Genomic DNA, 57671 nt, shown 5'->3' with positions numbered 1-57671 from the left:
GAGTATGTACCCCCCACTGGCGCCAGTGTTCCGCATAGCGGGCCACTGGTGTCTTAATAATCCCACCGGACTGTGTCCGGCAACTGTTTTTCTTCCCAGCACCGTCTACAGCAGGGAACATTGCGTGGCTCTCAATTATCAGTAGATAAAGCCAGGCAGCAGCAATAGCATTTCTCCCAAGGCTTAAAAGCCGTGGTTATGCAAAGGCCGTAGCCTTTCAAACTTTCATTTTCAAACAGTTGTTCAGGATTTGTAATGCCTTGTTGGTCCGGCGACCAACAAGGGCGGAGTAATCACAAAAAAAACTCCCCGCCAAACGGGCAGGGAGTTATGCAATTCATTATTGGGTAGTGGCTGTTATTTCAATATCAACTTTTCTTGTTCGGCCTTGCCTGCGGCAGATACAAACTCCACTACATACACACCACGTGGATAGTTGGCTACCGGCAGGTCGAGCAGATTGCCCGCCACCTTGCTGCTGTACAGCACCGTGCCTTTTACATCCAGCAGGCGTACCGTACCCGATGCTGCAGGCAGTGTAAACCTCACGGCTTCACGGGCAGGGTTGGGATATACACCCAACTTACTGATAGCAGCGGCTTTGCGCAGCAACACACTGCCCGAGTAAGACATGGCGCCATCAAGATCTACCTGGCGAATGCGGTAATAATTTTCCGCACCCGGTTGCTCGTCGGGAAACTGGTATTGGCCGCCCAATGCTACGGAAGCAGCTACCGTACCAATAGCGGTGTACTGACGGCCGTCACTGCTGCGTTCTACCACATATTCTTTCAGGTTTACTTCGTTGGTTACTTTCCATTTTACTACAGCCTTTGCATTTACCCACACCGCATCTACACTTACCCAGCTTACCGGTAGCGGATTACAGCCGGTGGGCAAAGTGTAATTAAAAGTTACCGATTGGCAATCGGGGTTGGTAATGGTAAGTGTTTGCTGCGAACCCAATGTGGCGCTGGCATAATTGAGCGTAAAGCTGAGCTGTGTTGGGCTCACGTAGTTCAGATTGCTGATAACAACACCGCCAGTGCTGCTCACTGCCAGGCGACGGGCATAGCCGGGGCCATTGGCATCGGCACCGGGGTCATAGTAGCCGGCAAAGTTGGCGCCTGCTGTGCCATTGAGGGTAATGTTGATGGTGCGATCGCCGGTGCAGGTAACGGCTGTCATATTGCTGACGGCGGCTGGTGGTGGTGCTTTTATTTGCGTAGCCCGCACCGCCCACTGGTCTGGCGCCGATACAAACTGCTGAAACGTCCACATGGTCATATCATCGCTGGGGTCTGTTACCGTTTGAGAATAATCGCCCCAGCGCTGGGTTCCATCTGTTTGCAAATTGTACGATTGATTGTAGCTGGTAGTTTGTACCGGAGCAAACAATGAGCCTGCTGCAGTACTTGCATACCGGCCAGCAATCACAGCATTGGCAGTTGTAGTTTCGCCGGCTTGAGTGGCACCAACTACTGCGTGCCCCTGTCCGGAGGCCGAAATACTGCCCATCCAATAATTTCTGGGTGAGTCAAAAGTATTGTCGAACAAAGTACCTGATTGCTGCAACGACAAATTGCTGCCGCTAACATTCACTGCATACCAGCGGGTAGCCACTCTATCGGCCAGGCTACTATTGGCAGTACCCGTACTTACCACCCCAATATTGTGCGTAGCCCAAATGGCTGCAGTGCCAGTGTTTTTGTTGCGTACCAGTACCGCATTCAGCAAGCGGTCATCGCCGCCATCCAAATCTTTGGTACTGTTTAGCGCCGGCACATCAAAAGGAAAAGATGTGTTTGGAACATTAATAGAACCACTGGTAATGCTTGGTGTACCCCCGGGGTTATTGACCACAATGAAATCGAGCACCCCAAAAAACTCAGCACTTACACCCAAAAAGTAACCTTGTGTTGCATTGGGATCATCGTTTTGTACGCCCTGCGGGCAAAAGATGCCAGTGGTAGCAGTGCCCAGCCCACGAAAAGCCGTAAACACAAGCGGGCCGCCAGCAATCAACGAAGACTTGCGCACTACATATACACTGCTGCTCCTGTAATCGCCGGAAATAGCATCAAAAATGAGACCGCCGATGTATAACGCATTTCTATCGACCCCCAATGTAGGGTAATCGCAAAACTGACCCTGATCGGGGCTGCCGGGTGCAGCGCCAAGGTCGTGTGCAAACTGATAAAAAGAAAACGAAGATAGATTAGTAATAGTGGGACCATTGCTCACTGCAATCATAATACGGTTGCTGGCATTGCTGGTATTAATGGCCACAATATACCAGCGTTGGCTCAGGCGGTCGTACTGTACATGTGGATCTGTTACTTCGGAACCATTGCTCACACTCGCAAAAAAATCTTCAATGTAAACGGAGAATGACGCACCAGAAAGGGAGCTTGCACCCGAAGTAGTACTGGTGGTAAGTGGCGCATCGCACACCGTGGGTTTGCTGTACCATTTGAGGCGGTTGTTGCTGGCTATACAAATTTGTGTGGGGCCTACATCGCCCATGCAATCGGGCGGCGTAACTACTACCTGTGGTGTCTCGTAGGTATGCAGGGCGGCAAAATTGCTGTGGATGGCCTGTGTATTTTGCTGGGTGATAACCGGGCTGGCGGTACCCTTAGGGTAGCTGGCTGTTTGCAATGCATTGGGTGATTGCTGTGGCCGGCGGGTTTTCTTGGTGTTGAGTTCTTCCCGAATTTTAACCACATTTTGCCGTACAATATTGTTGGCTCTTTTTTCGAGCTCGGCTACGGTGAGGGTAACGGGCATACCTGCCGTAACGGGTGTGCCGGTAATGGTTTGTGCTACTGCGGCCAACGTACTGTTGAGCAGCAAAAGCAGCATCAACATTCGTGCAAGAAAGGAGGGAGTAAATTTCATCATGACCGGAAAGGATTTGATTCAAACTTAAATAAATAACAGCTTGCCTGTGAGGCAATACAGCGTAACTGTGTTAATAGTACGGATGAAGCGGGAAAATGGTTGGCTAAAAGGGTACAGGAAATTATACCGGCTGGTTGTATGCAGCAGCAAAATATGGTTTCGTGAGGGCACGAACCAAGGGGGCTAAAATGATTCGAACCTTTGCAACCGCAAAACAGGAATTCAAGTACAGCAAGCTATTTGAACAAAGACATCAGGGTCCTTCTATAACCACTTTTACCAGTTTTGTATCGTATTTCTCACTAAGCCACTGTTGTAGTTTTTGCTGATCGAATATGCTTTTTTTATCTTCAATTGTACCTACAAACACCAATAGTATCCGGGCACTATCCGTTTCAGGATAGAGCAAATGGCTACCCATAGTTACCTGCTTCAATTCCGGAAAAAGAATAGCCACCTCTTTACCCGTTTCCGAATCAAAAGGCTGGAAATTTTTCAGTTCTTTTTGAAGATTATTGATGAGTATGTCCTTATCCGCCAACTCCTTGTCTTCTTTTTTCAACTCAGCAAGTATTTCGCCTTTTATGTCTTTGAGTTCTTGCCGTATGATAAGGTCGGTGTTGGGCAACCCATAATCTTTCAATTTTTGCTTGAGCTTGGCAAGTTCTTCTGGCGTTACTTTTTTGGTAAGAAATGCCAGTTCTATGGATTTGGGATTAGCGTTGTATTTTATTTTTTTATAGATGAGAGTGTAGTTATTGTTGCTGAACTCAGCAGTAATAAAGCGGTCAGCTTTTTGGTTAAAGCTTTTTTCTCGGTAAAGGTTATAAGCCAAATACACACTGGGAATGATGATGAGAAAAATAAGGGTGGAAATACCGAGCTTAATGCGTTTTTCGAATGCGGGTTTGTAATGCGACACTGGCTCATACCGCAGGTACTTTACAATAATAAAAGTAGAAATGCAGATGAATACACAATTGATCGTGTACAAATACATGGCCCCGAAAAAATAAACGTAATTGCCAATGGCCCAGCCATAGCCTGCTGTACACAGCGGTGGCATTAAAGCAGTTGCAATAGCTACACCTGGTATAGGATTTCCTTTTTCTACCCTGGTGAGTGCAATGACGCCAACCAGCCCGCCAAAAAAAGCAATCAGCACATCGTAAATGGTGGGCGAGGTTCGTGCCAGCAGTTCCGATTGGGCGTCTTTAAACGGGCTTACCATAAAGTATATTCCTGCCACCAGTAAGCTTACCACGGTGGCTATGAGCAGGTTTTTAGCCGATTTTTTCAACAGGGCAAAATCGTAAATGGCCAGTGCAAAACCCATACCTACAATAGGCCCCATGAGGGGAGAAATGAGCATGGCGCCAATAATAACAGCACCAGAATTGACATTGAGACCAATTGAAGCAATGACAATGGCACAGGCAAGTATCCAGATGTTGGAACCACGAAATGAAGTATTCGATTTTATATTGGCCAGTACTTTTTCCCGCTGCTCTTCGCCTTGGTGAAGATTGATAAAATCGAGTACTTTTTTATTGAAGAAAAAAGGCATCTGGTAAGCGTTTTTGATACGAAGAATGTAAACCCTTTGGCTAACCAATAGTACACCATAATGTATTACAATAGTACACTGCCAAACTACGGCAGCTGATGGCGGCTACCAACGCTTGCATGTATAGCAGTAACATAGCCTTTTACAGGCCTTCATTCTCAACAATCAAATTAATATGAAAGTCACCTGTTACAGGGGCGCTACATTGCGCAGCAAATCATCAAATGTGTCGCGGCGGCGAATGAGAGTCACTTGCCCATCCTTCACCATTACTTCGGCGGGTTTGTAGCGACTGTTGAAGTTGCTGCTCATTTCAAACCCGTAGGCGCCTGCGTTATAAAACAGCAGCAAATCACCTTCCCGCACTTCGTTGAGTTTGCGGTCCCAGGCAAAAGTGTCGGTTTCGCAAATGTTACCAACAACTGCGTACTGCCTCGGCTCCCCATCAGGGTTGCTGATGTTTTTGATGTAGTGATAACTATCGTAAAACATAGGGCGTATCAGGTGATTGAAACCGGTATTGATGCCCACAAAAGTGGCAGCTGCCGTTGCTTTTATCACGTTTACACTGGCGAGGAAATAACCACACTCACTCACCATGTATTTACCCGGCTCAAACCATACTTCCAGCGGCTGCCCGTTGGGGTTGGGATGGTTGGCAAAGGCAGCTCCAACTTTTGCTGCCAGCTCATTGATGTCTGTCACCTGCTCGCCTTTACGATAGGCTACTTTAAAGCCGCCGCCCAGGTCGATGTATTGCAAATGCTGAAACAGGGGCACAATATCAAACAGTACTTCTATACCCTGCACAAATACGTCTACGTCTTTTATTTCGCTGCCGGTGTGTATGTGCAGGCAATTCACACGGATGTTGTATTGCTGCACCAGCGCCAGCACCTGCTGCACCTGATCTACCGGTATACCAAATTTGCTCTTATCATGCCCGGTAGAAATTTTGAGGTTCCCTCCTGCCATAATGTTGGGGCGAAGCCGTAAACCCACCGGATAGCTGTTGCCAAAGCGGGCACCAAATTTTTCCAGATTGCTGAGGCTGTCAATGTTTACATGTACCCCCAGGCTCACGGCTTCTGCTATCTCTTCAAAAGCAATGCCATTACTGGTGTACAAAATATTGCCGGGCTGTGCACCGGCATACAAGGCCAGTTTTACTTCGTTGATAGAGCTGCAATCAATACCGGCACCCATGCTGTGCACATGGCGCAAAATATGCGGATTGGTAAGGGCTTTGCAAGCATAAAAAAAACGCACTTGCTGTCCGGCAAAAGCCGTGGTTAGCTGCTGGTACTGCGTAGTAATTTTATCGGCGTTGTACACGTAAACGGGCGTGCCGTATTCGGCGGCTATTGCGGTGAGCTGTTCGTTGCTCAGGTGTTGCTCCAGGCTCATGATGCTGTATCAGATTGCTTGTTGTTACAAACCCGCCGTCGTGGGGCGGGTTTGCAGGTATAGGTCAATAAATTAAGCTTGTGTTGGTTCGTCGTTGGCAGGTGCTGCGGCATCTTCATCAGGTGCATCAGCAGCTGTGTCATCATCTTCCGCATCTTCTTCAGCCGTTTCTATTTCAGTGGTTTCTTCCTGCACTTCTTCTATGGCTTCGGCCGCATCTATGGTGGCTTCTGCATTCAGCATAATTTCCTCCATTTCGCCATCGGCATTTACCGCCAGCATGTTTACCTCAGCGCTGTTTTCATCGCCGGTGTTTTCAAGTGGAGCAATGCTATCAGGCTGCTGCTCGGCTTCCACATCGCTGTCTACCATGTGGGCTTCGCCAACGGCGGTGGGCATCACCATATCGTTGGGTACAATATCGCTGAGCTTGGGCAGCTCATCGGGGCTATTGATGCCGAAGTAATCCATGAAGGTTTTGCTGGTGGCATAAATGAGCGGATGGCCGGGGGCATCTTCTTTACGACCGGTGATGATAACCAGTTCTTTTTCCAGTAGTTTTTGCACGGCATAATCGCTGTTTACCCCGCGGATGCTTTCAATTTCACCTTTGGTAATGGGCTGTTTGTAAGCAATGATGGCGAGGGTTTCTAAAGCGGCAGAGCTCAGGCGTTTCAAAAACTTATCGCCATTGAGCACGGCCACGGTTTTGTGATAGGTACCCTTGGTGAGAAACTGCCAGCCGCCGCCGCTTTCCCGCACTTCAAAGGGATAAAACTCGCTGCTGTATTTTTCACGAACGGCTTCAATGGCACTCTCCACCTGGTCGAGGGTAGCCCGCTCTTCCATAAAGGCAATGGCATTGTTTACCAGTTCGAGCAGGTCGAGGGTGGTTACCGGTTTTTCGCTGGCGAAAATGAGGGCTTCCACATGCGGTATAATCACAGATATTTCCATGCCTGAATGCTTTAAAGTATAAAATCAGCGGGGCTGAATGGGGTACCAAAAAAATGAAGAATTACCGAAAAGCAATTCTTCATGTTCAATTTTATGCGTTGTTTTTTCGAACTGTCGGCAAAGCTTATCCCTGCAGGGCGGCGGCACCACTCACAATCTCGGTCAGTTCGGTGGTGATGGCAGCCTGGCGGGCACGGTTGTAGCTAATTTTGAGGCTCTTCAGCAGTTCGCCGGCGTTTTCGGTTGCTTTGTCCATGGCAGTCATGCGGGCACCATGCTCACTGGCGTGGGCATCCAGCACGGCCTTGTACAGTTGGGTGTTCAAAATTTTGGGCATCAACTCCGCAATGAGTTGCTCCTTGTTGGGCTCAAAAATGAAGTCGGCCTTAGCAGCACCCGCTTTCTTTTCCATTTTAGGAATGGGCAGGAAACGTTCTACCTGAAAACGCTGTGAGGCGGCATTCTTGAATTCGCTGTATACCACTTCTACCACATCAAACTCTTTGGCCAGGAAGCCGTTGATGGCAGCCTGAGCACAAGCCTGCACGGCTTCGAAGCTGAGGTGGAGGAAAATATCTTTGTGGGTAGCATCGGTATTGAAACCCTGTTTGCTCAGGCTTTCCCAACCTTTTTTACCAATGTTCCAAACGGTTACGTTTTTCTTGGCATGCTGGGCGGCGTACTGCTCCAGTATGGTGGTTTTAGCCAGCTTTACCAGGTTGGCATTGTAGCCACCGCAAAGGCCGCGGTCGCTGGTAATGAGGATTACGAGCACTTTTTCTACAGGACGCTCCACGGTGAGGGCACCGCCGGCTTCTACCTCGGTATTGCTCACAATATTGCTCAGCATTTCCTGCAATTTTTTGGCATAGGGCCTCATTTGCTGGATACCATCTTGTGCACGGCGCAGCTTGGCGGCACTCACCATTTTCATGGCCTTGGTAATTTGCTGGGTACTTTGTACGCTTTTGATTCGGTTACGAACCTCTTTTAATGCACCACTCATTCGGATTAACGCTTTTGGGCCGCAAAAGTAAGACTTGCCCGTGAGGAAACAAGAAGGTTTTTGCGCATGATGTGGATGGCTGGCCAACTATCATTTCCCCTATCCCAATGGCCCACATCTCTATTCGTCGAAATAGGCCTCATAGCTGATAAAGAACAGTTTTCCGAAGCCTTTTACATTGTATTTTTAAGTAGTTTCCTGTGGGGGGAAAAATTCGCATTCAACAAACTCGAAAGCGGATACAAATAGGTGGCGACCACCCATTTGCAAACATGAAGCTGCAAAACAAGCTCAGCCGGATTTTTTTGCACAAAACACGAACCGCTAAACAAACCATAGCCGAATGGCCAACCAGCAAGCATCTGCAGCGGCAATAGCCAATCTTTTGAAACAACTTCAGGTATCGCTTGAAAGAATTGGAGATGCCTGCCTGGCGTTGAACAGCCAGCTGCATTGCATTTTTGCCAATGAGAGTGCCGCCATGCTGCTGGGCCAAAGCAAAGCAGACCTGATGGGCCAAAGCATGGACATTGCAACCCTCCCATTTTTCACCCCCGAGGTATTGGATCTTTACCGGGAAGCTTACCGTACGCAGCAGCAACAATTGTTGGAAGTGCCAGCCCCACAATCGGCCCAATGGCATGTACACCGCATTTACCCAGACGCTCAAGGATTGTCGGTTTTTATTGAAACACTGAGCGGCTATGAACAAACCAACAAAGCCCGCAACGAAGCCTGCGACAATATGCAACGGCTGATGGATGGCCTGCCACTGGGCATGCTGCTGGCCGATATTGAAACACGGCAGTTTGTGTACGCCAATCAGGCCATTTGCCAAATGTTTGGCTACTCCCCAACCGAGTTTGAAAAATTATCACCCATACACTTGCACCCCGACTATGAAACCGAGCGGGTAATAGCTGCATTTGAAGGCATGCTGGAAGGGAACACTACCCGCTTACACAACCTTGATTCGGTGCACAAAAACGGAAGCATTTTTACCGTAGAAATAGATGCTGTACTGGTAATGTACAAAGGCAGGCAATGCATATCGGGCTTGTTTAAAGATGTAACTGAGCAAAAGCGGCTACGCTTGCTGGAGCAGCAGGCCAAGGCACAAATAACGGCCAGCGAATTGCTGATGCGCCAGGCTCAGGAAGTAGCAAACATGGGTTCTTGGGAAATATTGCATGCAGATTACAGCATAAAATGGTCGGATGCAACGTACCGTATTTTTGAAGTGGATCCTTCTATATTTACTCCCACTCACCACAGCTTTATGCAGCTTGTGTACGAGGAAGACGTTCCGCTGCTGGATACTGCATTTGCCAACCACATAGAACAGCGGTCAGATTTCAATATCGTTTTCAGGATTATTACTGCCCACAACAAGCTGAAATACGTACACGAAAAATGCAAAACCGAGTATGATGCCCATGGAAAACCGCTGAGAACGGTGGGTGTGGTACTCGACATTACCAAGCAAAAACTAACCGAGCTATCGCTTAAAAAAGAACGCCAAAAGTACCAGGCGCTGATTGAGCATGCTCCTGTAGGCATTGTAGCCATTGGCAAGGAAGATGATTTATTTTTTACCAATCAAAAGTTTACACAAATTACAGGATACGAAACCACCGATTTTGATAGCCTGAACGACTGGTGGCAACAAGCATACCCCGATGAATCTGCCAGGGCAACGGCGCAAAAAAAATGGAAACAAATTTTTACCCAAAGCAGGGCAAAGAAATCTTCGGCCAACCCGATAGAATCGGCCATTGTATGTAAAGATGGCAGCAGCAAGTACGTAGAAGTTGGCTACGTGTACACCGGCGAGTATCAGCTGATGACTCTGGTAGACATTACCCAACGAAAAGTAGCAGAAGAAACACTGGCAGCCAATGAAGCTAAATTCAGAAAGATAGCGGAGCAGATGACAGATGTGGTATGGATTGGCGACCTCAACTACAAAGCCAGCTACGTAAGCCCATCGGTTGAAAAGATTTATGGACTAACGGTTGAAGATTTTTTTACCACGCCATTAGAAAAAAGATTTCCGCAGCACTCCATTGATATTTTTAAAAAAGTACACCAAACCCTCATAGCAGAACTACAGGCCAACGCTGCCCTGCAAAGCCGGGAAGTGACCATAGAAATTGAAGCCTTTAAAAAAGACGGCACCCCTATTTGGATAAGAAGCAGCACCAAAATATTGTGCGACGAAAACCTGCAACCCGTGGGTATAATGGGTGTAAGCGGTGATATAACAGACCGCAAAAAAGCAGAAATCGCATTAACACAAAGTGAGGCCCGGTACAGAACATTATTTGAGGGATCGCCGGTAGGCATTGTACTAACCAACAGCCAAAATGAAATTTTACTGGGCAACAGCAGTTTTACTTCATTAACTGGTTATGATTATGATGACGTAAAGAACCCGGAAACCTGGTGGCAACAGGCCTACCCCGATGCCCGGTATCGTTCAGTTATTTCGAAAGAGTGGTTGAAATCAATAGAAATTGCAAATACAACGAACTGTCCCATCACTTCTTTTGAAGCCCTCATTACTTGTAAAGATGGAAAAGCCCGCTATTTTCAATTGGGCTATATGCCAGGCGATGATTTCAACATTATCAGCTTTACCGATGTACACGACCTTAGAGTAGCACAACAAGCAATAGCAAGAGCATCAGAAAACCTGCAAAACCTGATGAGCAGTATGCCACAAGGTGTGGGCATATTGGATATGCATTCGCAAAAATACCTGTATGTAAATGCATCACTTTGCAAAATGCTTGGGTATACTGCTACAGAATTAACCCAATTGACTCCGCTCAATTTGCATCCTGATTATAAACATGACCGGGTAGTGGAAGTAATTGAACGGTTAGAAAATGGCAGCGAAGAAGCACCGCTGTTGTTCGATACCATTACAAAAGCAGGCAATATGCTGCAGGTAGAAATATCGCCGCTTTTTGTAGAATATAACGGCGAAAAAGCTATTGCAGGGGTATTTACTGATGTAACAGAAAAGATACAAGCCAGCAGAGCACTCCAATTGGCCAAAGACAAAGCGGAAGAAAATGAACTATTGCTGAAACAGGCACAGCACATAGCCCTCATGGGTTCATGGACGTTGGATTATGTACAAGATCAGCTCCAATGGTCAGACTCAATATTTGAAATACTTGGACTGATACCAGACTCAGTAACACCAACCTACAAACTCTACCAGAGTTTTGTGCATCCCGACGACAAGCAATTATTGGACGATGCTTTCCAAAACCACGTACATAACCATCAGCCATACGAAATAAGGCACCGCATTATTTTGCACAACGGCACAGTAAAACACATCAATGCCAGTGCCATTACCAATTACAATCTGGAAACGGGGAAGCCATTGTACACCATTGGTATAATGACTGATGTAACCAAACAAGTACTTACAGAAAAGGCTCTCGTAGAGGCAAAAGAAAAAGCAGAAGCCCGGGAGTTAATACTGAAACAAGTACAAAAGATTGGCTTATCTGGCCACTGGGAGCATAACCACATTAGCAATTACATTACCTGGTCGGAAGATGTATTCAATATTTTTGGACTTGATGCAAGCGGTGAAGCACTATCATACGAAGATTTTTTCAAAGCACTGCCTACAGAAGATGCAATACGGGTAGACAAAGTGTACCAGCAACACCTGAAAGAAAAAACGCCTTTCGATATTATTCATCGCATAATAACCCCCAGCGGAGAAATTAAATATGTACAACAACGCTGTCAAACATTTTATGATGAGGCCGGTAAAGCCATTAAGTCAATAGGTGCAGTTGCCGATATTACAGAAGCACAAAAAGCCACTGCTGAAATACAAGCGCAGAAAGACTACATTCAATCTTTGCTGGAGGCTATACCTTATTTGCTGTTTGCGTTGGATGAAAACGATTGTTTTACCACTTTTAAATCAGCACGTGAAGACAACCTGATGCTGCCGCCTGAAGCATTCATAGGCAAAAATTATAAAGATGTTTTACCCGAATATTTAGCCCGTGAATTTGAGCCGATGCTTGCACATGTTCGCAATGGAGAGCAAACCGACTCCTGGCAGTATAGCATCACACTTGGAGGTGAGGTAAAGCACTTTGAAGCCAAGCTTCAGCTCATGCATAACAACAGTGTACTCATTCTTTCCAGAGATGTAACCACTCAGAAAAAAACAGCATTGCTGTTAGAAGAAAGCGAACAAAAATACAAGTTGGTTTTTGAGGCTATATCAGTAGGATTGGTTGCAATGGATGACAAAGGAAGCGTTTTGCTCATCAACAAGGCAATGACCAAGCTTACAGGCTACATACATGCCGAAATACCTGGCATTGAAGACTGGTGGCGAATAGCTTACCCCGACGAAGCATACCGAAAACACATAAGGACGGCATGGGAAACAGCTTTGCAACAAGCCGTTTCTACACAAACCAAAATGCCACCATTCGAGGCAACTATTTATTGCAAAAACGGAAGTTCCAGATTTTTTGAAATTGGGTTTGAACAGGCTGGAAACATCAGCCTCATTTCATATAATGATATACACGAAAGAAAGATAGCGCAGCTCGAACTGGCAGCCAGTGAAAACCGTTTCCGCCAAATAGCTGAAACAGTAGAAGAAGTATTTTGGCTAAGATCGGCCGACATCAAAGAATTATTATACATCAATCCAGCTTACGAAAAAGTTTTTGGCCGAAGCATAGAAGAATTGTACAAGGAGGAAAAGTTCATTTTAAAAGCCATACATCCGGATGATGCTGCAATAGTAATTTCAGGCTATCATGAGTATTTACAATCGTTTCAGTTCGATATGGAATACCGGATTGTATTGCCTACCGGCGAAGTACGTTGGATAAGAAACAAATCGCTTCCGGTAAAAGATAACGAGGGAAACATTGTAGCTCATGCTGGTATTGCAGAAGATATCACAGAAAGAAAATCTGCCATAATACGCTTGCAAGAGCAGGAAGCATTTCAGCATTTACTCGTGATGCTGGCTACAGAATTTATTAACTCTCCTACCAATCAGTTTGATGAGCTAATGAACAGCATGTTGGAAAAAGTAGGCAGAGCTACCAACACAGACCGTGTGTATATTTTTGAAAACGACGATGTTCTTAAAACTTCCAGCAATACTTATGAATGGTGTGCAGAAGGCATTTCGAAAGAAAAAAACAATTTACAACATCAGTCATACGAACTATTTTCTGATATTTTGAATGCCCATAAGGCAGGCAAAGTATATCATATTCCAGATATTGAATCTATCAAACAAAACCTTGTTTATTACAATCACCTTCGGGCACAAAATATAAAGTCATTAGTAATATTCCCGCTAATACATAATACTAACCTGATTGGCTTTATTGGTTTTGACGCAGTAAAAGAGGCCCGCACATTTACAGAAACAGAAATACAACTACTGCAGGTACTGGCAGAAATTGTAACCAATGGTATGCTGCGCAAAAAAGCAGAAACACTCCTTCGGGAAAATGAAACCCGACTGGTGGAACTCACTTCGCAAAGCCGCACCATTGCCTGGGAAACCGATACAGATGGCAAGTACACATACGTTAGTAATGTAGTATCCCTTGTGCTCGGATATACGCCCGACGAACTAATTGGTAAAATGCATTACTGCGATTTGCATCCTGAAAAAAACAGAGCTCATTTTATTGAAACCACTCAAAAGATTTTACATAGCAACGCTTCCTTTCATGAGTATGAACACAAAGCGGTACATAAAAACGGGCAGCTTGTGTGGCTGGCTACATCCGGAATGCCCATCACCAACGAAGCAGGTGAATTAATCGGTTTCAGAGGTGGCGATACAGATATTACGAACAGAAAAACCATGGAACTGGCCGTGGTAAAAAGCGAAGCCAGCTATCGTTTACTAGCCGAAAACTCGACCGACGTTATCTGGATTTATGACATTGGAAAACATGCATTGAAATATGTAAGCCCGAGTTGCATTGAATTACATGGATATACAGTAGCAGAAACCTTGCGTCTACCCATCGAAGATACGATGACAGCATCGTCTTATTCTCTGGTGATGCAAATAATCAAGGAAAACATTGAGTTGTACCAAAGCACTGGCAGCATACCACGGTCACAAATGCTGGAACTACAGCAGTACCACAAAAATGGCACTATAGTTTGGGTGGAAACAGTAGCCAAACTGCAACTGAATGCAGACAATGAACTGGAAGTATTAGGCGTAAGCAGAAATATTACCGAAAGGAAAAAAGCTGAACTCGAAAAACAAGTTTCGCAAGAAGCATTGAAAGAAAGTGAATCGAGGTTAGAAGCCATTATCGAAACAACTTCTGATAATATTTGGTCTGTCAATAACCAATATGAAATACTCTACATCAATGCTGTATTTCGTGATGCATTCGAAAAAAGCTTTGGCGTAAGGTTGCAAAAAGGAGACAATATTCTCACCAAGCTACCCACGCAGCTTAAAGCTATGTGGCAGGCACACTACGACTATGTGTTGCAAAACAAAAGCCGCAACAGTTTTGAGGAGCAATACGAATTTCCAACTGGCCAAATGTGGGTAGAAGTAACCATGTTTCCGATTATAGCCAATGACGAAGCAGTAGGCGTGTCCTGCTTTGGCAAAGACATCACCACACAGAAAATATCTGAACTTGCTTTGGCGGAAAGTGAGCAAAGGTTCAGGTCAATGTTCAATGATAACGCTTCAATTATGTTGTTGATTGATGTAGATACTTACAACATTATCGACATTAACCCGGCTGCAGAAAAGTTTTACGGATGGACAGCAGAAAATTTTAAACAGTTAAAGATTACTGATATTTGTCTTCACCCCGAAAAAGCTAAACACAGCATTCAAACTGCATGCGCAGAAAAGAATGTACGATTCGAAATAGTGCATCGCCTGAGCAATGGAACACTTTGCGAAATGGAAGTTTTCGGCAGCCTGCTCAGCATCAATGGCAAATTGATTATACACGAAATCATTCATGACGTTTCTGCAAAAAAAAGAGCAGAAGCCGATTTGATAGAAAAGAACAAACAACTCAATTTATTAATTCAAAGCATACCCGGTGTTGTGTTTAATTGCTACAACAATGAAGACAACAGAATGAATTTCATCAACGATTACATTCAGGAGATAACCGGATACACTGCAGCAGAAATTAATAATAACAACACCATCCATTACCGCATGCTCATTCATCCGGAAGATATTCCGAAGTTTGATATTGCTGTTGAAGACGCCTATGCTCACAAGAGCATGTACAACTTTAGCTACCGCTTACTCAATAAAGATGGCAGCTACAGGTGGGTATACGAAATTGGCGAATTTCAATCTTACGAAGGACCATCGAAAGACAAAAGAATTGATGGCATCATCTTCGATATTACCAACAGAATTACCAACGAAGAAATGAAGCTGAGTGCTGCATACGATGCAGCCGAAGCAGAACGCACCCGTATATCACACGAAATACACGATGGCATACAGCAAACGCTGGTAGCCAGTAAGCTCATGATATCTTCCATCAGAAAAGATATTGATCAATTGGGTGGCAGATTGCTGGAGAAATACAACAATGGAATAGACTTGCTCGATCAGGGAATAACAGAGGCAAGAAGCATTGCCCATTCGCTTATGCCCAAGCAGGTAAATGAGTATGGTTATGTAGTGGCTGTAGAACATTTAATAGCCAACCTCGATAAGAAAATTGAGGTTGAATTCAATCATCCTGACCTCATGCTGAACGATGGAAAGTTTGGCACCAACCTGTTTAGAATTACTCAGGAAGCCATCAACAATATTATCAAGCATGCGGCTGCTACAAAAATTATCATCACCCTTTCGGAAGCTGGCAACCGATTAATACTAACGATTCAAGACAATGGCGTTGGCTTTGATAAACGCCAAATTAATTCGCCGGAAAATGGCATTGGCCTGCAAATAATGGCCAGCAGGGCAGCCGTACTCAATGCCTACTTTGATGTAGCCACTGCGCCAGGTATTGGCACCACTATTATTGTGGATGTACCTTATGAATAAAACCGATACTTCATCAAAAACACTAAGGGAAGCAAATGCTTCCCTTAGTGTTTTCATTTCAATACTGTGTACTAATTTGGAATAACTACCGCTGGCAAACCTGCTTGCTGATACAACTTGTTGAAGGCTGTTATTTCATTGGCCAGCATTTGCTGCATGGCTGCTTTTTGCTTTTCCCAAATTGCATGCATGGCATCAAACTGCTCCTTTTGTCCTTTGGTTACATAAGGAATATTGGCATCCATTTCTCCACGCAGGAAAATGTAGTCGGCAGAAAGTTTGTTTACGAAATTGATGATATCATCATTGGATTGAGCCTTGTTCTGTACCAGTTCATCTTCCCAGAGCTGTAGCTTTTTCACAATGGATTGTCCTTGCTCATACAATGTTTTCTGTGCGGCATTTTTCGCCAACCGATCATTGATGCCTGCAACCTGCTGCCGCACTTTCCGCATGTTCAGCACCGACTGATGAATATCGTTGATATCATCTTCCACTTTCTTTTGCCATTGTTGCTGCTCGACATACTCAGCTTTGCTGGCTGTAATTTTTGGATGAGGCAATACACGTACTTGGGTCGTAGCTTCTTTGCTACCCATACGCAACCGCAGCAAATACGCACCTGGCGCCACTTTGCGTCCCTGATAACTGCCTTCGATGAATACTCTTGGCACACCCTTCAGGGTTGGATAACGAAGGTCCCATACAAAACGGTGCAACCCTTTGCTGGCAGGCAATACAGGATCTGCATCGGGCCCGCCGGGGAATGATACAAACTCCGCATCAGCTTTGGAAGAATAAGTACGAACTACTTTACCGATGTCATCAATCACGTCGAGGTATAAAGTGGCTGAATCTGCCACATCTTCGGATAATTGATAATACACCACTACGCCACTCGCAGCATTCACACCAGCAGAAAGTGTAGCGGCTCCAATTTCCTTAGCCGCCGGATCATACTCTCCATCGAGCATACTGCCAGAGCTGGTGCGTATTACATCGTTGGGTTTGTAAATGGCAAAGCTATTGGCAGACTCACGTCCTTTGTATTGACGCAACATATGCAAATCATCCAACACCCAAAAAGAACGGCCCATGGTGGCAGCAATGAGATTGTTTTGATGAATCCGCAAATCTGTAACTGGCGTAACGGGTAATCCCAATTGCAGCTGCTGCCAGTTGGCACCATCATTCCATGAAACATACAAACCCGTTTCGGTGCCGGCAAACAACAAACCTTTGCGAGTGTCGTCTTCCCGAATCACTCTGGTGTAAGCACCATCAGGAATGCCGTTTACGATTTTCGTCCATGTTGTACCATAATCATTCGACTTGTACAAAATAGGCTGCTTGCTATTGAACTTGAAGGTAGTAGCAGCAATGTATACAGTCGCCTTATCGTGTGGCGATACTTCAATACTATTGATGAGGCACTCTTCCAAATTGGCAGGTGTAACGTTCTTCCAGTTTATGCCGCCATCTTTGGTGAGCTGTACAAAACCATCATCACTTCCTGTGTACATCACGCCTTTCTCATGCTTCGATTCTGAAACATAAGCAATGGTGCCATAGTTTTCGCCACCTGCACCTTCGTTGGTAAATGGCGTACCACTCATGCCCTGCTTGCTTTTATCGTTGCGGGTAAGATCGGGTGATACTGCTGCCCATGTTTTACCGCCATCGCTGGTTTTAAACAACACATTACCGGCATGATAAAAAGTGTTGGCTTCGTGCATGCTGTATATAATGGGGGCATTCCAGTTGAAGCGATACTTCATGTCTTTGGGCATGAGTGCCTGATATTGGATTGGTGCTACCATCACACCTTTCCCTTCTTTGGCATCTGTGTCAAGCAGCTCGATAGTGCCCTGATAACTACCCCCCATTACCCAGCGTGGATTGTTGGGATCGAAAGCCAGAAAAGCACTTTCACCACCGGCACTGTAGGTCCATTCTCTTTCGCTGATGCTCCAACCTGCGGGGTTGCTGCTCATAATTTTTACGCTGGTATTGTCTTGCTGGCCGGCATAAATATGATACGGCCACTGGTTATCTACATTGATGCGATAAAACTGTGCAGTAGGCTGATTGCTTTGCGTACTCCAGTTACCACCTGCATTGAATGTAACCGCTGCACCACCATCATTGGCGATGATTTGGTTTTGGTTGTTGGCGGGGTTAATCCATAGCTGATGATAATCGCCATGCGTACCGCGAATGTTGGTCCATGTTTTACCCGCATCTACCGATTTCAAACCGGGTGAATTCAATACATACACCGTGTTCTCGTTTTGCGGATCAGCAAACACTTCTACATAGTACCAAGCCCGTTGTGTAAGGAGGTGATCTTTGCTGGCCTGAAAAAATGAAGCGCCGGCATCGTTGCTGATGTACAATCCACCTTGCTCTTTGTCCCAGTCACTTTCAATCAGGGCATACACTTTATTGGGGTTGGCCCTGGAAATACTCACACTCATTTTACCCAATTGCTTGGGAATGCCTTGTTCAATTTTATCCCAGGTTTCGCCGCCATCTACACTCTTGTACAAGCCACTGCCTTTGCCCCCACTGCGTACTTCCCATGGATAGCGCTGATGATCCCACATGGCGGCATATAACACTCTTGGATTGCTGACGTCAATATCCAAATCGGCACAGCCGGTGCTATTGTCAACAAACAACACTTGCTTCCAGGTAGCGCCGCCATCTACAGATTTGTATACCCCCCGCTCCGGATTTGGGCCATACAAATTGCCCTGCGCTGCAACATATACTATATCAGGATTGCTGGGGTGAATGCGTATCCAGCTGATTTGCTCGGTTGCTTTCAAACCAACATGCTTCCAGGTTTTGCCAGCATCAGTGCTTTTGTACACACCATCGCCGTAGCTGGTCATTACACCACGGGGTGCATGCTCTCCCATACCCACGTATAGTACATTTATGTCGCTTTCGCTTACAGCTACTGCACCAACAGATCCTGTGTTGAAATAGCCGTCAGAAATATTGAACCAGGTTTGCCCGGCATTTTCTGTTTTCCAAACACCGCCACCAGTTGTACCCATATAGTATACCAGTGGGTTGCCTTTTACGCCTGTGGCAGTAACAGACCGGCCACCACGAAATGGCCCGATGCTGCGAAACTTCACAGACCGCAAATCTTCAGCAGCATTTTCAAAAAGATTAGCAGCAGGTTGCGTAGCCGTTGTTGATTTTGCTGTTTTCTTCTGTGCTTGAGCCATGGTACCCGTAAGCAAGCACAAAAGCAATACATAAGTCAGTTGTTTCATACAATGAATTAAATAAAAGTAGATGAGCAAAATAGAGATTAATAATACGACGTCTTATTGCAAGGATTTCAGCACTTGTAGTAATAATGGAAAAGCAGGCTCTGCCATCGTGCCGTGGTCGAAACCTTCGAGCTCAAACAGCTGCACCTGCTTGTGGCCTACCAATTGCAACATTCGCCACAGGTACGCATTTTCTTCGTAGCGGCCCAATAGCTCTTTGTTACGGTCGCCGGTGATGAGGGTAATGGGTGGTGCATTGGGCCGCACATGATATAACGGCGCCATGGCATCAACAGTGGGTTGCTTCTCAGCAATGCCGTTTTCTTTTCGGATGGTAAAATGGGTAATGGCCTGCCCGCTGAAAGGCACCAACGCAGCAATGCTGTCCGCATCCACGTCATGCACCTGTAAATACTTTTTATCCAGCGTTATCATCATGCCCAAGTAACCTCCTGCCGAGTGACCACTCACCACAATCTTTTTTGAGCTGCCACCAAAGCGACTGATGTTTTTATATACCCATGCTACTGCAGCAGCAGCATCTTCAATATATGCAGGTGATTGTACCTTGGGTGATAATCGATAGCCAACACCTACCACTATGTAACCCTTTTCCTGCAAGGCTTTGGGCAATTCCTTTTTGCCGCCGGTAATGCCACCACCATGAAACCACACAACGGTAGCTACCTCTTTTTTACCCACGGGATAATATACATCAAGTACACATTGCGATGCCTGGTAAGCATCCTGCTTTGTGTCTTCTGGATAATAGGACAGATTAGCTACTGTATGATAATTGGATTGTGCAAAGGCGGAAAAACTGCAACACAACAACAACCAGAAACAAATATTTTTCATGCACTGAAAATACAACCAGTGGCCACCTGTACAAAAAAAAGAAACGGCCCGCACCGTTTGGTACAGACCGTTTACAAATAATGATTGTTGCAATAAATTAAGCACCCAGTTTGGCTTGCAGGTTGCTGTCAATGGCATCGAGGAACTCTTCTGTATACAGATAGTGTTCGCCATGACTTACTTTATTGCCATGGATACATACAGCAAGGTCCTTGGTCATTTTGCCGCTTTCAACGGTTTCAATACACACAGCTTCGAGTGCATTGGCAAAGTTAATAAGGGCATCGTTGCCATCGAGCTTACCACGGAAAGCCAAACCACGTGTCCACGCAAATATGCTGGCGATGGGGTTAGTGCTGGTAGGCTTACCTTTTTGGTGTTCGCGGTAGTGGCGGGTTACGGTACCGTGTGCCGCTTCTGCTTCCATGGTTTTGCCATCAGGCGTAACCAATACAGAAGTCATGAGACCGAGTGAGCCGAAACCTTGTGCTACCGTATCGCTTTGTACGTCGCCGTCGTAGTTTTTACAAGCCCATACAAAGTTGCCATTCCACTTCAGGGCGCTGGCTACCATGTCATCAATGAGGCGGTGCTCGTAAGTGATGCCGGCTGCTTCAAACTGCGCTTTGAATTCGTTGTCGTAAATCTCCTGGAAGATGTCTTTGAAACGGCCATCATATTTTTTCAGGATGGTGTTTTTAGTACTCATGTACAAGGGCCAGCCTTTTTGCAAGCTCATGTTCATACAGCTGCGGGCAAAGCCTTTAATGCTTTCATCCACATTGTACATGCTCATAGCTACGCCGGGGCCTTTGAACTGGAACACTTCATGCTCAATCACCTGACCATCTTCACCTTCAAACTTCACAGTGAGCTTGCCTTTACCGGGCACTACAAAATCGGCAGCACGGTACTGATCGCCAAATGCATGACGGCCAACAATAATTGGTGCATCCCAGGTGGTAACGAGGCGGGGAATATTGTTGATCACGATGGGCTCACGAAATACAGTGCCGTCCAGAATGTTGCGGATGGTACCATTGGGGCTCTTCCACATTTGCTTCAGGTTAAACTCCTTCACACGGGCCTCATCGGGGGTAATGGTAGCACACTTAATACCCACACCATATTCTTTGATGGCGTTGGCGGCATCCACTGTTACCTGATCGTTGGTTTGGTCGCGGTACTCCACGCCCAGGTCATAGTATTTAATGTCGAGGTCGAGGTAAGGAAGAATCAGTTTGTCTTTGATGAACTTCCAGATAATGCGTGTCATTTCGTCGCCATCGAGTTCTACCACAGGATTGGCTACTTTAATTTTTGCTGCCATAGCTGAATAAACTTTTTGTAGGTTCTACTCGTAATTCAGATTGATTTGTTATTTCAACCTGCATTACATTTTTTTCAATGAAAGGGCAACAAAGATACCTGTTTGGGCTATTCGTTTTAGCCACTATACCAACACTAGTAGCGTTATCGTTTGCGGGCTGTAACAAGCGTACAGCTACCAGCATTCCCAATGTAGTGGTGCCACCTCCCGACACACTTCCTACTCTTGCCAAACTCAACTATTTAGCGCTGGGCGATAGCTATACCATTGGCCAAAGTGTGGCGGTAGATTCCAGGTTTCCGCATCAGGCGGTGGCTATTCTCAACAGCCGTGGCTACCGGCTCAATGAACCGCAATACATTGCTCAAACCGGCTGGACAACCGGCGCCTTACTCAATGCCATTCAAACACAAAACCCAACCGCCAACTATGATGTGGTGAGTTTGTTGATTGGCGTCAACAACCAATACCAGCAGCGCAGTCAGGATGAATACCGGCAGCAGTTCAGCAGCTGCCTGCAGCAGGCCATACGGCTGGCCGGCAACCGCAAAAACCGGGTGTTTGTACTCAGCATTCCCGACTATAGTGTTACCCCATTTGCCCGCAACGCCGATACCGCCAAAATTGCCCGGGAGATTGATGAATTCAACCGCATCAACAAAGAAATTACGATGGCCGCAGGCATTGTGTACATTGACATTACACCCGGTAGCCGCGAAGGCCGCACAGATGCCAGCCTCATTGCCGGCGACGGCCTGCACCCCAGTGGTAAGGAATATGCCAAGTGGGCGGCACTACTGGCCGATGCCATGGCACCCGTGCTGCGCTGATGCTTAGGCCAAAAGAAGTAGGCCCAACGCTTTCCGTTCATGAACCAATCGGCCCTGTTTGGCATTATTTATGTGCAGCAATGCAGGAAAGGTTTTAGTTTTCATCTCTCATTCATCAAAAGAAAAATCCCATGAAGAAGTTTTTATTGTTTGCCAGCCTGGCCGTAGTAATGACCAGTTGTTTTGGACAGGAAAAGAAACCTGCCAGCCCTCGTGAAACCGTGAGTACTGCAGATGTAAGTGTTTCATACGGCCGTCCTTCTAAAAAAGGCCGGGTGATTTTTGGCGAGTTGGAAAAGTTTGGCAAAGTATGGCGCACAGGAGCCAATGAAGCCACAGAAATTACGTTCAAAAAAGACGGCATGTTTGGCGGTAAAGCCGTGAAAGCCGGCACTTATACCCTCTTCACTGTTCCTGAAAAAGGCGAATGGACAGTAATCCTCAACAGCGAACTGAAACAGTGGGGCGCTTACAACTACGATAAGATTAAAGACAAAAATGTACTGGAAGTAAAAGTGCCTGCTCAAACAACTTCTGATGTAACAGAGCAACTCACCATTACGCTCAGCAGTAGTAGCATGACTATTGCCTGGGACCAAACCAAAGTGGTAGTGCCGTTACAGTTTTAAGCAATGTGTTTTTTGGTAAAAATTGGCCCGTTGTAAAACGGGCCGATTTTGTTTATAGCGGGGAACACTTCATACAAACATAAAAAAGCCGAAGCGTAAGCTCCGGCTTAATATTATTCAACAAATCAGCCTTAGCTGAGTTTTTCTACTTGCATGTAATTGAGTTCTACTGGAGTAGAGCGGCCAAAGATTTTTACAATCACCTTCAGCTTTTTCTTTTCATCGTTTACTTCTTCAATTACGCCATTGAAATCGTTGAAAGCACCGTCGATAATCTTGATGGTTTCGCCAACAATGAAAGGTTCGCTCATGGTCATGCCCTGCTCACTCATTTCATCCATTTTGCCGAGCATCTTGTTTACTTCGGCTTTGCGGAGGCAAATGATTTTTCCTTTTGAGCCCTTACCATCTGTAAGGAAGTGCATGATGTTGGAAATATTGCTGATGTGCTGAATCATGTCTTCGTTCAGCTTGCCATCTACTACTTCCATAAAAACGTAACCGGGATAGAAGTTCTTTTCCCGCATTACCTTCTTACCATTCTGCACTTTGTACACCTTATCCATGGGCAAAAAAACCTGTACAATACGGTCGGCCCAGCCTTGGCGTACCACGTCTTTGTCAAGGTATTCTTTTACAGAACGTTCCTTGCCACTTACCACACGCAGCACATACCACTTCGTGTCTACCTGAGGCGTAGTTGGTGTATCCATTACTTAAAGAATGAGTAAACGAGTTTGAGAAGATTTTCAGAAGCGATATCCATGACCCATACCATGGCAGTAATAAGCAGCGTAGCTACCAGCACAATCACAGTAGATTGCTGCAGCTGGTTCCACGTTGGCCAGGTCACTTTTTCTACCAGCTCGTGGTAGCTTTCCTGAAAATGAGATCCAATTTTTTTCATACTATGAGGTGCTTTTCTCGAAAAGAAGCACGGGCAACAGGATTCGAACCCGTATCAACGGTTTTGGAGACCGCTATTCTACCATTGAACTATGCCCGTAAAAAAGAAGTACGAGGGTTGAAGAACGAAAGTAGAAGTTTTGGAGAACTTCTGCTTTCGTACCTCGTACTTCGTACTTGAAAATTACTTGATGATCTCAGTTACCTGACCAGCACCTACGGTACGGCCACCTTCGCGGATAGCGAACTTCAGACCTTTTTCCATAGCGATTGGCTGAATCAAAGTAACGTGCAGTGATGTGTTATCACCAGGCATTACCATTTCAGTACCAGCTGGGAGCGTACACTCACCAGTTACGTCCGTTGTACGGAAGTAAAACTGAGGACGGTATTTGTTGAAGAAAGGAGTATGACGACCACCTTCTTCTTTGCTCAGTACATACACTTCACCTTTGAACTCAGTGTGCGGAGTAATAGAACCTGGCTTACAGATTACCATACCACGACGGATCTGAGTTTTTTCAATACCACGGAGGAGCAGACCAGCGTTGTCTCCAGCTTCACCTTCGTCGAGGATCTTTTTGAACATTTCTACACCGGTTACAGTAGAGGTGAGTTTCTCAGACATCATGCCTACAATTTCTACACCTTCACCAACTTTGATACGGCCACGTTCGATACGACCTGTGGCAACTGTACCACGACCAGTGATAGAGAATACGTCTTCCACGCTCATCAGGAAAGCCTGATCAACTGGGCGGGGAGGAAGAGGAATGTATGTATCAACAGCTTCCATCAGTTCGTCGATAGCACCCAACCACTTGTCTTCACCAGCCAGGGCGCCAGTAGCTGAACCCTTGATGATTGGAGTGTTGTCACCGTCGAAACCGTAAGAGCTGAGGAGGTCACGAATTTCCATTTCAACCAGTTCGAGCAACTCAGGGTCGTCAACCAGGTCTACTTTGTTCATGAACACAACAATTCTAGGAACACCTACCTGACGAGCAAGGAGGATGTGTTCTTTAGTTTGAGGCATAGGACCGTCTGTAGCAGCCACAACCAGAATTGCACCATCCATTTGGGCGGCACCGGTGATCATGTTCTTCACATAGTCAGCGTGGCCAGGGCAGTCAACGTGAGCATAGTGACGGTTAGCTGTCTGATACTCTACGTGAGCGGTGTTGATGGTGATACCACGCTCTTTTTCTTCGGGAGCAGCATCAATTTCATCATAACCCTTTTTTTCTGCCAAGCCCTTGTTAGCAAGGGTGTTAGTGATGGCAGCGGTAAGGGTGGTTTTACCGTGGTCAACGTGGCCGATTGTACCTACGTTAACGTGAGGTTTTTCCCTCTTAAAGGTCTCTTTTGCCATTTTTATTTGTTTTTGTTGTGGTTTATTTATTCTAATGGCCGGCGAACCGGAAATTAAAAACTTAGTTGACCGGCCGGACAATGAGGTGAGTCATTATCCTTAATCGGAGCAGCCGGCTTTTTGCCCCGATGAATTGTGTTGAGCCGTTGATGAGAATTGAACTCACGACCTCTTCCTTACCAAGGAAGTGCTCTACCACTGAGCTACAACGGCGTAGTTCAGCTGTCAGTTGCTCAGCTATCCATTGACTCTTTTTAAGAACCAACTTTTCTGCTCATTGGCAAACTGCAAGCTGCAATGAGCGGGAGACGAGGCTCGAACTCGCCACCTATAGCTTGGAAGGCTATCGCTCTACCAAATGAGCTACTCCCGCAGAAGCTTGATTAAAATGTACGTGGTAATACATTTTGCATCAAAGAACTTTTTTCAGCAAAAAAAGCAACAAACAGACCATAGCCGTTTGTTACTTGCTTTTGTAGAAGTGGGCAGTGGAGGATTCGAACCTCCGAAGTCGAAAGACAGCGGATTTACAGTCCGCCCCATTTGGCCGCTCTGGAAACTGCCCCAGTGAGTTTGAATATGGAGCCGCGAAGTAAGTTGTATTTACTTAGACTGCAAACTCTGTTATTCACTCTTTTGCTGAGCCACTTGTCGGAATCGAACCAACGACCTACTGATTACAAATCAGTTGCTCTACCAGCTGAGCTAAAGTGGCGTTTTTGTTGATTTTTATGTGCCCATAAAAATCTGTTGAAAGAACTACCCCGTTTTTTCGGGATGGCAAAAGTAAGCGAATTAGGTATACACCAAAAAAAATTGGAGAAAACTTTTTTAGTGCTTGAAAATGTGTGTGCTACAGCTGTTGCAAAAGCCCGTCAACTGAGCTGTTTTGTCCTTGCCTTCGGCATCGGCCATAAGGCAGGTAGCCACCGCACAATGCGGCAATCCTGTTGTATGCCCCAGTTCATGCAGCGCCACTTTCAGCAATTTATGCCGCCGCTGCACGGCGCCAACACTGGCACTGTGTAGCCGATAGTCCGACACAATACAAACAGCGCCGGGCTGAAATGCAAGGCCCATTATGCCCCAGTTGTATTGCTTAATGGTGCTGGTTGAAATGTCTTTGCCGGTAACGGCCAAGATTTTTTCGGAACGTTTTGCGGATAAAGGTTGTAACCATTGAAGCACAGTGTCGGCCCAGTAGCGTTTGCGGGCCGCATACCATGCATGGGCAGGCATGTTGCGAAAAGGTAATATCTGCACCTCAGCGCCCAGCGAATCTTGAATGCCTTGCTGCAAAAAATGTATGCTGGCAGTATCAGCATCGTTCAGGGGCTGGATAAGTACACGGGCAATAACCGAGGATGGAATCCTCTTGGTTTCATTGTCAGGTTCGATAGAACTGCAGGCTGCGAAAATGAAACAACCAAGAAGCCAGCATGGCCAGAGACTAAATCGCATTTTAAAACAATAGGGATAAAAAAACAGCCCTGTGTACTACAGGGCTGTTTTTCGATTAGGCAAGTTTTTCTTTTTTTCTTTTTATTTGAGTACAAACACTTTCAAATGCATTGTCAAAAGACTCTTCGAAAGATTTGCTGCTAGATTTTACGAAAATTTCGTTTCTGGGAACGCTCACTTTGATTTCTGCTACTTTGTCTTTAATGGTGTGCACCACATTATCCAGTTTCAAAAACACATCTACTTTAATAATGCGGTCATGATAGGTACTAAGTTTGGCAATTTTCTTGCTCACATGATCGATCAGTTTTTCATCGGCATCAAACCGCACAGATTGAATGTTCAAGGTCATAAACAACTCAATTTTAAGTGAATAAATAAAGAACTTCAGAGAAACATCCGTTAAGTACTACATAGGCTTTTATTTTATTGGAAGTTACACAAAAACATCTGTAAAAAACAAAGTAGCCAACCGATTTCAGGAAATATTATCAAACCCACATACTCATGCCTTTGGATGTGCCTGCCGATACGCATCTTTTAATTTTTCGATACTGTTATGCGTATAAATCTGAGTGGCGGCCAGGCTGCTGTGGCCCAGCAATTCTTTAATAGCATTGAGGTCGGCACCGGCATTGGCTAAATGTGTGGCAAAGCTGTGCCGCAGCACATGCGGACTTTTTTTGGCCAACGTAGACACTTCGCCAAGGTATTTAACCACAGTACGATACACCACATCCGGCGACAACTTCTTTCCCTTCTCATTTACCAGTAGAAAATTGGTATCGGCGTTTTCCAGTTCGCTTCTTTTTGCCGCAGTATACGCTGCCAGTTCTTGCAGCAGTGCCGCACTTACAGGTATCAGTCTTTCTTTATTGCCTTTGCCCAAAATGCGCAATACCCGCTGCCCGGTGTCAACCTGACTTTCCTTTAACCCTATGAGTTCTGCCCTCCGCATCCCAGTTTGATAAAGCAACTGAAGTATCATTTTTTCAGTTTGCCCCATCCAGCCATTGGTATATTCAATACTGCTCCACAATTTTTCGATTTCTGCTTCGCTGGCAAAACCGGGCAATTTGCGGGGCGCCTTTGGGCCATTAATGATGGCCAATGGGTTGGCAGTAACCCAGTGCTGGCGCCGCATAAACCGGTACCACGATTTGAGAGCACTCAACTTTCGGTTGATGGTGCGGGCCTCCATACCATCGTCCTTCAACTGCGCCATCCATGTTCTGATCATGGAAGTAGTAATCTCCCCCACTTCGGCATGAACATCAAATTGCTGTTGCAAAAAAAAAGCACACTGGCCCAAATCGTGCTGATAAGCAATGATTGAATGCTCCGAATAACGCTTTTCGTATTTTAAATACTCGAGAAAACGGGCTACCGCAGTTGATACATCCATACACAAGAATAGCCATAAAGGTAAACCCCTTATGGCTATAAAATATTCGTCGGTTGATCCGGGAAAATTAAGCTTCGATTTTACCGCTGGCGATCTGCTGCTTGTAAACGGCTTTCAGCACCTGAGCACGACGCTTAATAGAAGGCTTAGTAAAGCTTTGACGTTCACGCAATTGAGTCAGCGTTTTGGCACGTTCAAATTTCTTCTTGTACTTCTTGAGTGCCTTGTCGATGTTTTCGCAGTCTTTCGAATCAATGATTAACATGGAATGATACCCCCTTTAGGAATTTTTAAGGGCGCAAAAATAGGATTATTTCATTATCAGCCAACCTTTTCCTGCAATTTTGTTGAAACAGTTTGCAGAAATCATGTTTACAGGCATTGTAGAAACCACAGGAACCGTTGTAGCCGTGAGTCAATCGGGCAGCAACAGAACATTTACTATAGCAAGTTCATTGAGCGAAACCCTCAAAACAGATCAAAGCGTAAGCCACAATGGCGTTTGCCTTACCGTAGAAACAGTGGCCGATGGGCAACACACTGTAACGGCTATTGCCGAAACCCTTAGCAAAACCAACCTGGGCCATTGGCAAGCCGGCACAGCGGTAAACATTGAACGCTGCGTACCCATGAACGGCCGCCTCGATGGCCATTTGGTGCAGGGTCATGTAGACAGCACTGCTTCCTGCCTTTTTGTAGAAAACCAAGATGGCAGCTGGTTGTACACGTTTGAATACCCGAAGCTGTTTGCCCATCTCATCATCGAAAAAGGGAGCATTTGCCTCAATGGCATTAGCCTCACGGTATTTAACCTTGTTGATAATCGCTTTTCTGTGGCAATCATTCCCTACACATTTGAGCATACCAATATGCAATTTTTGCAAGCCGGGCAAAAAGTAAATATTGAATTTGACATGGTAGGTAAATACCTTGCCCGCTGGAAAGAACTTGGCGTATAAAACAGGCTTTTTGTATATGCAAAAACACCCTCATGTAGCAGTAGCACTGCTCAACTACAATGGCCGTAATCATTTGGAAAAATACCTGCCAACTGTACTCAGCCTCACCTACCCCAACCTGAGCGTATGGGTTATTGACAATGCATCAACCGACGACTCTGTATCATTTTTACAACAGCAATACCCGCAAGTACAACTGGTAGTAAATCCACTCAATGGCGGCTTCGCCCAAGGATACAACATGGGCTTACGCCATATTGAATCGCCTTATATTTTTCTGCTGAATACAGATGTGGCTGTAACGCCCAACGTACTGCAGCCATTGGTAGATAGCATGGAAAAAAATGCCGGCATGGCAGCTATACAACCTCGCATTTGTGCAGATACCCACCGGCACTATTTTGAATACGCCGGTGCTGCCGGCGGTTACATGGATATGCTCGGATATCCCTTTTGCCGAGGCCGTTTGTTTGAATCGGTGGAAAAGGATGAAGGCCAGTACAATGATGAACAACTCGTGTTTTGGGCATCGGGGGCAGCCATGCTCATGCGCAAAAAACTCTTTGATGATGCAGGCGGTTTCTACCCTTATTTTTTCATGCACAATGAAGAAATAGACTGGTGCTGGCGCATGCTGAACAAAGGGTATAAGATAGGCTATAACGGACACGAAGTTGTGTACCACCTTGGTGGTGGCAGTTTAGCAAAAGAAAATCCTCGCAAAACCTGGTTTAACTTTCGGAACAACCTGATCATGATTAGCCGCAACATGCCGCTTGGCTGGCTGTTTTTGCTACTACCGCTGAGGTTTGGCTTAGATATAGTTGCGGCACTGCAAATGCTGCTGGCAGGCAACAACAGCAATGCTTTGGCCGTAATGAAAGCATGGGTTGCCTACGTAAACTGGTTGGTAAAACCCGGTAATCATAAATGGCCGGGAAACAGAAAATCTTTTGCAGGACCTGGGCGCTACAGTGGTAGTGTGGTTTGGCAGCATTTTGTAAAAAAGCATCAACGAGCAGCTGATTTTTACAATGGTTACTGATGCAATTTTATTTGTCAGCCAATGCTTTTTTAGCGTCCCACATGGGTGCCGACATCACCGTTCGAAACCCCGTAGTGCTGGCGGTAAAATCCGGAGGTAGCGATGCCCTTGCCGATGGCCTTGCTGCCAAATACTTCGGCCCTGCACAGGTGTAATCTCCTCCTTTTACTACCCGCTCAGGTTGCAGCCCTGCAGACGGCTCTGCTGGCCCCAATGGATTATTTAGTGCCAGTACATCGTAATTGATTTTATAATAATTGGCGCTGTACCAATCGGCACACCACTCTTGTACATTGCCCGCCATATCGTATAATTTCCAAGGGTTGGGCAAATACTGTTTTACACGCTTCACTCCGTTGGGTGTTGTGCTATTTAGCACTGCCTGTAAACTATCAGCTATACTGTTGGAAGCACGAACCCAAGGCAAATCATTGATATTTCTGCCGGCTATTGCTGCAAATTCCCACTCAGCTTCTGTGGGTAGCCGTGTACCTTGCCAGGCACAATATGCAATGGCATCGTTCCATGATATATGCCGCACTGGTTCCAGAGGATCTGATGCACTTCCCGGCCCAAGCGGTTGGCGCCAGTTGGCTCCGGTTATCCATTTCCATTCAACATTTCCAGTTTTTATTTGCGCTACAAAAGATCCTGGTTGGCGAATGCTGTCGATAAAGGGCAGCCCCTTGGGCCAACTTTTTTTTAAATCACTCGCCAAGCGAACCTGCTCTGCCTCTGTGCGGTAGTTGGTTGCCCGCACAAAACTGTCGAAGGCAGCTACCGTTACTTCATGAGCATCCATCCAAAACCCCTCAACTTTTACCAGATGCGCAGGCTTTTCGTCGGGTGCTGCATAGCGTTCATCACTGCCCATTGTAAATAATCCACCCTCAATCCATACCATACCGGCGGGCCTGTTTTGCGGGCTCACTTCCAGCACGGGTGCAGGTTTCACCTCCTGTCCGTCGGGCAGTATACTGGGCATCAGTACTAATGCTGCCAGTACAGCTATCAACACTGAAAATGCAATAACAATTCGCTTCATCCGGAAAACAATAAAGGGATACCCGTGCAATTTAGGCATCCCTTCAATGTGTACACATTAATTTATCGCCGGCTATTGTATGGCAAACAAACTATGTACGAATTCTTTTTTATCAAACACCAGGAGGTCTTCCATTCTTTCGCCAACGCCAATGTACCGCACCGGAATGTTCATTTGATGGCTGATGGCCAGCACCACACCACCTTTGGCTGTGCCGTCAAGTTTGGTAATGGCAAGACTGGTTACCTCGGTAGCAGCCGTAAATTGACGGGCTTGTTCCAGCGCATTTTGACCCGTACTACCGTCGAGCACCAACAGCACTTCATGCGGCGCTTCGGGCAGTTGTTTTTTGATAACCCGACGGATTTTACTGAGTTCTTCCATCAGGTGCAGCTTGTTGTGCAGGCGGCCAGCAGTGTCAATGATGATTACATCTGCACCACGGGCCATGCCGCTTTGTACGGTATCAAATGCTACAGAAGCAGGATCACTACCCATGGCTTGTTTTACAATGGGTACACCTACTCTTTCGCTCCAAATGGTCAGCTGGTCTACCGCTGCAGCCCTAAAAGTATCGGCAGCACCCAGTACCACCGATTTGCCCGCCAGCTTAAATTGGTGGGCCAGCTTACCAATACTGGTTGTTTTACCCACGCCATTTACTCCTACCACCAGTATTACGTAAGGTTTGGGCATGCCTTGCAAGTCGAAGCCTGAAGCCAGCCCAGTCGGGGCATCTACCAAAATGCCAGCCATCTCTTCCTGCATGATGCGGTTGAGATCGGCGGTGCCGAGGTATTTATCTTTTTTTACCCGTTCGCTGATGCGATCGATGAGTGCCACGGTTGTTTCAATACCAACATCGGCACCTACCAGGGCTTCTTCCAGGTTGTCGAGCACTTCATCGTCGATAGTGCTTTTACCGGCTACTGCCTTGGTAATTTTTGCAAAAAAACTTTCCTTGGTTTTTTCCAGTCCCTGATCGAGGGTTTGCTTTTCTTTTTTGCCAAAAAGTTTATCGAAAAAGCCCATAATGCATTGAATTCCTGATGTAGAAAAAAGAATGATTTGGAAACGGGAATGATAGTACTCCGTTGTAGAAAATAAAAAAAGCCATCAAACCAATAGGAATGACAGCTCTGGTATTTTCATCCTGCGAAAATTACTTTTCAGCGAGGAAATCTTTCACTTTGTCTTTGTGAACGATCACTTCTTTGAAAGTATAAGCACCAGTCTTAGGGCTGCGTACAGCCTTAATTACTTTGGTCCAGTTTTTGGCTTCGGCTGCCGCCTTAGCATCTTTTACTTTCGAGTTTTTTGAAGCTACTTTTGCCATATGAAATGAGTTGACAGGTTAACGGTTGACAGTTAGACAGGTAACGGAGCGGATTACTTGATTTCTTTGTGTACAGTCACCTTTTTCAGGATGGGGTTGTACTTCTTCAGTTCCAAACGCTCAGGAGTATTCTTTTTATTCTTTACAGAAATGTAACGGCTTGTACCAGCAACACCGCTATGCTTGTGCTCGGTGCACTCCAGAATAACCTGAACCCGGTTGCCTTTGCTTTTCTTTGCCATGATATATAGATATTTCGAGTGTTAAAAAAGGATTGTATTAGATAGCTACGCCACTTTCACGAAGCTCTTTTACCACTGCAAAAAGTCCTTTCTTGTTGATGGTACGAATTGCATCAGCTGAAACCTTCAGGGTAATCCACTTATCTTCTTCGGCCAGGAAAAAACGCTTTTTTTGCAAATTCGGATTGAATCGGCGTTTAGTCTTAATGTTAGAGTGACTAACATGATGACCAGTCATTGGTTTCTTACCTGTTACCTGACATACTCTTGCCATGATCTTGTTTTTTTCGGACGGCAAAGGTGCAGCATCTGTATCAAACAACAAAATGAAATTTGAACAATTACCGCAATTTCTACCCTCTTTTTTTCTAAAAGGTGCAAGTTCACTCTTTTGCGATGCAATTCAGCAATCTTTTTTGCGCCATAACCAGGGTTTGCCAAAAAAAACGTTACTTGCCATCCTGTTCATAATGGCCAACCATCCCAACATATCATTTTTAGGTACCAACCTCGACTTTTTGGACCACCCCATGGCCCGGGCCTGATTTTTTCCGCATGCTACTTTTTTTCATCCCTGTTATCGGCTTCACCGGTAGCAGCATTGTTTTATTCATTTATTATTATGGCACATACTTCAACAGCTGCCCTTTCGGCTCGGTCGGCATATTTTATTGATTTGGAACTAGAGCACGGAGCTCACAATTATCACCCCTTGCCAGTTGTACTGGAAAAAGGCAGCGGCGTGTTTGTGTGGGACGTAGACGGCAAACGCTATTACGATTTTTTAAGCGGCTATTCCGCTGTCAATCAAGGCCACTGCCACCCCCGCATTATTCAGCGCCTTACCGAGCAGGCCCAACAGCTTACCCTCACCAGCCGGGCTTTTCACAGCAACCTGCTGGGTGAATATGAAAAATTCATCACCACTTATTTCGGATACGACAAGGTATTGCCCATGAACACCGGCGTAGAGGGTGGTGAAACCGCCATTAAGCTGGCCCGGCGCTGGGGGTATGTAAAAAAAGGCATCCCCGAAAATGAGGCGAAAATTGTATTTGCCAAGGGCAATTTTTGGGGCCGTACCCTTGCCGCCATCAGTAGCAGCACCGACCCCAGCAGTTACCACAACTTTGGTCCGTTTATGCCTGGCTTCGATTTGGTGAATTACAACGACCTCTCCGATTTGGAACGTGCCCTGCAAGACCCCAACGTGGCGGCATTTATGGTAGAACCCATACAAGGAGAAGCCGGCGTGGTGGTGCCACACGATGGCTACCTGAAAGGCGTAAGGGCTTTGTGCGACCAGTACAATGTATTGTTCATCGCCGATGAAATACAAACTGGTCTTTGCCGTACCGGCAAAATGCTGGCCTGCGACCATGAGGACGTTCGCCCCGACATTCTCATTTTGGGTAAAGCTCTCAGCGGCGGCACCATGCCTGTGAGTGCTGTGCTTTGCGACGACTTCATTATGATGAACATACAACCCGGTGAGCATGGCAGCACTTATGGCGGCAATCCGCTGGCCTGCGCTGTAGCTATGGAGGCCCTGCAGGTACTGAAAGATGAACAAATGGCGGACAACGCTGAACGACTCGGTGCTTTATTGCGCAGCGAACTGGAAGCCTTGCAATCGCCCTACATAGCAGAAGTGCGGGGCAAGGGCTTGCTCAATGCCATCGTTATCAAACACAGCAACCCCGAAGCCGCCTGGGATTTTTGCCTGACGCTGAAAGAAAACGGCTTGCTGGCCAAGCCCACCCATGGCGATAAAATTCGCTTTGCTCCTCCCCTGTGCATCAACGAAGCGCAAATCAGGGAATGTGTTCAGATTATTCATCAATCTTTGTCATCATTAGCTGAATAATTCGATACATGGATTTTACCCAATGCTGGATGCGACCGGCCACTGCTGCAGATCTTGCAGCCGTGGCCGGCTTTGCCGAAATGACTTTCAGAGATACTTATGCGGCCCATAATACTCCCGAGGATATGGAGCTGTATTGCAGCCAGGCCTATGCTCCGGAAGTGCTGGCAGCTGAAATGCATCAGGATGATGTGCTGTACCTGCTGGCGCTGGTAAACGACCACATTGTTGGCCTGCTGAAATTGCAATGGAGCCAGCCGCCCATGCCCATGCCGTTCGATAATCCGCTGCAGATTTCCCGCATTTACGTACACCCCGAAGCCAAGGGGCAAGGCATTGGTCGCATACTGATGGCTGCTGCCAAAGCACATGCCGCCGAGCATGGCCACGACTATCTGTGGCTGGGTGTGTGGCAGCAAAACGAAGCGGCCATTGCCTTTTACAAGAAAATGGGATTTGCCATCATTGGCACCGATACGTTCGTTTTAGGTAAAGATCCACAACTCGACTGGCTGATGGGCTTGCCCATGCCGAAGCATTAAGCTCCCATAGCGTCTTCTTCGGTGCGGCGGCTGGTAAGTGTACCGAGTATGTTCTGATTGGCCTGCCGAACAGTGCTGGATTTTTTCAATTGCCACAATTGCTCCCGGGCAAAACGGGCTGCCGCATCTACCTCTAAAATAGGAGCCGGATAAGAACTGCCTAAAGCCACGCCAAATTCCCGTTGCTCAAACACATTCAGCAGCCAAGGCTGATGAATGAATGGCGCCGGCACCTTGGCCAACTCAGGTACCCACTGCCTTATGAACAAGCCTTCAGCATCATGATCGAGGCCCTGTTTAATAGGATTGTAAATGCGGATAGTATTGATGCCGGTAACACCTGCCTGCATCTGAAACTGCGGGAAATGAATACCAGGTTCGTAATCCAGAAACTGCCGGGCCAGCCAATGCACACCCGCCTGCCAGGGCTGCCAGCCATGGTGCGTAAAAAAGCTCACCAGCATGGCCCGCATCCTGAAGTTAAGATAACCAGTTGCGGTTACACAGCGCATACAGGCATCAACCATGGGCACACCCGTTTGACCTTGCTGCCAGGCTGCTACAAATTCGTCATTTACTGTTTGCCGAACGGTTTTGAATCCATAGTTGGTATTGGCAAACTCCAGCCCGGAGCGGGTTTCCAGCTTTTGCACAAAATGGCTATGCCACAGCAACCGCTGGCTGAAAAAACGCAATGGTCTTTTCATAGATGGCTCAGCAGCAATGCGCAGTTGCGTGGCCTGCCACACTTGCCGGATGGATACATTGCCATAGGCCAAGTATGGCGACAACCGACTGCAAGAAGTGCGGGAAAGCAAGGGTTTGGAAATATGCTTTTGATACAACAACCCTCTTTCTTGTAAAAAGCCATTCAAGTATAGCCAACCAAGCGCCGAGCCACCGGGTTGCCGCTGTATTTGCAAACTTGAGAAAGCAGGAAAAAGTTCATCAAAAGAACGAAGGATGGGTCCACCCGATGGCAGGTTTGCCCAAACCGCTCTTTCAAATTGCGGCTGACAAATGGGCGCCTCCATGTATTCCATCCATTGCAGATTCCATTGATGGCGGCGGCGCAAACCCCGCTGTACGCCACGGTCGGCCGTTTCATACCAAAGGATGTTGTTGGATTGGCACCATTTGGCCACCCATTTATCCCGCTGAAATGTAAGGTCGTTACCTGTTTCCTGATGGCTGTACAAGCCTTTGACGTTATAGTGCTGTAGCAACCATTGAAATGCATTAGACGCAGATGTGTGAAGCTTCAACATTGGCACAGCAGGTTGAGCTTGCTGCATAGCTTGCAACGATTGCCACACAAACCACCAATGCCGCACATCGCTATCGGGCGCCTGTAGCAAAGCAGGCTCAAATACATACAGCGGCAGTACCGGCAAGCCTGTACCAATGGCCGCCTGCAAGGGAGCATGATCTTGCCACCGCAAGTCTCTTTTCAGCCATACAACTACCACCGCCTGTCGCATGATGCCATCAACAATGTGTGGCACCAATGGTTCGGAAACACCGGGCATAAAATGACCGCAGAAACTTCATGCAAGCCAATGGCAGAATGCCGCATCTTTGCCATCCAGTGATACAATACTTCAAAAATCAGGACCAACGCACCATTGAAATTCATGCCCCCGAGCCGGGTGCATGGGTAAATGTGCTACCGCCACTCAAACAGGAAGAATTCCAGCAACTGTCGGACAATCTGGAAATACCTCTCGACTTTTTGAGCGACTCCCTCGATATCGACGAAAGAAGCCGCTACGAAATAGACGACAACGTACGGTTGATTGTGATTAAAACCCCTGCGGAAAACAACTCGTTCAACGACAGCGATGCGTTTTACATCACCATTCCTATTTGTATTATTTTGACCCACAACCAAATTGTAACGGTCAACAGCTTTGAGAATGCAGCTATCAAAAAATTCTTCAACACCTTTCAAAACCGCAAGCCTGATAACAGGAAATTGATGGTGCTGAAAGTGTTTGAAAAAGTGGTGGTGAACTTCATGGATTTTCTGAAAGAAATCAACCACCGCCGTAATTTGCTGGAGCAAAAACTGTACGATAGCAACAGCAACGAAGACCTGCTGGAACTGGTGCGCATTCAAAAAAGTCTGGTGTATTTTGTAACAGCTTTGCGTAGCAACGAACTACTGATGATGAAACTGGAACGAACCAATTTCTTAAGCTTAAACGAAGAAGAACGAGACATTTTAAATGACCTGATTGTAGACAACAGTCAAGCCCTTGAAATGGCCAATATTTACACCAACATTTTGAGCAGTACGCTGGATGCTTTCGCCAGCATCATCAGCAATAACCAAAACGTGGTATTGAAGCGACTGACCTACGTAACCATTGCCCTGCAAATACCGGTATTAGTAGCCAGCATTTATGGTATGAACGTGCCGTTACCAGGCCAGGAGTCGCATTACGCATTTTACATACCTGTTTTATTATCAGTAAGCCTTGGCTTGTGGCTGGCTTGGTATTTTGTACGTAAAAAAACTTCCCGATGAGTGATTTCAGCATTCGTGTGTATGGCATTTTGATGGACCATAACAAACGGGTACTGGTAAGTGATGAATACATCCGTGGTATGCTCATTACCAAATTTCCCGGTGGCGGGTTGGAGTTTGGCGAAGGCACCCGAGACTGCCTGGCCCGTGAGTTTATGGAAGAGCTCAACCTGAAAGTGGAAGTGGGTAAACACCTTTACACAACCGATTTTTTTCAGATCAGTGCGTTCAATAATAAGTTTCAAATCATCAGCATTTACTACGAAGCATTTGCCTTAGCACCCATTACGGCTCCTCTGCGGGAAAAGCCATTTGATTTTGACGAACAGCAAATGGCCATTTACCAAAAGACCGGCGAAATTGAAACAGCCCGCTTTGTGCAATGGAATGAATTCAGCAGCGAACAACTCACCCTTCCCATCGATAAGATTGTGGCCGATATGGTGAAGCAGCAGTATTGAGCGGGTTGCGAAAAAGGTAATTCTCCCCGAGCTTCGGCTGGTTTAACAAAGCCCCAATCTTCATTGATTGGGTAGCCATTACTTTTGTTACCGCATGTATATGCATGCACATTTACCAACATGTCTACTTCATTTGCGCAGCAGTTGTTTCAAAAGCAAGCCGGTGTAGAGCCCGTTCCGTCCAATCATCGCATTGCCCAATGGGCCATGTCGCTGCTCTGTATTTTGTTTCCGGAAAAAGCCGAGTACCGCTACGAAACGCCTGATGCGATTGACCATCAACTGGCTGCATTGCAAGATGAATTGGTGAGCATTCTGAACGCCACCAAGGCCTGCCACAGCTGCAACAATCAGGAAATCGCCGAAGCCTTTTTTACACAACTCCCCGAAGTATATGCGTTGCTCAATACCGACATTAACGCCATTGTAGCCGGCGACCCCGCAGCCACCAACAGCTTTGAAGTAGTACGTGCTTACCCTGGTTTTCAGGCTATTAGTTTGTATCGTTTGGCGCATGCTTTGTATTCACTAAATGTGCCCCTCATTCCCCGCATTTTGACCGAGCAGGCACATGCACAAACAGGTATCGACATTCACCCCGGGGCCAGTATCGGCCATCATTTTTTTATAGACCACGGCACAGGCATTGTGATTGGTGAAACTACGAACATTGGCAATCATGTAAAGCTGTACCAAGGTGTAACGCTCGGAGCTTTAAGCGTAGACAAAAGCATGGCCAACAGTAAACGCCACCCAACAGTGGAAGACTATGCCGTGATATACTCCGGCGCTACCATCTTAGGTGGCGAAACCGTAATAGGACACCACAGCATTATTGGCGGTAACGTATGGCTCACCAAAAGTGTATCTCCATACAGTACCGTGTACCATAAGCCTGAGATAACGGTGGTAACAAATACGCATGAAGTGACGAGTTGATCTGCCCATCTATTCTGCCCCACATGTTTAATTTGCAAGTTATTGCTGCAACCGCCTTTGTTAAATCAGACATTTATCAATTGAACTTGCAAACTTGTGAACATGTGAACTTTCCAACTTACCAACCCTAAACCAGCAAACCTTTATCTTCGCGGCCTCAATCAAAATCACAATCCATGAAATTTGGTGTAGTTGTTTTCCCCGGCTCTAATTGCGACAGAGATATGCACGATGCACTGGCGTACGATTTGGGCCAGGAAGTAATCATGCTGTGGCACAAAGACAAAGACCTGAGCATGTTTACCACCGACGACTGCATTGTACTGCCCGGCGGTTTCAGCTACGGTGATTACCTGCGCTGTGGTGCCATTGCCCGCTTTAGCCCCATGATGCAAAGTGTGATTGAGTTTGCCAACAAAGGCGGCAAAGTGTTGGGAGTGTGCAACGGCTTTCAGATTTTGTGCGAAGCCGGCCTGCTGCCCGGCGTATTGCTCCGCAATGCCAATCAACAATTTATTTGTAAAAACGTGTACCTCAACGGTGCCAATACCAAGGGTCTGCAAATTCCAATTGCCCATGGTGAGGGCCGCTATTTTGCCGACGAGTCTACATTAGATAGCCTCGAAGCCAACCAGCAGGTCATTTATCGCTACGCGACTCCCGAAGGTGAAGTAAACGACGAGGCCAACCCTAATGGCGCCACCCGCAATATTGCCGGCATTTGCAACAGCAGCCGCAATGTATTTGGCATGATGCCTCACCCAGAACGTGCCTGCAGCAATGCTCTTGGCAATACCGACGGCGTTCAGGTGTTTCGTGAGCTGGGCCTTGTTTCTTAAATCGTTACCATCAGCCTGAGGCTGATTTGCCTAAACATTTTGCTAATTGGCGGGCCCTTGTGCTCTAAGTCGCCTTGTGCATGCAAGGGTTTGGTTATCATTGCATCCACAACCGCCATTCGTTGTTGCTATACCTATACTTAATTGAAGACCATGAAGCAATTCTTCTCTTTATTGACAGCCCTTTTGCTGAGCAGCATGGCCATGAGCCAGGTAAAAAATCCCGTTAAATGGAATTTTACAGCAAAAAAAATTGATGCCACTACCTACGAGCTGCACCTGACGGCCAGCATCGACCCGGGTTGGCATATTTATACCATCGACCACAGCGCCGATATTGGCGTAGCCACCAGCATTGTGCTCAAAAGCAACCCGCTGGCAACCCCGCAGGGTAAGGTAAAAGTGGTGGGCAAAGCCGTTTCGCTCCGCGACCCCAGCACTGCTGAAATGGTGAAGTTTTATGAAAAGACGGTTGATTTTGTGCAGGTGGTAAAACTGAAAAAGCCGCTGAAAACATCGTTTTCCGGCACAGTAGAATACATGGCTTGCGACGACAAACAGTGCCTGCCCCCTACGGAAAAGCCTTTCACCATTGCATTGCAATAATCTTCGGTAAGCACCTTGATGTTTATGAAAAAAACTTTGTTTGCCCTGCTGTTGTGGCTGGCCGTGCTGCCTGCATTGGCACAGCAGGAACCCGTTCGGTTTAGTAGTAGCGTACAACGCACCAGCGATACCAGTGCCGTGCTCATCATCAAAGCCTTGCTGAAAGATTCACTGGCGCTGTTTACCAGTCAGGCCGCCTCGGCAGACGACCCGCTTATCAGCAGCATAGTGCTCGATAGCAGCAGTGCTACCCTGCTGGCTTCCGGAGCTACCATTACTGAAAATGGCCAGCTGCAAACCCTTCCCGACGGCAGTGGCGGCAGCTACCGGGTGTACCAAGATTCAGTGGAATTTCACTTGCCCCTTCTGGTAAATACAGAAACCGGATCTGTATCTGGCAAACTGGTGTGGCTGGGCATAAAAGGCGATGAGTTTCCGAATGGTGAGTACTCTTTTACCGCTACTATTCCTGCCGGCAGCGATGCTGCTTCTACCGCAGCCACCGGCACAGAAGAAGAAAAATCCATGTGGCAAATTTTCCTCGAAGGCTTCCTGGCAGGTTTGGGTGCCTTCATCATGCCTTGTATTTACGCCATGGTGCCAGTAACAGTTAGTTTCTTTACCAAGCGGAGCAAAACCCGCAAGCAAGGCATTAAAAATGCGGCTGTGTACACCGGCTCCATCATTGGTATTTTCACCCTCATCGGGTTTCTCATTACGGTTGTTTTTGGCAAAGGTGCCCTCAACGAAATGGCCAGCTCCGCCTGGTTCAACGTGGGTGTGTTTGTGCTCTTCATGATATTCGGTATCTCCTTCCTGGGTGCTTTTGAAATAACATTGCCCGCCAGCTGGAGCAATAAAATCGACAGCAAAAGTGGACTCAACAGTTACAGCGGTATTTTCTTTTTGGCCCTCACGTTGGTGATTGTGTCGTTTAGCTGTACGGTGCCGTTTATTGGTGCCCTTACGGTGCTCATTGCCAAGGGTAGTTTTTGGGCGCCGCTGGTTGGTTTCTTTGCGTTTTCGCTGGCATTGTCGCTGCCGTTTGCTGTGTTTACCATCTTCCCCAGCTTGCTGAACAATATGGCCAAAAGCGGCGACTGGCTCAATACCATCAAAGTATCGCTAGGCTTTATTGAACTCGCATTGGCCCTCAAGTTTTTCAGCAGCGCCGACCTCGCTTACCACTGGGGCATCCTCGACCGCGAAGTGTACCTCAGCCTCTGGATTGTCATCTTTGGTTTGCTGGGTTTGTACCTGTTGGGCAAGCTCAAATTTCACCACGATAATGAGCTGCCGAAAAACGATTACGGTCAACCTTACCTCTCGGTTACCCGTTTGTTTTTTGCCATTGCTTCACTATCGTTTACTGTGTACATGATACCGGGTTTGTGGGGGGCACCACTCAATGGCATCAGTGCCTGGCTGCCCGAAATGAAAACGCAGGATTTTAAACTGGCAGCCGGCAATTTCAACAGCAGCAATACAGCTACGTTATCTACTGGTCCGCAGCCAAAAAAATACACCGATTTACTCGAATCGGAGATACCCGGCGTCAACAGCTTTTTTGATTACGATGAAGCACTGGCAGCAGCCAAATCACTCAACAAACCGTTGATGATAGACTTCACCGGACACAGCTGCGCCAACTGTCGCAAAATGGAACGGGAAGTGCTGAGCAACCCTGAAGTAATGCAACGGTTGCAAAATGATTTTGTGGTAGTGTCTTTGTATGTAGATGACAAGTTTCAATTGCCTGAAAATGAATGGACCACTTCCAAGCTGGATGGCAAAGTATTGAAACGCATGGGCGAAAAAAACCTCGACTTTGAAGTTGCCCTCACCAACAATAATGCACAGCCTTACTATGTGTTTGTTGATACAGAAGGTAAGCTACTCACTCCCGAAGGATATGGCTACAACCCAAGTATACCGGGCTTTTTGGCGCATCTGGACAAAGTGAAAAAACTTTTCACCGACAAAAAGTAACGATATAGAAAAACCCCGGACATTCCGGGGTTTTTAGTGCTATACAAAAACTGTAAGCCAATTTGGTTGTCACTCTGCAATAGCCGTCCGCTTTACTATGACAGGCGAATCGTTAAGCCTAAATGCTGCAGTTGGAACTGCAGAGCGACAAGTATGTCTGTCAATAACTAACTGCAAATTTTGTAATGCAATGTTACACCGAAATGATGTTTACAAAACCTCAAAATCGGGCACATTTTATCACCAATGTTTATAAAGAAATTTGCTTCTCCGTCATCAGTTTGCGCAGGTTGATGAGGCCATAACGCATTCTGCCCAAAGCAGTGTTGATACTACAGTTGGTAATCTCTGCAATTTCTTTAAAACTAAGGTTGCCGTAATGGCGCAATACAATTACTTCCTTTTGTTCTTCGGGCAATTGCTCCAGCATCCGTTGTACCCGGTCGTGGCTTTGGCGGCGCATCATGTTACTCTCAGCAGTTTCATCCGAAAAATGCAGCCAGTCAAAAACATCTTTGCCCTCGCCATTAATCATCGTGGGGCTACGCTTTACCCTGCGGAAATGATCGACACACAGGTTGTGGGCAATGCGCATGGCCCAACTGATGAATTTGCCTTCATCGTTGTAGCGGTTTTGGCGGATGGTGTCAATGATTTTGATGAACACATCCTGAAACAAATCCTCGGCGAGGTATTTGTCTTTTACCAGAAATAAAATAGAGGTGTACACCCTGTCTTTGTGCCGGCTGACAAGTTCTTCCAAAGCAAAACCATCGCCATTGTGATAGGCGTGTATCAGCTGCGAATCGGAACGATTAGCGTAAGAAAGCATCATTTCTCCCTTTAAGTGGTGAATAGAAAGTAGAGTAGAAATGATTGCGATAGGCAAATGCTTTTTGGTAAAGAATGAAAATAGTGCGTAACCCAGCCAGGTATTTTATTGGTGCTGCAAAAAATATGCTAAAACAAAAAAAACAGCCCGTCTGTTAGAATTATCTTCGAAGTTGCTAACCGGCCGGGGCGTTATTGTTTCGACACCGATTTGAGAGCAAGCTAAAGAATTTATACGCAAATACCGCATGAAAGTGTCACAAAAGGGAAAAAAGCCCGCTGAAACCGCCATCGAACCAGCAGATCATATTTTCATAAAAGGTGCCCGTACCCACAACCTGAAAAATGTGGATGTGGCCATCCCCCGCAACAAACTAGTGGTGGTAACCGGCGTTTCCGGGTCAGGCAAATCTTCCCTTACCATCGACACTCTTTTTGCCGAAGGCCAGCGCCGTTATGCTGAAAGCCTGAGTGCCTATGCCCGGCAGTTTATGCAGCGCATGAACAAGCCCGATGTGGATTACATCAAAGGCCTCTGCCCTGCCATTGCTATTGAGCAAAAAGTCATCACCCGTACGCCTCGCAGCACCGTGGGCAGCATGACGGAAATGTACGATTACCTCCGCCTGCTGTATGCCCGCATTGGCCACACCATTTCGCCAGTAAGCGGCCGCGAGGTGAAAAAAGATGATGTCACAGATGTCATCAACAGCATCAAAGCACTGCCCGAAGGCGATAAAGTATTGCTGCTGGTGGCGTTTAAAAAACATGCCAACCGCAACACCAAGGAAGAACTGAATATTTTACTGCAAAAGGGTTTTACACGGGTATATGTAAAAGACGAAACCCTGCGCATAGAAGACCTGCTGGAAGACGACACAGCAATTGCCGCTTTTGATAAAAAGATGACGGCCAAAACGCCCGGCTATGTGTTGGTGGACCGACTGGTGATTCGGGATTTTGATGAAGACGATTTGCACCGCATTTCCGACTCTGTGGATACGGCTTTTTACGAAGGGGAAGGCAGCTGCCAGCTGGAAATCAACAGCGGCAAAATGCTCTCGTTCAGCAACCGTTTTGAGCTGGATGACATGCAGTTTGAAGAACCCGTACCCAACCTGTTTTCATTCAACAATCCTTTTGGCGCCTGCCCTACCTGCGAGGGTTTTGGACAAGTGCTGGGCATTGACCCCGACCTGGTGATACCCGACAAACGCCTGAGTGTATACGAGGGTGCCATAGCCCCCTGGCGGGGCGAAAAACTGGGCGAATGGAACAAGGCGCTTATCCGGGCGGCCAAGGCATCAAATTTTCCCATCCACAAACCGGTGCATGATTTAACGCCTGCCGAATACAAACTGCTGTGGACGGGCAACGCCTATTTTGATGGCCTCAATGCTTTTTTTAAAGAAGTAGAACAGAACCTGTACAAAGTACAATACAGGGTACTGCTGAGCCGCTACCGTGGCCGCACCCAATGTCACGAATGTGATGGCTACCGGCTGCGCAAAGAAGCTTTGTATGTAAAAATTGGCGGCAAACACATTGGCGAACTTTGTGAAATGCCCATCCGTGATTTGCAGCAGTGGTTTGCACATCTCCGCCTGAGTGAATACGATGCTGAAGTGGGCAAACGCCTACTGATGGAGCTGGAAGTACGCCTGCAAACCATGATGGATGTAGGTCTTGGGTATCTTACCCTCAACCGCTTGGCTAACACGCTGAGCGGTGGTGAAAGCCAACGCATACAACTTACCCGTTCGCTGGGCAGCAACCTTACCAACTCGTTGTACATACTCGATGAACCATCCATTGGCCTGCACAGCCGCGATACCAAACGCCTGATACAGGTGCTGAAAAACCTGCGGGACTTGGGCAACACGGTGGTGGTGGTAGAGCACGATGAAATGATGATGCGGGAAGCCGATTACATCATTGACATGGGCCCACTGGCCAGCCACATGGGCGGCGAAGTGGTAGCCGCCGGCAACTATGCCGAACTCACAGCTAACCCCAAAAGCCTGACCGGCCAGTACCTGAATGGCGCTATGCAAATAACCGGCCCTGCCAAGCTGCACAAGTGGAAGAAAAGCATTACAGTAGAAGGTGCCCGGCAAAACAATCTGCGGAATATTGATGTCACTTTTCCGCTGGGCGTACTCACAGTGGTGAGTGGTGTAAGTGGCAGTGGCAAAACCACGTTGGTCAAACAAATTTTGTATCCCGCCCTGCAAAAAATAAAAGGTGAATACGGCGATAAAGTAGGAGCACATAAAAAAATAAGCGGCGATATCGATAGCATCACCGCTATTGAAATGGTGGATCAAAACCCCATCGGCAAAAGCAGCCGTAGCAACCCCGTTACTTATGTAAAAGCATGGGATGCCATCCGTGATTTGTACGCCGCACAACCGCTCAGTAAAATTCGCGGCTTTCAACCCAAGCATTTCAGCTTCAACGTAGATGGCGGCCGCTGCGATACCTGCAAAGGCGAAGGCGAACAAATTGTAGAAATGCAGTTTTTGGCCGATGTGCATTTGCAATGCGAAAGCTGCAAAGGCCAACGCTTTAAAGACGAAGTGCTGGAAGTAACCTATCTCGAAAAAAACATTTTCGATGTACTCGAAATGAGTGTGGATGAAGCCATTGCTTTTTTTGCCGATCAGAAAGCTATTTTAGCTGCCATTCAACCATTGAGTGATGTGGGTCTTGGCTATGTAAAACTGGGACAAAGTAGCGATACATTGAGTGGCGGCGAAGCACAGCGGGTAAAACTGGCCAGCTTTTTGGGCAAAGGAAAAAGTGCCGGTCATGTGCTCTTTATTTTTGATGAACCCACCACCGGCCTGCATTTTCACGACATTCAAAAACTGCTCAACTCTTTTCATGCACTCATAGCCCAAGGCCACAGCATTTTGGTAATTGAACACAATACCGATGTCATCAAACATGCTGATTGGGTGATAGACCTCGGCCCGGAAGCCGGTGATGGCGGTGGTACTTTGGTATTTGCCGGCCTGCCGCAAGACCTGAAGAAATGCAAGGATAGCCATATGGGTCGTTTTTTGTAAACAACAGGGTGCACAAGCATTTCCTGTAAGTTTGCCGCCATTTATGAGCAGCATGCGCTACATCAAACAGTTCGACGGTATTCGTTTCATCGCCATTGCATTGGTATTGCTGCAGCATTTTGCCTACTCCATTGGCAACCGTATGTCTGCCGGTTACTTTGGTGTAGAATTGTTTTTTGCGTTAAGCGGCTTTCTCATCACCCGCATCATTTACGACAGCCGCGGCAGCATTGGTAGCATATACAAAAAGTTCATCGGCCGCAGAGCCCTGCGCATTTTTCCGATTTACTATTTGGTGATTGGCATCCTGTATTTCACCGGCGACCCATGGGCCAACAAATACATTGTACCGCTCTCTACCTACACGTTCAACTATACCATTGCGGAGCAAGGACTCAAAGGCATGCCCTTCATACATGTATGGTCGTTGTGTGTAGAAGAACAGTTTTACATCATTTGGCCCTTTCTCATTTTGCTACTGCGCCAGCGTTTCAAATGGTTACTTGCGGCCTTAGGAAGCATCATTTTGTTGGGTTGGTTGCAAATGGTATTTCTCGTTTTTCCCATGCGTGAAGGCTACACCTATTTAGGTTTGTTTCCAAGGGCGTATGCATTGGCACTTGGCGGGTTAGCAGCCTTACTCTGCGAAAAAAATCCTGTACCGCATCGCTGGTTGCAACTCAAATGGCTGGAGCCTGTCAGCGTCATTGTGTTGATACTTTCGCTGACCATTCCGCACAGGTCGATGTATGTGATTGCACCTTGCATCGCTACGTTTTGGTTGGTAAAAATTTACTACCACAGGATTCAGTTTGCCATCATCGACCGCTTTTTACAACTGCGCTGGGTGATGTACCTGGGCCGCATTTCCTATGGTATTTATCTCTACCATATTCCAGTGTCAGTGTATTTCACCAAGTACATTTTCAATCCGTATATCTGGAGTAAAATCAACTTCAAAGCACTCGGCCCGCTGGCTGGTTTGCAGCATCAGGTATGGGTTGTGAAAATTGTGTTGTACACCGCCCTGGCCATTGGCGTGGCTCATCTGTCTTTCAAATTCATTGAGCAGCCACTGCTTAAAATGAAAGACAAGTGGTTTGCGTAAATGCTGTGTGACAACCGACCACTGACTACAGATTACTGATGGGTGCATCACATTTTTTTTACCTCTCCCTGCCTCTCCAAAGGAGAGGTGCCGTAGAGTAGTCTGCCATCTACGGACTCCGGACCTTCAACTCCCGACTATCTGATTTTCTGTCTCCGGTCTTCCACCAAATCCTTCTCTCCCGAGACAAGGACTATGTAAACAAAAAAGAGGGCAAACGCCCTCTTTTTTATATTAGGATACAACAACATTATTCCAATCCATAATCGCGGCCTTTCATGGTGGCAGGCACGCCTTCTGTGAGCCACTTGGCTGGCTTTTCGCCTTTCAAAAACCAGTCGAAGAACTGCTGCTCCCGAATCTGAATGTCTTTGCGGTTGCGGCGTTCCACCAGGTTGTGGGCTTCATTGTTATACTGCAGCAACCATACCGGCTGACCCAAACGACGCATGGCGGTAAACAGCTCAATACCCTGATACCAAGGCACGGCACCATCAGCATCGTTGTGCATTACCACCAACGGTGTTTTGTTTTTAGGCAAATGAAACAGCGGTGAATTTTTCAAATACAAATCTTGACGCTCCCACAAAGTAGCCCCAATGCGGCTCTGCGTTTTTTCGTATTGAAACTGACGGTTGAGGCCACTCTCCCAACGAATGCCACCATACGCACTGGTCATGTTGGCCACAGGCGCACCAGCCCATGCAGCAGCAAACAATTTAGTCATAGTAATCAGCTGCACGGTTTGATAACCACCCCAGCTTTGGCCTTGCAAACCCATCTTGGTGCTGTCTACATAACCCAGTTTTACCAGGTGGCGGGCACCACTCACAATGTAATCGTAAGCACTCTGTCCGGGCTCACCCTTGCGGTAATGAATATCTGGCGCCAGTACTACATAACCACGGCTCACAAAGAACGGAATGTTCAAGCGGCTGGGTGTAGGTGCAGGTGCAGTGTAGCTGTACAAACCATCACTCAATGTTTCGTAGAAATAGGCGATCATCGGATACTTCTTTTTGGGATCGAAGTTTTCCGGCTTGTACACAATGCCTTGCGTCATTTTGCCATCGTAAGCTTTCCATTCAATCAGCTCTGCTGTACCCCACAGGTACTGGCTTTGCTGCGGATTGGGCTGACAAAGCACAACGGCCTGCATGGGCTGACTCACGGCATCAGCCAGCGTAGCTACCCGAATGTCAGGTGTTTGCTGATAGTTCTCCGTACTGAAACTCAGCACATCAGCATCCTTCGCTTTTACAAAAGAAGCCAGACGGGTAGGCAATGTTTGCTGCGCCATTTTGTTCAGCACAAATGGCTTTCCGATAGCCTGCCATTTAATGGCAGCGGTTTTATCAGTATTGTTGAAAATGGTAAACAGATAAGGCTTGCCCGACTCTACGAAATTTTCTTCGCGGTTGAGGTTTTGCCAGCGTATGGTCCACTTGTAGCTGCGGCCAATACCACCGGTAATCATCTCTGGCGCTTTAGCAGCCATTGGGTCCAGTTTCCAGATATCGTATTTGTCGTATACATACAAAGCAGAACCATCTTTCTCCCAACTCAAAGCGCCATAAGGAGAAGGATCATCGGGCACATCGTTGTCTTCGTCATACAAGGCTACTTTAATGCCTTTGGAGGGCACAAATTCTTTGCCATCCTTCCATGTGTGGTATTGCTTGTCCCCATTTTCATACCACAGCAAAGTAGTACCATCCATGCTGGTGCCCATGGGCATGCCATCTACACCGGCTTTTACCAATTGCTTGCTTCCTGTAACGGGGTCTATCACATACATATCTCCTTTGCCACGGCCGGCCCACTGGCTGGCAATGCGGCTGGCTTTATCATCCACCGCCCAAAACCATTTGCCATCGCCGTTGCCACTTGGTCTAACGTCCTGCAATTGCTGATCGGCGAGTTGCACCACTTTTTTCAACCCTACATGATACACCGTGAGGTAACTTCTGTTGAGCTCACGGGTCAGGTTACGCAGTTGATAGGGCTGCAAATAATCATCTTTATAATGCCAGATATCGAGTTGTGCTTTTTCAAATTCGGGCACGGTGGTGTCTTTCGGTGGCATTACAGGAGCCACACCAAACATTAAACGTTCGCCACTTTTGCTAAAGCTGAGGTTGGCAAATTCACTCACCGTCCAGCCGTTGGTTTTTCCGGCAGTAGTACGGTCAGCTATCAGCATGGCACTATCGGTGCCATGGCGCCAGTACCACAGTTTGTAAAACTTCTGGATGGCTTTGGCGCTGCTGTCTCTTTCGGCTACAAAAGCCAACTGCAAACCCTCCTCATCCAGCGTCAGGTTTTTTACATCGTTGAAGGCGGTCATCACCGTATCCACTTTGGCAGCAGCAACATCTACAGATAACACATACGCATTACCCTTGCCCACTTTGGCCGTTTTAATCACCAGTTTATTGCCCATTTTATCGGTAGTAAAATCGAGGGCATTTTTCCATGTCAGTTTTTTGCCGGTGGCCAGCTCGTACCATACCAGCTCGGTGCCGGCATCGCCGCCACCCGCTGCAGCACCCGCAGGTTCATCTGCATCCAAGCCTTCAGCATTCAGCCCTAAGCCTTCAGCATCTTTCAAGTATTTCTGCTGCACTTTTTCCGGAAACTTTTGCAACAATGCCGTAAGGCTGTCCACCACTTTGCGCAGGCTATCGGCTTGCGGATTTTTGGGAACCACCGGCGCTTTTTTGGCCGTATCGGGCAAAGGTTTGTCCATGTGGTAAGCCATCCAGCCGCCAGCATCGCTGGGCATTTTGTACGCCTTCACCCGGGCTATTTTCAGCACATTGCTGCTACCCAGTTGTACTATACCCAAACTGTCTTTGGGCATATCATCGGGGCGCTTCTTTTTAATGCGGGCATCCCTCGTTTCCTGATAGGTAGGTTTAATTTTAAACACCGCATAGCGGCTGTCGGCACTCAGGCTCACCATGTAGCCGCGGGGCACTTCCAACCGCCAGCTGTTGGCCTTGTTGGCCAGTACCAAGCGGCCATCGCCTTCCTGCGGATTAACCGTAAAAGCCGTGTACTCACCATTGTTGCTGAGTACCCGCTCCTGAATGCTTTCCCAACCATCGTACACACTGTGGTCGAGTGGCTTTTTTTGTGCCGATAACTGGCCCGCTGCCAGGCTCATTGCCAGCAACATACATGCGTATTTTCTCATACAATTGTTTTGAAAAAAGAATGAACGTCTAAGTAAATCATTCAATGTGAGTTTAGACGCTCCATTGGCTTTTTTCTTTTGCCCAAGGCCAGGCCGGGCCAACAAAAAGTTATACGCAATAGTTGTAAGTTGCAGTTCATCCGCTCAATTGTTGATATGAAAAAAATACTCCTTCCCGTTTGCTCCATTTTCCTTTTTGCAACCGCACAAGCACAGCATGCCCTGCACAAAATGTGGCAAACCGACAGCACCTGGAAAGTGCCCGAATCTGTGCTTGTAGATACCAAAAACAATGTGCTCTACGTAAGTAATATTGATGGTGCTCCCGGGGGCAAAGACGGCAATGGTTCTATAGGCAAACTCGGCCGCGATGGCAAACCCATTGCCATAGAATGGGTAAAAGGCCTGAACGCACCCAAGGGCATGGGTCAGCATGGCAACCTGCTGTATGTAGCCGATATGAATGAAGTGGTGATCATCGATATCAAGCAAGGCGCCATTATCAAAAAGATACCTGTTGAAGGAGCAAATTTTCTCAACGACATCAGCGTTGGCCCCAAGGGCGAAGTGTATGTAAGCGATAGTCAGGAAAAGAAAGTGCACAAAATTGAAGGCGACAAAGTGAGCCTCTTTGCCGATGGTTTTACCCGCCCCAACGGAGTGCTGTGGCAGCCCGATGGCATTTTTGTACTTGACAATGGCGTGTTGTACAAACTCGATGCCAATGGCCAAAACCGCAGCAAAATTGCGGAAGGCCTCGAAGGCGGCAGCGATGGCGTGGAGAGAGTGGGCGGCAAAGATTTCATTGTGAGCTCTTGGGCCGGTGTCATCTACTATGTGCATGCCGATGGCAAAGTGGAAAAACTGCTCGACTACCGCAACGAAAAAATAAACACCGCCGACATTGGCTACGATGACAGCAAACGCATCGTGTATGCCCCAACCTTTTACAAAAACAGCGTTATCGCATTTCATTTGCAATAAATAACGTACAGCTATTGCTGCCAGCAGCCATCTGTACAGCACAGGTGGCTGTTGTGTTTTTGGGGCTGTCAACAAAAGAACATGATTCAGCTGTAGTTCGGGCTGCTACGGGCTACGCCTCTACTGCGTCGAGGTGCCCCTTCGCATCCCGCAGCCCATCAACCACTGTATCTTTACCCGGCAAACATGAATACTCCGCTCCGCATATTATGCATTGGCATTGGCAACATCCTTCGTGGCGATGATGCTGTGGGCCATTGGCTGGCAGACAAAATTGCCGCTGATGCACATCCGTTTGTAACCGTACAAACCATGCATCAGTTACACATTGAGGTACTAGAACAATTGCAGCAATACAAACACGTGATGGTGATAGATGCTGCCATACAAAATGAACCGGCACTGCTCTCCGCTATCGCTCCACAAGACACCCCTGCACATGCCGAATCGCATCAGGCAGATGTGGTGACGCTGATGCAGCTGCATCGTAATTTGTATCAGCAACCGATTGATTGGTTTACGCTGCGCATAGCCGCACAGCAGTTTGAGATGGGAACAGCCATCAGCCCCGCCTGCATAGAACATGCACAAGCGGCCTATGCCCTTTGGCAGCAGTGGCTACAACAAATCCTCAACGAATCAACGCTGTAAAGACAGCAGCACTTCGCCGCCGGCATTCACGATGTCAATTTGCATCGGCATTTTGCCCATGGCATGAGTGGAGCAACTCAGACATGGGTCATAGCAACGAATGGCACTTTCCACTCTGTTCAGCATGCCTTCTGCTACATCAGCGCCATGCACATATTGGCGGGCCACATCCGTAATGGAGCGGTTCATGGAGGGATTGTTTTGCCCCGTGGCTATCAGCAGATTGACCATCGTTAGCTTGCCGCTGTCATCTGTTTCGTAATGATGGAACAAAGTACCTCTCGGAGCTTCTGAAGCACCAATACCAATTGCGTTATTCCACCTGCCCAATGTTTGCAAATGCGTACCTGTTACTTCGGGGTCTTGCAAATACATGGCGGCTTCTTCTACTCCTGCCAGTGTTTCAATCAAACGGGCGTAGTGGTAAAAGAAAGTTCCATGCACAGGCTGTCCATTGCCCAAGGCCCTGAACTGTAAAAATTCTGCCTGAGCCAACGGTGTTTTCATCCTGTCGGCTACATTCAATCTGGCCAACGGCCCTACTCTGTAAATGCCTTTTTCGATACCCAACGGTTTGTAATACGGATACTTGAGGTACGACCATTCCACCGCTCTTTCAGCAATAAATTCCAGATACCTTGTAAGCGATAACTGGTCTTGCAACACATTGCCTTCTGCATCTACAAAACGCAGCAATCCATCATACAATTCATGCTCGCCATGCGGGCCAACTGTACCTAGGTACATGGTAGGCGACGTAGCAAAACTGTTGATCATGTCGGCATTGGCAGCATGAAATTCTTTGATAATGCGAATGCCTGTCTGCACTGCATCCAACGCTTCGGGTATCCACTGCATCAATGCCTGTTGGTTATCTATTGTGAGCGGATAGCTCATACCACCGGGCACAATGCCCATCGCATGAATTTTTTTACCCGTAATGCGTTCGCTGATTTCCTGCCCAAACTTGCGGAGGCGAATACCTTTCAACGCCACATCCGGAAATTTTTCAGCCAGGCCAATGATATTTCTGCTGGCCGGATCGCTATCGTAGCCCAATAAAAAATCGGGAGATGACAAATGAAAAAACGACAAAGCATGCGAAGAAATGTTTTGCCCGATGTGCATGAGCCGGCGTAACAGATTGGCTGTGTACGTAGGCTGAATGCCCTGTATCATTTCGCAGGCTTTTACACTGGCAATGGTATGACTCACCGGACAAATGCCACAAATGCGGGGCGTAATGGTGGGCATTTCTGTATACATTCTGCCCTCGCAAAATTTTTCAAAACCCCGAAACTCATTCACATGAAACTGCGCCTGATCTACTTCGCCATTGTCTTTGAGTGCAATGGTAATTTTGGCATGGCCTTCGATGCGGGTGACCGGCGAGATGAGTATTTTTTTAGCTGCAGGCTTATCCATATTTCAATTTTTGAGCGGTACTTAAATCGGGCATGCGATCGTTCAACAATTCGTATAGCACATAAAAAATGGTATCGGCGCTGGGCGGACAACCCGGCACAACTACATCTACCGTTACTACCGATTGCAGGGGCAACACTTTACCATGCAGTTTCAACAAGGCCGCATGATTGGGCCACATTCCTTCACCATCATTGCTGGGCGAATGCGTGTAAGCAGCAGCCATCACCTCTTGCAGCGGAAAGTAGTTGCGCATACCGGTGATGTTGGTCATCACGGCACAATCGCCCAAGGCCACCAACACTTTGGCCTGCTTGCGGATGTGTAATATTTCTTCGTAGTGTTCATCGCTGGTTACCGACCCTTCTACCAAGGCAATGTCTACTTCAGGAAAAGGCTTTCCATCTACAATGGGACACTTTACAATGTCGGCGAGTTTGGCAACTTCCAAAATGCGTTCGTCTATATCCAGCAGCGACATGTGGCAACCCGAACAGCCGCCCAACCATACAGTGGCTAATTTCTTTTTCATTGGCTCCAGTTTTTGGCGCAATACAACGTGCAGCTATTGCAGCAGTTTTCTTTTTTCTACCAGTTCTCCTATCATTTCCGGATACTTTGTGAGTTGGCCTTGTGCCACGGCTTTGGGCCATATAGCACCGGTTGGGCAGGCATGTACACATTTACCACAATCGGTACAGGTAATGCTTTCGCCCCAAGGCGTATTGAAATCGGAAATGATGCGTACATCATGACCACGGTTCATCACACCCCAGTTTCCGGCACCTTCTACTTGGGTGCAAACCCGCACACAACGGGTGCACATAATGCAGCGGTTGTGATCCATCACAAACCAAGGATGCGAGGTATCTACGTTGCACTCCGGATACAAAAAAGGATAACGGATGTGGTCAAGTCCTACAGCATAGCCAGCTTGTTGCAGTTCGCAATTGCCATTGGCCACACATACGGCACATACATGGTTTCGCTCTGCAAAAAACAGTTCAACCGTGATGCGTTGATACCGCTTGATACGGTCGGTATCGGTGCGTATTATCATGTTGTCGGCTACCTGTGTGGTACAGCCACTCAGCAATCTGTTCACACCTTCTATTTCTACCAAACACAAGCGGCAGGCACCAATATCATGCAGGCCTTTGAGGTGACAAAGCGTAAGCATCGGTATGTTATTGGCTTTGCATACCTCCAAAATCGTTACACCAGATTCGGTGAGGATTTTTTGTCCATTGATATACACAGTAATGATGGGCATATACAAGTGGCTTTACAGTTCGAGATGTTGATGTATCAATACTTCCGGTGACACCAGGCGATTGGCATATTCTTCGGGAAAATGGCGGAGTGTGCTAAGCAACGGATTGGGAGCACTACCACCCAAACCACAGAGGCTGGCTTCTTTTACATACACTGCCAACTCTTGCAATCTGTCCACATCATGTTGAGTGCCTTTGCCGTCTACAATGCGTTGCAGCAGGTCGTGCATCATGCGGGTGCCTACCCTGCACGGAGCACATTTGCCGCAGCTTTCATCCATACAAAACTCCATGAAGAAACGAGCCACATCCACCATGTCGCTGCTCTTGTCCATCACAATCAATCCACCCGAACCCATGATGCTGCCAAGGCTCATGAGTGATTCGTAATCCATGCCTACATCCAAATGTTGCTCCGGAATACAACCACCCGAAGGGCCACCGGTTTGCGCCGCTTTAAATTCGCCATCGCCAGGAATACCACCGCCAATGTCGAACACAATTTCGCGGAGGCTGGTACCCATCGGCACTTCAATCAGGCCGCTGTATTTGATTTTGCCGGCCAGTGCAAACACTTTGGTGCCGGCACTTTTAGCCGTTCCGGTTTCACTAAACCATTCACCGCCATTCAAAATAATCGGCGCTATGTTGGCATAGGTTTCTACGTTGTTGATGAGTGTTGGCTTACCCCACAAACCACATTCTGCAGGGTATGGCGGCCGCGGACTTGGTGTACCTCTTTTCCCTTCAATGGAAGCAATCAATGCGGTTTCTTCACCACATACAAATGCACCTGCACCAATGCGAACCTCTACATCGAAAGAGAAGTTGCTTCCCAAAATATTTTTACCCAGCAAGCCCAGTTTTTTAGCTTGTTTCAGGGCTGTTTCAAAACGCTTAATCGCCAAGCGATATTCACCGCGAATGTAGGCGTAGCCTTTGCTGGCACCCACAGCATAACCCGCAATCATCATGCCTTCGAGCACACTGTGCGGATTGCCTTCGAGCACACTGCGATTCATAAATGCGCCAGGGTCGCCTTCATCGCCATTGCACACCACGTACTTCTGATTGTTGACGTATTTGTACACCGTTTCCCACTTCATACCCGTGGGGTAACCTGCACCACCACGCCCCCGCAAACGGCTGTGCTTTATTTCAGCTATCACATCTTCCGGCAGCATGCTGTTCAAGGCTTTGTCAAAAGCTTTGTACCCGTCATACGCTATGTATTCTTCAATGTCTTCCGGATTGATGACACCACAATTTTTCAAAATAATTTTGTGTTGCTTTTTGAAGAACGGATCCTCATTGGCATTCACAAAAGGTTCGGGTCTGGTATCGGCAAACAAGAGTTTATCTTTCTTCGGTTGCTTGTCAACAAACTGTGCCTTCAGCAAGTCACCTACTTCTTCCGGCTCCACTTTTTGGTAAATGGTATGATCGGGCAACACTTTTACCAGCGGTCCCTGATTGCACAATCCCATGCAACCCGTCAGGTTGGCTTCTACTTCGTCTTTCAAACCCAGTGCATCAATATTTTGCTGTACTTGTTCCAATACTTTTTCTGCATTGGAAGCCATGCAACTGGTACCACAGCACACACATACTTTTTTACTGAAATGATGGTGTTTTGTTTTGGCCTGATCTGCCATCACCGTCAACTCCTGCCGGTTCATAATGCCTCCAGTTTTTCATGAATTATTGCCACGAGTTGATGGCCATCGGTTTTTGCCTGCACTTCTTCGTCTATCACTACAGCAGGCGCCAAACCACAGGCGCCAATGCAACGGGCCACTTGCAAGCCGAGTTTGTTATCGGCCGACACTTCACCCGCTTTGATACCAAAGCTTTGCTCCACGGCATCCAGCAATTGCTGGGCACCTTTTACATAGCAGGCAGTACCGGTGCACACCAGGCAGGTATGATCTCCTCTCGACTTGAGCGAAAAGAAATGATAGAAAGTAACGGTAGAAAATACCCGTGCAGGAGGAATATGCAACTTGTTGGATATATGCTGTAGCACAGGCATGGGCAAATAACCATACGCATTTTGAGCTGCATGCAAAATTTCAATGAGTGCATCCGGACGAAAATTCTCTTTCTTCATGCGGGTGTCTAATAATTTCACCCGTGGATCGGTGGCAGAAAGCCCCGATGAGGCATTGGCAAATGGTCGTTTCATAACGTTCTTTACTTAGAAACTGAACGATGAAAGCAAGGCGAGCAACAGCAAGGCCGCAAGTGCGGGATGGGGTTATCGGAATTGCTATAGTAACAAATCTACCGGCCGGCTATTTGCAGAAACATGAGCAAAATCAGCGCAATGAACTGAGAAATACCGCATCATTTTGATGAACTTTTTCCAATTCCGCTATCTTGCCCCTGCACTTGTTTTACTGGCATGAAAAAACGAATCGTCTTTACATTACTGACCACTGTTATCTGCAGCAGCAGCTTACTTGCTCAACGCAGCAATCCTGCCTACGATGCTGAATTGCAGCAATGGATAAGTAAAAGAATCGCTTACCTGAAATCAACCGATGGATGGTTGAATTTGGCAGGATTACTGTGGTTGCAACCAGGCAACAACAGCTTTGGCAGCAGTGCCGAAAACAAGACTGTTTTCCCGGCCAGCTTCCCTTATGCAAAATCTGGCGAGTTCATATGGACGGATGCTCAGGTAAGTCTACAATTGAAACCGGGCGTAGCCGCAA

The 57671-nt window shown here is 46.9% G+C and carries 46 protein-coding genes and 5 tRNA genes (1 of these 51 only partly in view); 18 read left to right on the top strand and 33 right to left on the bottom strand.

Translation table 11 applies throughout. From position 1 onward, the window contains the following. Positions 1 to 357: 357 nt before the first annotated feature. The 5 genes from V7Q13_RS00710 to atpG all read right to left on the bottom strand — a co-directional run bounded on the left by V7Q13_RS00710 (position 358) and on the right by atpG (position 7841). Complete coding sequence (locus V7Q13_RS00710; protein WP_333798758.1) at positions 358 to 2904, bottom strand: T9SS type A sorting domain-containing protein; 2547 nt, start codon at positions 2902 to 2904, stop codon at positions 358 to 360. Between the two features lie 253 nt (positions 2905 to 3157). Next, positions 3158 to 4471: a DUF389 domain-containing protein gene (locus V7Q13_RS00705; RefSeq protein ID WP_333798757.1), complete on the bottom strand. Its 1314-nt coding sequence runs from the start codon at positions 4469 to 4471 to the stop codon at positions 3158 to 3160. Between the two features lie 189 nt (positions 4472 to 4660). Next, positions 4661 to 5878 (bottom strand): diaminopimelate decarboxylase, encoded by a 1218-nt coding sequence (gene lysA, locus V7Q13_RS00700; protein WP_333798756.1) that lies wholly within the window; start codon positions 5876 to 5878, stop codon positions 4661 to 4663. A gap of 72 nt (positions 5879 to 5950) precedes the next feature. Beyond that, positions 5951 to 6835, bottom strand: a complete 885-nt coding sequence (gene scpB, locus V7Q13_RS00695) for an SMC-Scp complex subunit ScpB (RefSeq protein WP_333798755.1) — start codon at positions 6833 to 6835, stop codon at positions 5951 to 5953. Between the two features lie 124 nt (positions 6836 to 6959). Beyond that, positions 6960 to 7841, bottom strand: coding sequence for an ATP synthase F1 subunit gamma (gene atpG / locus V7Q13_RS00690; RefSeq protein WP_333798754.1), 882 nt, complete (start codon positions 7839 to 7841; stop codon positions 6960 to 6962). Positions 7842 to 8184: 343 nt separating this feature from the next. Here atpG and V7Q13_RS00685 point away from each other — a divergent pair, with 343 nt between their 5' ends. Beyond that, entirely contained in the window at positions 8185 to 15930 is a 7746-nt protein-coding gene (locus V7Q13_RS00685) for a PAS domain S-box protein (protein ID WP_333798753.1), read from the top strand. Between the two features lie 71 nt (positions 15931 to 16001). Here V7Q13_RS00685 and V7Q13_RS00680 read toward each other — a convergent pair whose 3' ends face one another. The 3 genes from V7Q13_RS00680 to V7Q13_RS00670 form a co-directional block, all read right to left on the bottom strand. After that, the gene (locus V7Q13_RS00680) at positions 16002 to 19220 is read right to left on the bottom strand and encodes a WD40/YVTN/BNR-like repeat-containing protein (protein WP_333798752.1); all 3219 of its coding nucleotides are present in this window, start codon (positions 19218 to 19220) and stop codon (positions 16002 to 16004) included. A 54-nt stretch (positions 19221 to 19274) separates the two neighbouring features. Beyond that, complete coding sequence (locus V7Q13_RS00675; RefSeq protein ID WP_333798751.1) at positions 19275 to 20078, bottom strand: alpha/beta hydrolase; 804 nt, start codon at positions 20076 to 20078, stop codon at positions 19275 to 19277. 97 nt (positions 20079 to 20175) lie between these two features. Continuing rightward, positions 20176 to 21408, bottom strand: a complete 1233-nt coding sequence (locus V7Q13_RS00670) for an NADP-dependent isocitrate dehydrogenase (RefSeq protein WP_333798750.1) — start codon at positions 21406 to 21408, stop codon at positions 20176 to 20178. Between the two features lie 77 nt (positions 21409 to 21485). On the opposite strand from V7Q13_RS00670, the gene V7Q13_RS00665 reads away from it, so the two are divergent. Together V7Q13_RS00665 and V7Q13_RS00660 are read left to right on the top strand one after the other, a co-directional pair. Further along, entirely contained in the window at positions 21486 to 22238 is a 753-nt protein-coding gene (locus V7Q13_RS00665) for an SGNH/GDSL hydrolase family protein (RefSeq protein ID WP_333798749.1), read from the top strand. A gap of 131 nt (positions 22239 to 22369) precedes the next feature. Continuing rightward, positions 22370 to 22867, top strand: a complete 498-nt coding sequence (locus V7Q13_RS00660) for a DUF2911 domain-containing protein (RefSeq protein ID WP_333798748.1) — start codon at positions 22370 to 22372, stop codon at positions 22865 to 22867. A gap of 131 nt (positions 22868 to 22998) precedes the next feature. Here V7Q13_RS00660 and nusG read toward each other — a convergent pair whose 3' ends face one another. From nusG to rpsU, 12 genes are all read right to left on the bottom strand, one after another. Continuing rightward, complete coding sequence (nusG, locus tag V7Q13_RS00655) at positions 22999 to 23580, bottom strand: transcription termination/antitermination protein NusG (RefSeq protein WP_333798747.1); 582 nt, start codon at positions 23578 to 23580, stop codon at positions 22999 to 23001. Further along, complete coding sequence (gene secE, locus V7Q13_RS00650) at positions 23580 to 23774, bottom strand: preprotein translocase subunit SecE (RefSeq protein WP_333798746.1); 195 nt, start codon at positions 23772 to 23774, stop codon at positions 23580 to 23582. Before secE ends, nusG begins: the two co-directional genes overlap by 1 nt. 28 nt (positions 23775 to 23802) lie before the next feature. Then, positions 23803 to 23873: transfer RNA gene (locus V7Q13_RS00645), tRNA-Trp, on the bottom strand. A gap of 84 nt (positions 23874 to 23957) precedes the next feature. Further along, a complete protein-coding gene (gene tuf / locus V7Q13_RS00640) occupies positions 23958 to 25145 on the bottom strand; it encodes an elongation factor Tu (protein WP_333798745.1) in 1188 nt (395 codons plus the stop codon). A gap of 141 nt (positions 25146 to 25286) precedes the next feature. Continuing rightward, a tRNA-Thr gene (locus tag V7Q13_RS00635) sits at positions 25287 to 25358 on the bottom strand. An 87-nt stretch (positions 25359 to 25445) separates the two neighbouring features. After that, a tRNA-Gly gene (locus tag V7Q13_RS00630) sits at positions 25446 to 25518 on the bottom strand. Between the two features lie 109 nt (positions 25519 to 25627). Further along, positions 25628 to 25710: transfer RNA gene (locus tag V7Q13_RS00625), tRNA-Tyr, on the bottom strand. A 77-nt stretch (positions 25711 to 25787) separates the two neighbouring features. Further along, a tRNA-Thr gene (locus V7Q13_RS00620) sits at positions 25788 to 25860 on the bottom strand. A gap of 116 nt (positions 25861 to 25976) precedes the next feature. After that, a complete protein-coding gene (locus V7Q13_RS00615; RefSeq protein ID WP_333798744.1) occupies positions 25977 to 26606 on the bottom strand; it encodes a matrixin family metalloprotease in 630 nt (209 codons plus the stop codon). A 55-nt stretch (positions 26607 to 26661) separates the two neighbouring features. Next, the gene (hpf, locus tag V7Q13_RS00610; protein WP_333798743.1) at positions 26662 to 26958 is read right to left on the bottom strand and encodes a ribosome hibernation-promoting factor, HPF/YfiA family; all 297 of its coding nucleotides are present in this window, start codon (positions 26956 to 26958) and stop codon (positions 26662 to 26664) included. Between the two features lie 153 nt (positions 26959 to 27111). Then, entirely contained in the window at positions 27112 to 28011 is a 900-nt protein-coding gene (locus tag V7Q13_RS00605; protein ID WP_333798742.1) for a tyrosine-type recombinase/integrase, read from the bottom strand. 67 nt (positions 28012 to 28078) lie between these two features. After that, positions 28079 to 28276 carry a 30S ribosomal protein S21 gene (gene rpsU, locus V7Q13_RS00600; RefSeq protein WP_157477614.1) on the bottom strand — a complete coding sequence of 66 codons (198 nt, stop codon included), beginning with the start codon at positions 28274 to 28276 and terminating at the stop codon, positions 28079 to 28081. Positions 28277 to 28379: 103 nt separating this feature from the next. Between rpsU and V7Q13_RS00595 the strand changes: the two genes are divergently transcribed. Both V7Q13_RS00595 and V7Q13_RS00590 read left to right on the top strand, forming a co-directional pair. After that, positions 28380 to 28970 (top strand): riboflavin synthase, encoded by a 591-nt coding sequence (locus V7Q13_RS00595; RefSeq protein ID WP_333798741.1) that lies wholly within the window; start codon positions 28380 to 28382, stop codon positions 28968 to 28970. A 16-nt stretch (positions 28971 to 28986) separates the two neighbouring features. Beyond that, positions 28987 to 30015, top strand: a complete 1029-nt coding sequence (locus tag V7Q13_RS00590; protein WP_333798740.1) for a glycosyltransferase family 2 protein — start codon at positions 28987 to 28989, stop codon at positions 30013 to 30015. A 7-nt stretch (positions 30016 to 30022) separates the two neighbouring features. Here the strand turns inward: V7Q13_RS00590 and V7Q13_RS00585 are convergent, their stop codons facing one another. The 5 genes from V7Q13_RS00585 to rpmB form a co-directional block, all read right to left on the bottom strand. Further along, positions 30023 to 31060, bottom strand: a complete 1038-nt coding sequence (locus tag V7Q13_RS00585) for a formylglycine-generating enzyme family protein (protein ID WP_333798739.1) — start codon at positions 31058 to 31060, stop codon at positions 30023 to 30025. A 72-nt stretch (positions 31061 to 31132) separates the two neighbouring features. Then, the gene (gene ftsY / locus V7Q13_RS00580) at positions 31133 to 32092 is read right to left on the bottom strand and encodes a signal recognition particle-docking protein FtsY (protein ID WP_333798738.1); all 960 of its coding nucleotides are present in this window, start codon (positions 32090 to 32092) and stop codon (positions 31133 to 31135) included. 130 nt (positions 32093 to 32222) lie between these two features. Continuing rightward, positions 32223 to 32396, bottom strand: coding sequence for a DUF4295 domain-containing protein (locus V7Q13_RS00575; RefSeq protein WP_157477604.1), 174 nt, complete (start codon positions 32394 to 32396; stop codon positions 32223 to 32225). A 53-nt stretch (positions 32397 to 32449) separates the two neighbouring features. Further along, positions 32450 to 32638 carry a 50S ribosomal protein L33 gene (rpmG, locus tag V7Q13_RS00570; RefSeq protein WP_157477602.1) on the bottom strand — a complete coding sequence of 63 codons (189 nt, stop codon included), beginning with the start codon at positions 32636 to 32638 and terminating at the stop codon, positions 32450 to 32452. Positions 32639 to 32675: 37 nt separating this feature from the next. Beyond that, positions 32676 to 32912 carry a 50S ribosomal protein L28 gene (rpmB, locus tag V7Q13_RS00565; RefSeq protein WP_333798737.1) on the bottom strand — a complete coding sequence of 79 codons (237 nt, stop codon included), beginning with the start codon at positions 32910 to 32912 and terminating at the stop codon, positions 32676 to 32678. A gap of 348 nt (positions 32913 to 33260) precedes the next feature. Here rpmB and rocD point away from each other — a divergent pair, with 348 nt between their 5' ends. Both rocD and V7Q13_RS00555 read left to right on the top strand, forming a co-directional pair. Beyond that, complete coding sequence (rocD, locus tag V7Q13_RS00560; RefSeq protein ID WP_333798736.1) at positions 33261 to 34505, top strand: ornithine--oxo-acid transaminase; 1245 nt, start codon at positions 33261 to 33263, stop codon at positions 34503 to 34505. Positions 34506 to 34513: 8 nt separating this feature from the next. Then, positions 34514 to 35047: a GNAT family N-acetyltransferase gene (locus V7Q13_RS00555; protein WP_333798735.1), complete on the top strand. Its 534-nt coding sequence runs from the start codon at positions 34514 to 34516 to the stop codon at positions 35045 to 35047. Here V7Q13_RS00555 and V7Q13_RS00550 read toward each other — a convergent pair. Next, the gene (locus tag V7Q13_RS00550) at positions 35044 to 36576 is read right to left on the bottom strand and encodes a cryptochrome/deoxyribodipyrimidine photo-lyase family protein (protein ID WP_333798734.1); all 1533 of its coding nucleotides are present in this window, start codon (positions 36574 to 36576) and stop codon (positions 35044 to 35046) included. The two genes, V7Q13_RS00555 and V7Q13_RS00550, sit on opposite strands and share 4 nt — an antisense overlap. A 20-nt stretch (positions 36577 to 36596) precedes the next feature. Here V7Q13_RS00550 and V7Q13_RS00545 point away from each other — a divergent pair, with 20 nt between their 5' ends. The 6 genes from V7Q13_RS00545 (at position 36597) to V7Q13_RS00520 (ending at position 42411) form a co-directional block, all read left to right on the top strand. Then, entirely contained in the window at positions 36597 to 37577 is a 981-nt protein-coding gene (locus V7Q13_RS00545) for a magnesium transporter CorA family protein (RefSeq protein WP_333798733.1), read from the top strand. Then, positions 37574 to 38038, top strand: a complete 465-nt coding sequence (locus V7Q13_RS00540; protein ID WP_333798732.1) for an NUDIX domain-containing protein — start codon at positions 37574 to 37576, stop codon at positions 38036 to 38038. Before V7Q13_RS00545 ends, V7Q13_RS00540 begins: the two co-directional genes overlap by 4 nt. A 120-nt stretch (positions 38039 to 38158) precedes the next feature. Then, complete coding sequence (epsC, locus tag V7Q13_RS00535; RefSeq protein WP_333798731.1) at positions 38159 to 38977, top strand: serine O-acetyltransferase EpsC; 819 nt, start codon at positions 38159 to 38161, stop codon at positions 38975 to 38977. Positions 38978 to 39153: 176 nt separating this feature from the next. After that, positions 39154 to 39816, top strand: coding sequence for a phosphoribosylformylglycinamidine synthase subunit PurQ (purQ, locus tag V7Q13_RS00530; protein ID WP_333798730.1), 663 nt, complete (start codon positions 39154 to 39156; stop codon positions 39814 to 39816). Between the two features lie 153 nt (positions 39817 to 39969). Next, the gene (locus tag V7Q13_RS00525; protein ID WP_333798729.1) at positions 39970 to 40422 is read left to right on the top strand and encodes a protein-disulfide reductase DsbD domain-containing protein; all 453 of its coding nucleotides are present in this window, start codon (positions 39970 to 39972) and stop codon (positions 40420 to 40422) included. Between the two features lie 24 nt (positions 40423 to 40446). Beyond that, positions 40447 to 42411 carry a protein-disulfide reductase DsbD family protein gene (locus V7Q13_RS00520; protein WP_333798728.1) on the top strand — a complete coding sequence of 655 codons (1965 nt, stop codon included), beginning with the start codon at positions 40447 to 40449 and terminating at the stop codon, positions 42409 to 42411. A gap of 250 nt (positions 42412 to 42661) precedes the next feature. Here the strand turns inward: V7Q13_RS00520 and V7Q13_RS00515 are convergent, their stop codons facing one another. Then, entirely contained in the window at positions 42662 to 43246 is a 585-nt protein-coding gene (locus V7Q13_RS00515) for an RNA polymerase sigma factor (RefSeq protein ID WP_333798727.1), read from the bottom strand. 244 nt (positions 43247 to 43490) lie between these two features. Between V7Q13_RS00515 and uvrA the strand changes: the two genes are divergently transcribed. Together uvrA and V7Q13_RS00505 are read left to right on the top strand one after the other, a co-directional pair. Beyond that, positions 43491 to 46313 carry an excinuclease ABC subunit UvrA gene (gene uvrA / locus V7Q13_RS00510; RefSeq protein ID WP_333798726.1) on the top strand — a complete coding sequence of 941 codons (2823 nt, stop codon included), beginning with the start codon at positions 43491 to 43493 and terminating at the stop codon, positions 46311 to 46313. Positions 46314 to 46365: 52 nt separating this feature from the next. Then, the gene (locus V7Q13_RS00505) at positions 46366 to 47421 is read left to right on the top strand and encodes an acyltransferase family protein (protein WP_333798725.1); all 1056 of its coding nucleotides are present in this window, start codon (positions 46366 to 46368) and stop codon (positions 47419 to 47421) included. 250 nt (positions 47422 to 47671) lie between these two features. Here V7Q13_RS00505 and V7Q13_RS00500 read toward each other — a convergent pair whose 3' ends face one another. After that, entirely contained in the window at positions 47672 to 50620 is a 2949-nt protein-coding gene (locus V7Q13_RS00500; RefSeq protein ID WP_333798724.1) for an alpha/beta hydrolase family protein, read from the bottom strand. 156 nt (positions 50621 to 50776) lie between these two features. Here V7Q13_RS00500 and V7Q13_RS00495 point away from each other — a divergent pair, with 156 nt between their 5' ends. Both V7Q13_RS00495 and V7Q13_RS00490 read left to right on the top strand, forming a co-directional pair. Continuing rightward, positions 50777 to 51604, top strand: a complete 828-nt coding sequence (locus V7Q13_RS00495) for an SMP-30/gluconolactonase/LRE family protein (RefSeq protein ID WP_333798723.1) — start codon at positions 50777 to 50779, stop codon at positions 51602 to 51604. A gap of 186 nt (positions 51605 to 51790) precedes the next feature. Continuing rightward, complete coding sequence (locus V7Q13_RS00490; RefSeq protein ID WP_333798722.1) at positions 51791 to 52255, top strand: hydrogenase maturation protease; 465 nt, start codon at positions 51791 to 51793, stop codon at positions 52253 to 52255. Here the strand turns inward: V7Q13_RS00490 and V7Q13_RS00485 are convergent. The 5 genes from V7Q13_RS00485 to V7Q13_RS00465 are packed head-to-tail and all read right to left on the bottom strand — an operon-like array spanning position 52244 to position 57139. Then, positions 52244 to 53680 (bottom strand): Ni/Fe hydrogenase subunit alpha, encoded by a 1437-nt coding sequence (locus V7Q13_RS00485; protein WP_333798721.1) that lies wholly within the window; start codon positions 53678 to 53680, stop codon positions 52244 to 52246. The genes V7Q13_RS00490 and V7Q13_RS00485 overlap by 12 nt on opposite strands. Continuing rightward, complete coding sequence (locus V7Q13_RS00480) at positions 53673 to 54212, bottom strand: hypothetical protein (protein ID WP_333798720.1); 540 nt, start codon at positions 54210 to 54212, stop codon at positions 53673 to 53675. Before V7Q13_RS00480 ends, V7Q13_RS00485 begins: the two co-directional genes overlap by 8 nt. A gap of 33 nt (positions 54213 to 54245) precedes the next feature. Next, positions 54246 to 54953: a 2Fe-2S iron-sulfur cluster-binding protein gene (locus V7Q13_RS00475; RefSeq protein WP_333798719.1), complete on the bottom strand. Its 708-nt coding sequence runs from the start codon at positions 54951 to 54953 to the stop codon at positions 54246 to 54248. Positions 54954 to 54965: 12 nt separating this feature from the next. Continuing rightward, positions 54966 to 56633 (bottom strand): NuoF family protein, encoded by a 1668-nt coding sequence (locus V7Q13_RS00470; protein WP_333798718.1) that lies wholly within the window; start codon positions 56631 to 56633, stop codon positions 54966 to 54968. Continuing rightward, on the bottom strand, positions 56630 to 57139 hold the full coding sequence (locus V7Q13_RS00465) for an NAD(P)H-dependent oxidoreductase subunit E (protein ID WP_333798717.1): 510 nt from the start codon (positions 57137 to 57139) through the stop codon (positions 56630 to 56632). The genes V7Q13_RS00470 and V7Q13_RS00465 overlap by 4 nt, the downstream gene beginning before the upstream one ends. A 219-nt stretch (positions 57140 to 57358) precedes the next feature. Between V7Q13_RS00465 and V7Q13_RS00460 the strand changes: the two genes are divergently transcribed. Beyond that, positions 57359 to 57671, top strand: the beginning of a protein-coding gene (locus tag V7Q13_RS00460; RefSeq protein ID WP_333798716.1) for a DUF1684 domain-containing protein. The gene runs 581 nt beyond the window's last position; only the first 313 of its 894 coding nucleotides appear in the window; the start codon lies at positions 57359 to 57361; its stop codon lies off the right edge, out of view.

This window comes from Phnomibacter sp. (assembly GCF_036803085.1).
In the GTDB taxonomy this organism is placed as follows: Bacteria; Bacteroidota; Bacteroidia; order Chitinophagales; family Chitinophagaceae; genus Phnomibacter.
The sequence above is the reverse complement of the archived record's forward strand: the minus strand, read 5'-3'. Positions and strand labels throughout refer to the sequence as shown.

Bases quoted from the DNA above. Each gene is read 5' to 3' on its own strand.
- V7Q13_RS00550 (WP_333798734.1), bottom strand. From the start codon at position 36,576: ATGCCCGGTGTTTCCGAACCATTGGTGCCACACATTGTTGATGGCATC.
- V7Q13_RS00670 (WP_333798750.1), bottom strand. From the start codon at position 21,408: ATGGCAGCAAAAATTAAAGTAGCCAATCCTGTGGTAGAACTCGATGGC.
- epsC (WP_333798731.1), top strand. From the start codon at position 38,159: ATGTCTACTTCATTTGCGCAGCAGTTGTTTCAAAAGCAAGCCGGTGTA.
- V7Q13_RS00680 (WP_333798752.1), bottom strand. From the start codon at position 19,220: ATGAAACAACTGACTTATGTATTGCTTTTGTGCTTGCTTACGGGTACC.
- V7Q13_RS00475 (WP_333798719.1), bottom strand. From the start codon at position 54,953: ATGCCCATCATTACTGTGTATATCAATGGACAAAAAATCCTCACCGAA.
- V7Q13_RS00615 (WP_333798744.1), bottom strand. From the start codon at position 26,606: ATGCGATTTAGTCTCTGGCCATGCTGGCTTCTTGGTTGTTTCATTTTC.
- V7Q13_RS00495 (WP_333798723.1), top strand. From the start codon at position 50,777: ATGAAAAAAATACTCCTTCCCGTTTGCTCCATTTTCCTTTTTGCAACC.
- scpB (WP_333798755.1), bottom strand. From the start codon at position 6,835: ATGGAAATATCTGTGATTATACCGCATGTGGAAGCCCTCATTTTCGCC.
- V7Q13_RS00685 (WP_333798753.1), top strand. From the start codon at position 8,185: ATGGCCAACCAGCAAGCATCTGCAGCGGCAATAGCCAATCTTTTGAAA.
- nusG (WP_333798747.1), bottom strand. From the start codon at position 23,580: ATGGATACACCAACTACGCCTCAGGTAGACACGAAGTGGTATGTGCTG.
- secE (WP_333798746.1), bottom strand. From the start codon at position 23,774: ATGAAAAAAATTGGATCTCATTTTCAGGAAAGCTACCACGAGCTGGTA.
- lysA (WP_333798756.1), bottom strand. From the start codon at position 5,878: ATGAGCCTGGAGCAACACCTGAGCAACGAACAGCTCACCGCAATAGCC.
- V7Q13_RS00480 (WP_333798720.1), bottom strand. From the start codon at position 54,212: ATGAAAAAGAAATTAGCCACTGTATGGTTGGGCGGCTGTTCGGGTTGC.
- V7Q13_RS00605 (WP_333798742.1), bottom strand. From the start codon at position 28,011: ATGGATGTATCAACTGCGGTAGCCCGTTTTCTCGAGTATTTAAAATAC.
- rpmG (WP_157477602.1), bottom strand. From the start codon at position 32,638: ATGGCAAAGAAAAGCAAAGGCAACCGGGTTCAGGTTATTCTGGAGTGC.
- V7Q13_RS00500 (WP_333798724.1), bottom strand. From the start codon at position 50,620: ATGAGAAAATACGCATGTATGTTGCTGGCAATGAGCCTGGCAGCGGGC.
- tuf (WP_333798745.1), bottom strand. From the start codon at position 25,145: ATGGCAAAAGAGACCTTTAAGAGGGAAAAACCTCACGTTAACGTAGGT.
- V7Q13_RS00515 (WP_333798727.1), bottom strand. From the start codon at position 43,246: ATGATGCTTTCTTACGCTAATCGTTCCGATTCGCAGCTGATACACGCC.
- rpmB (WP_333798737.1), bottom strand. From the start codon at position 32,912: ATGGCAAGAGTATGTCAGGTAACAGGTAAGAAACCAATGACTGGTCAT.
- V7Q13_RS00585 (WP_333798739.1), bottom strand. From the start codon at position 31,060: ATGAAGCGAATTGTTATTGCATTTTCAGTGTTGATAGCTGTACTGGCA.
- V7Q13_RS00540 (WP_333798732.1), top strand. From the start codon at position 37,574: ATGAGTGATTTCAGCATTCGTGTGTATGGCATTTTGATGGACCATAAC.
- V7Q13_RS00490 (WP_333798722.1), top strand. From the start codon at position 51,791: ATGAATACTCCGCTCCGCATATTATGCATTGGCATTGGCAACATCCTT.
- V7Q13_RS00590 (WP_333798740.1), top strand. From the start codon at position 28,987: ATGCAAAAACACCCTCATGTAGCAGTAGCACTGCTCAACTACAATGGC.
- uvrA (WP_333798726.1), top strand. From the start codon at position 43,491: ATGAAAGTGTCACAAAAGGGAAAAAAGCCCGCTGAAACCGCCATCGAA.
- V7Q13_RS00705 (WP_333798757.1), bottom strand. From the start codon at position 4,471: ATGCCTTTTTTCTTCAATAAAAAAGTACTCGATTTTATCAATCTTCAC.
- V7Q13_RS00485 (WP_333798721.1), bottom strand. From the start codon at position 53,680: ATGGATAAGCCTGCAGCTAAAAAAATACTCATCTCGCCGGTCACCCGC.
- V7Q13_RS00465 (WP_333798717.1), bottom strand. From the start codon at position 57,139: ATGAAACGACCATTTGCCAATGCCTCATCGGGGCTTTCTGCCACCGAT.
- purQ (WP_333798730.1), top strand. From the start codon at position 39,154: ATGAAATTTGGTGTAGTTGTTTTCCCCGGCTCTAATTGCGACAGAGAT.
- atpG (WP_333798754.1), bottom strand. From the start codon at position 7,841: ATGAGTGGTGCATTAAAAGAGGTTCGTAACCGAATCAAAAGCGTACAA.
- V7Q13_RS00505 (WP_333798725.1), top strand. From the start codon at position 46,366: ATGCGCTACATCAAACAGTTCGACGGTATTCGTTTCATCGCCATTGCA.
- V7Q13_RS00520 (WP_333798728.1), top strand. From the start codon at position 40,447: ATGAAAAAAACTTTGTTTGCCCTGCTGTTGTGGCTGGCCGTGCTGCCT.
- V7Q13_RS00595 (WP_333798741.1), top strand. From the start codon at position 28,380: ATGTTTACAGGCATTGTAGAAACCACAGGAACCGTTGTAGCCGTGAGT.
- hpf (WP_333798743.1), bottom strand. From the start codon at position 26,958: ATGACCTTGAACATTCAATCTGTGCGGTTTGATGCCGATGAAAAACTG.
- V7Q13_RS00470 (WP_333798718.1), bottom strand. From the start codon at position 56,633: ATGAACCGGCAGGAGTTGACGGTGATGGCAGATCAGGCCAAAACAAAA.
- rpsU (WP_157477614.1), bottom strand. From the start codon at position 28,276: ATGTTAATCATTGATTCGAAAGACTGCGAAAACATCGACAAGGCACTC.
- V7Q13_RS00665 (WP_333798749.1), top strand. From the start codon at position 21,486: ATGAAAGGGCAACAAAGATACCTGTTTGGGCTATTCGTTTTAGCCACT.
- rocD (WP_333798736.1), top strand. From the start codon at position 33,261: ATGGCACATACTTCAACAGCTGCCCTTTCGGCTCGGTCGGCATATTTT.
- V7Q13_RS00660 (WP_333798748.1), top strand. From the start codon at position 22,370: ATGAAGAAGTTTTTATTGTTTGCCAGCCTGGCCGTAGTAATGACCAGT.
- V7Q13_RS00555 (WP_333798735.1), top strand. From the start codon at position 34,514: ATGGATTTTACCCAATGCTGGATGCGACCGGCCACTGCTGCAGATCTT.
- V7Q13_RS00525 (WP_333798729.1), top strand. From the start codon at position 39,970: ATGAAGCAATTCTTCTCTTTATTGACAGCCCTTTTGCTGAGCAGCATG.
- V7Q13_RS00675 (WP_333798751.1), bottom strand. From the start codon at position 20,078: ATGAAAAATATTTGTTTCTGGTTGTTGTTGTGTTGCAGTTTTTCCGCC.
- V7Q13_RS00710 (WP_333798758.1), bottom strand. From the start codon at position 2,904: ATGATGAAATTTACTCCCTCCTTTCTTGCACGAATGTTGATGCTGCTT.
- V7Q13_RS00545 (WP_333798733.1), top strand. From the start codon at position 36,597: ATGCAAGCCAATGGCAGAATGCCGCATCTTTGCCATCCAGTGATACAA.
- ftsY (WP_333798738.1), bottom strand. From the start codon at position 32,092: ATGGGCTTTTTCGATAAACTTTTTGGCAAAAAAGAAAAGCAAACCCTC.
- V7Q13_RS00575 (WP_157477604.1), bottom strand. From the start codon at position 32,396: ATGGCAAAAGTAGCTTCAAAAAACTCGAAAGTAAAAGATGCTAAGGCG.